Here is a 56589-nt window from a genome sequence, read left to right on the forward strand (position 1 = left end):
ACCACGCTCTACGTCTTCACGCTTCACGCCACGCAGCAGTGCACCGATGTTCTCGCCTGCACGACCTTCGTCCAGCAGTTTGCGGAACATTTCAACGCCGGTACAGGTGGTCTTGGTGGTATCTTTGATACCAACGATTTCCACTTCTTCACCAACTTTAACGATACCGCGCTCTACACGACCGGTAACTACAGTACCACGGCCAGCGATAGAGAATACGTCTTCGATCGGCATCAGGAACGGCTGGTCAATCGCACGCTCCGGCTCCGGAATGTAGCTGTCCAGGTGGCCAGCCAGTTCCAGGATCTTCTCTTCCCACTGAGCTTCGCCTTCCAGCGCTTTCAGTGCAGAACCACGGACTACCGGCAGGTCATCACCCGGGAAGTCGTACTCGGACAGCAGTTCACGAACTTCCATCTCGACCAGTTCCAGCAGCTCTTCGTCATCTACCATGTCACACTTGTTCATGAACACGATGATGTACGGAACGCCTACCTGACGACCCAGCAGGATGTGCTCACGAGTCTGCGGCATCGGGCCGTCAGTCGCTGCTACTACCAGGATCGCGCCGTCCATCTGGGCAGCACCGGTGATCATGTTTTTAACGTAGTCGGCGTGACCCGGGCAGTCTACGTGTGCGTAGTGACGGGTAGCGGTGTCGTATTCTACGTGGGAGGTGTTGATGGTGATACCACGCTCACGCTCTTCCGGTGCCTTGTCGATCTGGTCGAAGGCGAAAGCTTTACCACCGAAGTGCTTGGCCAGCACGTTGGTGATAGCTGCAGTCAGGGTGGTTTTACCGTGGTCAACGTGGCCGATGGTGCCGACGTTTACGTGCGGTTTATTACGCTCAAATTTTTCTTTAGACACGACGTAGTCCTTCTAGGTTAAACCCGCCTACCGTCGTAGGCGGGGAATCTTAAATTACTTGGATTTGCGCTCTTCGATCACGGCTTGTGCAACGTTGGTCGGTGCATCGTGATACTTGGCGAATTCCATGGCGTAGGAAGCGCGACCCTGGGTAGCGGAACGCAGTGCAGTTGCATAACCGAACATTTCGGCCAGCGGCACCAGAGCACGTACGATCTTGCCGGACGGGCCATCTTCCATACCTTCGATCAGGCCACGACGACGGTTCAGGTCACCGATAACGTCGCCCATGTAATCTTCCGGAGTTTCAACTTCTACTTTCATGATCGGTTCGAGCAGAACCGGGTTGGCTTTCATGAAGCCAGCCTTAAAGGCCATGGAAGCAGCGATTTTGAACGCCAGTTCGGAAGAGTCGACATCGTGGTAAGAACCGAAGTGCAGACGCACACCCAGATCCATAACCGGGTAACCAGCCAGCGGACCAGATTTGAGCTGCTCACGGATACCTTTATCAACACCCGGGATGAATTCACCAGGAATGACACCACCTTTGATGTCGTTGACGAATTCGTAGGCTTTGCCTTCTTCCAGCGGGTACATGTCGATAACAACATGACCGTACTGACCGCGACCACCAGACTGCTTGGCATGCTTGCCTTCGATGTCTTTAACGGTGGTACGGATGGTTTCACGGTAAGCAACCTGCGGCTTACCTACGTTGGCTTCAACCTTGAACTCGCGACGCATACGGTCAACGATGATGTCCAGGTGCAGCTCACCCATACCAGCGATGATGGTTTGACCTGACTCTTCGTCAGTCCATACGCGGAAGGACGGATCTTCCTGAGCCAGACGCCCCAGTGCCAGACCCATCTTCTCCTGGTCAGCCTTGGTTTTCGGCTCAACCGCGATAGAAATTACCGGCTCCGGGAATTCCATACGCTCGAGGATGATCGGTGCGTTCGGGTCACACAGGGTGTCACCAGTGGTCACGTCTTTCAGACCGATGGCAGCAGCGATGTCACCAGCGCGTACTTCTTTGATCTCTTCACGCTTGTTGGCATGCATCTGAACGATACGGCCAAAACGCTCGCGCTTGTCCTTGACGGAGTTCAGCACGGTGTCACCGGAGTTGATCACGCCAGAGTAGACACGGAAGAAGGTCAGGTTACCAACGAACGGGTCGGTAGCGATCTTGAACGCCAGAGCAGAGAACGGCTCGTCATCGGAAGCGTGACGCTCGTCTTTGGTCTCGCCGTCCATTTTCAGGCCGTCGATAGCAGCAACGTCGGTCGGAGCCGGCAGGTACTCGATCACGGCATCCAGCATGGCCTGTACGCCCTTGTTCTTGAACGCGGAGCCACAGGTTACCAGGATGATTTCGTTGTTCAGCACGCGCTGACGCAGAGCACCCTTGATCTCTTCCTCGGTCAGCTCTTCGCCGCCCAGGTATTTTTCCATCAGGTCTTCAGACGCTTCAGCAGCGGCTTCAACCAGATTCATGCGCATTTCTTGCGCCTGTTCCAGCAACTCGGCCGGGACGTCTTCGTAATCGAAGGATACGCCCTGATCAGCTTCATTCCAGTTGATGGCTTTCATCTTGACCAGGTCAACGACGCCCTTGAAGTTCTCTTCAGAGCCGATGTTCAGCTGAAGGGGAACCGGAGTACCTTTCAGACGGGTCTTGATGTGCTCAACGCAGCGCAGGAAGTTGGCGCCGGTACGGTCCATCTTGTTGACGAACGCGATACGGGGAACCTTGTACTTGTTAGCCTGACGCCATACGGTTTCAGACTGTGGCTGTACGCCACCTACGGCACAGTACACCATCACGGCACCGTCCAGAACACGCATTGAACGCTCTACTTCGATAGTAAAGTCAACGTGGCCCGGGGTATCGATGATGTTGATACGGTGCGGTTGGAACTGTTTACCCATACCGGACCAGAAAGCGGTGGTCGCGGCGGAGGTGATGGTGATACCACGCTCTTGTTCCTGTTCCATCCAGTCCATGGTGGCAGCGCCATCGTGAACTTCACCGATCTTGTGACTTACACCGGTGTAAAACAGTACGCGCTCGGTAGTAGTAGTCTTACCGGCGTCAATGTGAGCGGAGATACCGATGTTACGATAACGCTCAATGGGGGTTGTACGAGCCATTGTCATCCTCTTACTAAGGCGCTTGTCCCTAGATAATTAAAGGTGCGCAGAGTCAAAAGACCCTGCGCAAGCGGATTACCAGCGGAAGTGAGCGAAGGCTTTGTTCGCTTCAGCCATACGGTGAACGTCTTCACGTTTCTTGACAGACGAACCCTTATTGTCAGCGGCATCCAGCAGCTCGCCAGCCAGACGCTGAGCCATTGATTTTTCACCACGTTTACGAGCGGCATCAACCAACCAGCGCATTGCCAGGGCATTGCGACGTACCGGACGAACTTCTACCGGCACCTGATAGGTTGCACCACCGACGCGACGAGATTTAACCTCGACCGCCGGACGAATGTTATCCAGAGCTTCTTCGAATACGGCCAGGTGCTCTTTGCCAGATTTGGTGGCAATGATGTCCAGGGCGCCATAAACAATGGCTTCTGCAACAGATTTCTTACCGTCAACCATTACTACGTTGACAAATTTAGCCAGCAGCTCTGATCCGAACTTGGGATCTGGCAGGATTTTACGCTGACCAACAACACGACGTCTTGGCATTTCAAATTCTCCGTAACTTCAGGGATTACCCAAAACTAGAAAGCTATCTAACTAGAAACGAATTAACGTTTGGCCTTACTTAACGGAGAACCATTAAGCTTTAGGACGCTTCACGCCATACTTGGAGCGAGCCTGCTTACGGTCTTTAACACCGGCACAGTCCAACGCACCACGAACGGTGTGATAACGAACACCTGGCAAGTCTTTTACACGACCGCCACGGATCAGAACAACAGAGTGCTCTTGCAGGTTGTGACCTTCACCGCCGATGTAGGAGGTGACTTCGAAGCCGTTGGTCAGACGTACACGGCACACTTTACGCAGTGCAGAGTTAGGCTTCTTCGGGGTGGTGGTATATACACGAGTGCATACGCCACGCTTCTGAGGGCACGCTTCCAGCGCCGGCACGTTGCTTTTCACAACGAGCTTGATGCGTGGCTTGCGAACCAACTGGTTAATAGTTGCCATCAAAAGGCTCCTGATAATGACTTCATAAACGTGTGGAAAATCCTCCCCGCAGATACGGGGACGCGAAATTTTATGCCCTGTTGTCTGGGGAGTCAAGATTTATACAATTTGCGTCACAAAAGGGCAATTCGGATCCGTTTGCTTTCACGACATCGCCTTGAATTTTCTTGAAAATATGCTTCTCAGCCACCCCAGGTGCGCGGGGAACCTTTTTGCGCAATCAGTGCCACCAGATCCGCCATATCGAGCAGATTGCCCACCCGATGCTGCAAACCGCGAGCTTGCAGATCTTCCTGCATCACATAAAGCGGGATACCCGCCAACCGCTCGATCCACTGGGGAGCCGATGCCGCAATCACGGCATCCTGCATCAGTACCAGCTCATCCTCGGGCTGAAGGTATGAGAGCGCCTCTGCCAGAGCCTGACTCTGAAAGGGGGAGTTCAATATCAGATGCAACATGGAGACCTCAAAAGCTGATGTGAGTCGAACATTGTGCCCAGCGCCGAGCCAGTTCCTGGCGCGGCAAACTCTCGACGGGGATCAGCAGATCATCCACTGTCACGCCACGCTCTGCCAGCGAGTCAGCACAAACATAGACCTCTTCGATGTCATAGAGTTCCAGCATCTTGAAGGTGGGCGCGTAGTGGCGCTGCAAAATGGCGGCAGGCTGCTGCTCCTTGAGCAGTTGCAGCACACCGTCCCCAATCAGGAAGAGGGCCAGCTCATCGGTCATGGCCGAGGTGGCCAGCAGGGCATCCAGTCCTTCCCGGCCGGCGGCATGACCATGGGGGCCACGACTGCAGATAAAGGCGATTTTCTTGCTCATGACTCCCCCTAGAACTGAACCAGCCGATCGGCGGTGAGCGCAGCCTCGGCCAACTGGCCCAGACCGCTCAGACAAAATGGCGCTTGCAGATTGAAGTGCACCAGCCCCGCCCCCTTGGCCTCCTGTTCATCGAGCACACCGCGCCGCATGGCGGCGGCGACGCAGACGTCGATACGGATCCCCTGCTCTTCTGCCAGCTCTCGCCACAGACGCACCAGGTCGGTCTCATCGGATGCTGGCAGATGCAGACCGTTGCCGTTGCAGACCCCGTCCTGATAGAAGAACAGGTGGGACAAGGTATGCCCCTGTGCCAACAGGGTGCGGGCAAAACGATAGGCTGTGCTGGCCGATTGGGTGCCATAGGCAGGCCCCGTGACCAGGATGGCAAAACTCAGACTCATAGCAGGACTCCTGTGCTGACCCGGTCCATTTTACGCCAAAAACAAAAAAGCCCCTGCCAGGAGGGGCTTGATTCGATCTGTTGATCAGAGATGGGCAATCGCCTCAACTTCGACCAGCACATCTTTCGGCAGACGGGCCACCTCCACGCAGGAGCGGGCTGGCGCAGCATCACCAAAGTAGCGGGCATAGACCTGATTGAAGGCAACGAAGTTGTTCATGTCGCTCAGGAAGCAGGTGGTTTTGACCACTTTGCTGGCATCGGCACCGGCAGCGTGCAACACGGCAACCAGATTCTTCATCACCCGTTCGGCCTGCTCTTCGATGCCGCCAGCCACGATCTCCATGGTGGCAGGATCGAGCGGGATCTGCCCGGAGGTGAAGATCATCTCGCCAACCTTGGTAGCCTGAACATACGGACCAATCGCGGCAGGCGCCTTGTCGGTTGCAATCACTTCTTTAGCCATTCATCTATCCCCTTCTGGAATGAGTTACTCGTTCTCGTCTTCACCCTGCTTGCGCTGTCGGATGTAAAGATAAACGGTATGTTTTGAAATATTGAGTTTGTCCGCCACCAGATTGATCGAGTCCTTGATGTCGAAAATGCCCTTCTCGAACAGCTGGGTCACGATGAAGCGGTTCTTGGCATTGTTGGCCACGGTGGGATCGCGATTGATCTCGTCGATGGTGTTATCCACCGTCTGGGCAACCAGCTCTTCCACGCTGTTGGCGAAGGTCTCTGGTGACTGACGCGCCGCCTGCTGGGGCGTCGGGAAAAATTCGGCCACGAACTCGTGGAAAGGCGCATTGATGTGCAGATTGATGCAGATAAGCCCCACTACTTGCCGCTCGCTGTTGCGAATGGCGATGGTGCTCGACTTCATCAGCGCGCCGGTACGGCTGCGAGCGAAATAGCTCTGAGTGTAATCCTGGCCGGTGCTCTCGATATCCTTGAGCATGCGCAGGGCGAGATCGGTGATGGGCGCCCCGAGGGTGCGTCCGGTATTGAAGCCGTTGGCGATCTTGATCACCGACTCGTGCAGATTTTCCAGGGAGTGGAGTACCACTTCACAATGCTTGCCGAACAGCTCGGCCAAGCCATCGATGAGCCCATCGTATGAGCGCAACAATTCCCTGTCTTCATCTGTAAAAGTGCGGCTGATCAGCTGTTCTTCGGGAAGCATGGCTTCCTCGATACCGACAGTCATGTTCTACCCCTGTAATAACCATTCAACTTTCCCGAGTTTTAAATTGCAGGGAAGTAAAGTCAACTTTTTTTGATTTTTTACTCTACAACTTTGCTCTGGATCATCCTGAAACCCGCGCTGCGTCTACCTTTGCCGAGGAATTGGCCAACAAAAAGGGCTCCTTGAAGGAGCCCTTTTTAATCACGGATGACGAGTTACTCTTCGTCGAAGCTACCGGCTGCGTTCAGCAGATCCGCCAGGTTCTGCTCCGCTTCATCAGCGGTCACCTGCGGGGTACCAACAGCACGAGCTGCGGCAGCACGCTGGTTGATCCGGCTGTGGTGGTAGGCAAAGCCGGTACCAGCCGGGATCAGACGACCCACGATGACGTTCTCTTTCAGACCACGCAGTTCATCACGCTTGCCACCTACGGCGGCTTCGGTCAGAACGCGAGTGGTTTCCTGGAAGGAAGCCGCGGAGATGAAGGACTCGGTGCTCAGAGATGCCTTGGTAATACCCATCAGTACATGACGGTAGGTAGCAGGGGTCTTGCCCTCGGCAACCAGCTTACGGTTGGCAATCTTCACACGAGCCACTTCAACCTGTTCGCCTTCGATCAGATCGGTATCGCCAGCGCTCAGGATCTCGCACTTGCGCAGCATCTGACGAACGATGACTTCGATGTGCTTGTCGTTGATCTTAACGCCTTGCAGACGGTAAACGTCCTGCACTTCGTTGGCGATGTAGTTGGCGACCGGGCTGATACCGCGCAGACGCAGGATGTCGTGAGCAGACTCAGGACCGTCCGCCAGCACTTCACCCTTCTCAACTTTTTCACCTTCGAACACGTTCAGGTTACGCCACTTCGGAATCATCTCTTCGTAGACGTTGCCACCATCGGTCGGGGTGATGACCAGACGGCGTTTGCCCTTGGTCTCTTTCCCGAAGGAGATGGTACCGGAGATCTCGGCCAGAATTGCCGGTTCCTTCGGTTGACGTGCTTCGAACAGATCCGCAACGCGCGGCAGACCACCGGTGATGTCCTTGGTACCGCCGGACTCTTGCGGGATACGCGCTACCGCGTCACCCACGCCCACGTTGGCACCATCTTCCAGGTTCACGATCGCCTTGCCCGGCAGGAAGTACTGGGCGGCTACATCGGTACCCGGGATCATCACGTCTTTGCCGTTCAGGTCGACCAGTTTAACGGTCGGACGCATCTCTTTACCGGCGCTCGGACGCTCGTTGACGTCCAGAACAACGATAGAAGAGAGACCGGTCAGCTCGTCGGTCTGACGAGTGATGGTCACACCATCGATCATGTGTTCGAACTGCAGGCGACCTGCCACTTCGGTGATGATCGGGTGGGTGTGCGGATCCCAGTTGGCAACGGTCTCGCCAGCACTCACGGCCTGGCCGTCCTTCACTTCCAGCACGGAACCGTAAGGCAGCTTGTGGCTTTCCTTGGTACGGCCCATGTCGTCCATGATGGTCAGTTCGGTAGAACGTGAGGTGATAACCAGTTTGTCATCGCTGTTGTGAACGAACTTGGCGTTCTGCAGCTTGATGGTACCTGTGTTCTTGACCTGGATGCTGCTTTCAGCAGCGGCACGAGATGCAGCACCACCGATGTGGAAAGTACGCATCGTCAGCTGGGTACCCGGTTCACCGATGGACTGGGCGGCGATAACACCGACAGCCTCACCCTTGTTAACCAGGTGACCACGGGCCAGATCACGGCCGTAGCAGTGAGCACAGTTACCGAAGTCGGTTTCACAGGTGATGGCAGAACGTACCTTCACACGGTCAACGGAGTTACGTTCCAGCAGGTCACACAGCTGCTCATCGAGCAGAGTGTTGCGGGCAACCAGGATCTCGTCCTCGGTACCCGGCTTGATGACATCTTCTGCCACCACACGACCCAGCACGCGCTCACGCAGCGGCTCGACCACGTCGCCACCCTCGATCAGCGGAGTCATCCACAGACCGTCGGTAGTGCCGCAATCGTCCTCGGTGATCACCATGTCTTGCGCCACGTCTACCAGACGACGAGTCAGGTAACCGGAGTTCGCAGTCTTCAGTGCGGTATCCGCCAGACCCTTACGAGCACCGTGGGTAGAGATAAAGTACTGCAGTACGTTCAGACCTTCGCGGAAGTTCGCGATGATCGGGGTCTCGATGATGGAGCCATCCGGCTTGGCCATCAGGCCACGCATACCGGCCAGCTGACGGATCTGAGCGGCGGAACCACGCGCACCAGAGTCAGCCATCATAAAGATGCTGTTGAACGAGGCCTGCTCTTCTTCTTCACCCAGCGAGTTGACGTTACGCTCTTTGGACAAGTTCTCCATCATGGCCTTGGAGACGCGCTCGTTGGCGCTGGCCCAGATATCGATAACCTTGTTGTAACGTTCGCCCGCAGTTACCAGACCGGACAGGAACTGGTCCTGGATCTCGGCAACTTCGGCTTCGGCAGACGCGATGATGTCTTTCTTGGCATCCGGGATGACCATGTCATCGATACCAACGGAAGCACCGGACAGCGCCGCGTAGTGGAAACCGGTATACATCAGCTGGTCAGCGAAGATAACGGTGTCCTTCAGCCCCTGCTTGCGATAGCAGGTGTTCAGCAGACGGGAGATGAGCTTTTTGCCCAGCGCCTTGTTGGATACGCATTTGATCCAGTTCTGCGGATTGGCTTCCAGATCGGCCTGCTCGGCAGCAGTCAGCACCTTCGGCTCGTCGATCAGGGCGTATTCCATACCTTTCGGCAGGATCAGGCTCAGGATCGCACGACCAACGGTGGTGTTCTTCATCTCGGTCTTGGCAACCAGCTCACCGGCTTCGTTCTTCACGTACTCGGTGATGCGGCACTTGACGCGAGCATGCAGGTCGGCCAGACCAGCACGGTACACTTTCTCGGCCTCTTTCGGGCCGGACAGCACCATACCTTCACCCTTCGCATTGATGCGGGCGCGGGTCATGTAGTACAGACCCAAGACCACGTCCTGAGAAGGAACGATGATCGGCTCACCGGAGGCTGGCGACAGGATGTTGTTGGTAGACATCATCAGCGCACGCGCTTCCAGCTGGGCTTCCAAGGTCAGCGGTACGTGAACCGCCATCTGGTCACCATCGAAGTCCGCGTTATACGCAGCACAAACGAGCGGGTGCAGCTGGATTGCCTTGCCTTCGACCAGAGTCGGTTCGAATGCCTGGATACCCAGACGGTGCAGAGTCGGTGCACGGTTCAGCAGAACCGGATGTTCGCGGATAACTTCGTCCAGGATATCCCAAACGACAGCTTCTTCGCGCTCCACCATCTTCTTGGCGGCCTTGATAGTGGTCGCCAGACCGCGGGTTTCCAGCTTGCCATAGATGAACGGCTTGAACAGTTCCAGCGCCATCTTCTTCGGCAGACCGCACTGATGCAGACGCAGAGTCGGGCCTACGGTGATAACGGAACGACCGGAGTAGTCGACACGCTTACCGAGCAGGTTCTGACGGAAACGACCCTGCTTACCCTTGATCATGTCGGCCAGGGATTTCAGCGGGCGCTTGTTGGAACCGGTGATGGCACGACCGCGACGGCCGTTATCCAGCAGCGCATCGACGGACTCTTGCAGCATACGCTTTTCGTTGCGCACGATGATGTCCGGAGCAGCCAGATCCAGCAGACGCTTCAAGCGGTTGTTACGGTTGATCACGCGACGGTACAGATCGTTCAGATCGGAAGTCGCGAAACGGCCGCCGTCCAGCGGTACCAGCGGACGCAGGTCCGGCGGCAGCACAGGCAGCACTGTCATGATCATCCACTCCGGCTTGTTGCCGGACTGCAGGAAAGCTTCCATCAGCTTCAGACGCTTGGTGGTCTTCTTGCGCTTGGTCTCGGAGTTGGTTTGATCCAGCTCCTCACGCATGGTTTTGACTTCACCTTCCAGATCGATAGCGCGCAGCAATGCCAGGATTGCTTCGGCACCCATCTTGGCGTCAAATTCGTCGCCCCACTCTTCCAGCGCATCCAGGTACTGCTCTTCAGAGAGCATCTGGCTGCGTTCGAGGTTGGTCATGCCCGGCTCGATTACGACGAAAGATTCGAAGTAGAGCACGCGCTCGATGTCGCGCAGGGTCATGTCCAGAAGCAGGCCGATACGGGACGGCAGGGACTTCAGGAACCAGATGTGGGCAGTCGGGCTGGCCAGCTCGATGTGGCCCATACGCTCACGACGGACCTTGGTCTGGGTCACTTCAACGCCGCACTTCTCACAGATCACACCACGGTGTTTCAGGCGCTTGTACTTGCCGCACAGACACTCGTAGTCCTTCACCGGTCCGAAGATACGGGCGCAGAACAGACCATCACGCTCCGGCTTGAAAGTCCGGTAGTTGATGGTCTCAGGCTTTTTGACCTCACCGAATGACCAGGAGCGGATCATGTCAGGAGAGGCCAGACCGATCTTGATACTGTCAAACTCTTCGGTCTTGGTCTGAGCCTTCAAAAACTTGAGTAAGTCTTTCACGTGTTTCCCCTGTCAGGAGTCTAACCTCGGCGCCCCGGCTGCCAAAACAGCGGGGCGCCCACGTCAATTCTCGAACAATAAGAGCGAGCTCTTACTCTTCGTCCAGCTCGATGTTGATACCCAGAGAGCGGATTTCCTTCAGCAATACGTTGAAGGATTCGGGCATGCCCGGCTCCATACGGTGGTCGCCATCCACGATGTTCTTGTACATCTTGGTACGGCCATTCACATCGTCAGACTTGACGGTCAGCATCTCCTGCAGGGTATATGCCGCACCGTAAGCCTCCAGGGCCCACACTTCCATCTCACCGAAACGCTGACCACCGAACTGAGCCTTACCACCCAGCGGCTGCTGGGTAACCAGGCTGTAAGAACCGGTAGAACGCGCGTGCATCTTGTCGTCGACCAGGTGGTTCAGCTTGAGCATGTACATGTAACCAACGGTTACTTTACGCTCGAAGCGGTTACCGGTACGGCCATCGAACAGATCAATCTGACCGGATTCCGGCAGATCGGCCAGCTTCAGCAGGGCTTTGATTTCGCGCTCTTTGGCACCATCAAACACTGGAGTAGCAACCGGCAGACCCTTACGCAGGTTACCCACCAGGGTACGTACGTCGTCGTCAGACAGTTCGGCGATGTTCACTTGCTGGGTGTCCTTCTCGCCCAGGTCATAGACCTGTTGCAGGAAGTTGCGCATCTCGTGCAGCTCGCGCTGCTCTTTGACCATGCGATCGATCTTCTCGCCGATACCCTTGGCCGCAAGGCCCAGGTGCACTTCGAGGATCTGACCGATGTTCATACGGGATGGTACGCCCAACGGGTTCAGTACGATGTCGACCGGACGGCCGAACTCGTCATGAGGCATATCCTCGACCGGACAGATCTTGGAGATAACACCCTTGTTACCGTGACGGCCCGCCATCTTGTCACCCGGCTGGATGCGACGCTTGACTGCCAGATAAACCTTGACGATTTTCAGTACGCCCGGCGCCAGATCATCACCCTGGATAATCTTGCGACGCTTGTTCTCGAATTTCTTGTCGAACTCGGCTTTCAGCTCAACGTGCTGTTCAGCGATCTGTTCCAGTTCGGTCTGCTTGCCTTCGTCTTCGATGGCCAGTTCAAACCACTTGGAGCGATCGAGCTTGTTCAGACGATCTTCGCTGTAACCGGCGGCCAGCAGCAGGTTGCGGGAGCGGCCGAAAATGCCGTCTTCCAGGATCTTGAACTCTTCGGTCAAGTCCTTCTTCGCTTCCTTCAGCTGCATCTCTTCGATTTCTTTGGCGCGCTTGTCTTTTTCCACGCCATCGCGGGTAAAGACTTGCACGTCAACCACGGTACCGTACACACCGTTCGGTACACGCAGGGAGGAGTCCTTCACATCGGACGCCTTCTCACCGAAGATGGCGCGCAGCAGCTTCTCTTCCGGCGTCAGCTGGGTTTCACCTTTCGGGGTTACCTTACCGACCAGAATGTCGCCGCCCTTCACTTCGGCACCCACGTAGACGATACCGGACTCGTCCAGCTTGGACAGAGCGGCTTCACCCACGTTCGGGATATCAGCAGTGATCTCTTCCGGACCCAGCTTGGTGTCACGGGAGATACAGGCCAGTTCCTGGATATGGATGGTGGTCAGGCGATCTTCCTGAACAACACGCTCGTTCACCAGGATCGAGTCTTCGAAGTTGTAACCGTTCCACGGCATGAACGCGACGCGCATGTTCTGACCCAGCGCCAGTTCACCCAGATCGGTGGACGGGCCGTCAGCCAGTACGTCGCCAGCCATGACCGGCTCACCCAACATCACGCAAGGACGCTGGTTGATACAGGTGTTCTGGTTGGAACGGGTGTACTTGGTCAGGTTGTAGATGTCGATACCGGCTTCGCCTGGCATCAGCTCATCTTCATTGACCTTCAGGACGATACGGGAGGCATCGACATAGTCGATTACGCCGCCACGCTTGGCCACAACGGTTACACCGGAGTCAACGGCCACAGCGCGTTCCATACCGGTACCTACCAGCGGCTTGTCAGCACGCAGAGTCGGTACAGCCTGACGTTGCATGTTTGAACCCATCAATGCGCGGTTCGCGTCATCGTGTTCCAGGAACGGGATCAGAGCCGCTGCCACAGATACGATCTGCTGCGGGCTCACGTCCATATACTGGATCTGGTCGGCGTTCATAAAGGTGGATTCACCTTTGTGACGGCACGGGATCAATTCATCTTTCAGACGGCCATCTTCGGTGGTCGCGGCGTTAGCCTGTGCGATCACGTACTTGCCTTCTTCAATAGCAGACAGGTAGTCCACTTCGTCGGTGATCACACCGTCAATGACCTTACGGTACGGGGTCTCGAGGAAACCGTACTCGTTGGTACGAGAGTACACGGACAGAGAGTTGATCAGACCGATGTTCGGACCTTCAGGAGTCTCGATAGGGCACAGACGACCGTAGTGGGTCGGGTGTACGTCTCGGACTTCAAAGCCGGCACGCTCACGAGTCAAACCGCCAGGGCCCAGCGCGGAGATACGACGCTTGTGGGTCACTTCGGAGAGCGGGTTGTTCTGGTCCATAAACTGGGACAGCTGGCTGGAACCAAAGAACTCTTTGACTGCGGCGGAGATCGGCTTGGCGTTGATCAGATCCTGCGGCATCAGGGTGTCCAGGTCGCCCAGGGAGAGACGCTCCTTGACCGCACGCTCGACACGCACCAGACCGACGCGGAACTGGTTTTCAGCCATTTCACCGACAGAACGGATACGACGGTTACCCAAGTGGTCGATATCGTCCACTTCGTCGTTACCGTTACGGATGTCGATCAGGCGCTTCATCACATCGACGATGTCGTCTTTGGTCAGTACGCCCGCGCCAGTCTCGTCTTCACGACCCAGACGGCGGTTGAACTTCATCCGACCTACGGTAGACAGGTCGTAACGCTCGGCGGAGAAGAACAGGTTTTCGAACAGCTGTTCTGCAGCTTCGCGAGTAGGCGGCTCGCCCGGACGCATCATGCGATAGATCTCGACCAGCGCTTCCAAACGGTTGGAGCTGGAGTCGACACGCAGGGTCTCGGACATGTAAGCACCGTGATCCAGTTCGTTGGTGAACAGAACCTCGAAATGCTTGAAGCCGGCTTGGGACAGGTTGGCGATCGCTTCCAGGCTCAGCGCCTGGTTGGCGGTCACGACCATCTCGCCAGTTTGCGGATGTGCGTAGTCCTTGGCAGCAACTTTGCCAACAACATACTCAACCGGTACCTCAATCTGGGTAACGGCGTCTTTTTCCAACTGACGGATGTGACGCGCAGTCACACGACGACCGGTCTCAACCACCACGGCGCCATTGGCCACGATGTCAAAGGTCGCAGTTTCACCACGCAGACGCTCCGGCACCAGATCCATCATCAACTTGCCATCTTTTACTTCAAAACCGATGGTCTCGAAGAAGGTGGCCAGGATTTGTTCGGAAGTGAAGTCCAGGGCGCGCAGAATAATGGATGCTGGCAGTTTGCGACGACGGTCGATACGGACAAACAGGTTGTCTTTCGCATCAAACTCGAAGTCCAGCCAGGAGCCACGGTAGGGGATAACGCGAGCGTTATACAGTACCTTACCGGATGAATGAGTTTTGCCTTTATCGTGGTCGAAGAAGACGCCCGGGCTGCGGTGCAGCTGGGAGACGATAACCCGCTCGGTACCATTGATAACAAAGGTGCCGTTCTCGGTCATGAGCGGAATTTCGCCCATGTATACTTCTTGTTCCTTGATGTCTTTGACGGTGCCGGCAGCTGCTTCACGGTCGTACAGAACCATACGAAGCTTGACACGCAGCGGCGCGGAGTAGGTCACTCCACGGATCTGGCATTCTTTTACGTCAAATACCGGCTCACCCAGGCGATAGCTGACATACTGAAGCTCAGCACTACCGGAGTAACTGGTGATCGGGAAAACGCTACGGAAAGCGGCCTCTAGGCCATATTCACCTTCCGGGTCAGCCTCGATGAACTGCTTGAAGGAGTCCAGCTGAATGGACAACAGATAAGGCGTGTCCAGTACCTGGTCTCGCTTACCGAAGTCCTTACGAATGCGTTTTTTTTCGGTATAAGAGTAAACCATAGGGTTCCTCAGCTCGCTGATAAGTGACCCACTCTGTCCCGCGGGACAGCTCTGTCTCAACACCGTTTTGTGTTGGCCCGGACGAAAGAAGACAGTCCGGATTGCTGGTGCACCGAGAGTCGTAAACGGTGTGAAATGCTCTCAGTCTACAGCGCAAAAAGGCTGGTGAACAAAAATTCACCAGCCCTAGCCTGTTTTATCAGGCTAATCTACATAAATGCAGATTATTTGATCTCAACAGAAGCACCGGCAGCTTCCAGCTCTTTCTTCAGAGCTTCAGCTTCGTCTTTGGAGACGGCTTCTTTCAGGTTAGCCGGAGCAGCTTCTACCAGATCTTTGGCTTCTTTCAGGCCCAGACCGGTAGCGCCACGAACGGCTTTGATGACGGCAACTTTGTTGGCACCGGCAGCAGTCAGAACTACGTCGAACTCGGTCTTCTCTTCTACTGCTTCAGCGGCCGGACCGGCAGCAACAGCAACAGCGGCAGAAACACCGAATTTCTCTTCCATAGCTTCGATCAGCTCAACAACTTCCATTACGGACATGGAAGCAACGGCTTCGATGATTTGGTCTTTAGTGATAGACATGACAAAAATTCCTGATGTTGAATAAACTCAAACAGCCTAAATAGGCGAGAATCAAGCAGCAGCTTGCTTCTGATCACGCACAGCAGCGATGGTACGAACCAGCTTGCCAGCAGAGGCTTCTTTCATAGTCGCCATCAACTTCGCAATTGCTTCGTCGTAGGTCGGCAGCGTGGCCAGACGATCAATTTGTGCTGCGGCGATAAACTCACCGTTAAAAGCGCCAGCCTTGATTTCGAACTTTTGGTTCGCTTTGGCAAACTCTTTGAACAGACGAGCAGCAGCGCCCGGGTGTTCGTTAGAGAAAGCAATCAAGGTAGGACCGGTAAATGCGTCGTTCAGGCACTCGTATTCGGTACCTTCTACCGCGCGACGCAGCAGGGTGTTACGCACAACGCGCATGTACACACCGGCTTCACGAGCGGTTTTACGCAGGACGGTCATCTTGTCTACAGTGACACCGCGAGAATCGGCAACAACTGCAGAAAGAGCGCCTTTGGCAGCTTCGTTGACTTCAGCAACAATTGCCTTTTTGTCTTCGAGTCCCAATGCCATTGGCTTAACTCCTGGATTGAATCCGGGTCAAATGACCCAGTACTGACACATCCCCCCTACCTTTACAACAGAGGGGAACGATGCGGTAGCAGGATTCCAGAAGAGAAAGAATCTTTCTCGCTGGGTTTCCGGCACCGTCTACGCAGGAAACATTAAGGCTTTACAGCCTCCTGCGGTCTTGGACGGAGGTCGAAACCCCCAACCAATCAAGGCGCAAAATTATAGATTAAATTTTGCGCCTTGTAAAACCCATCAATTAGGCCTGAGCTTCCAGAGAAGCTTGGTCTACGGCAACACCGGCACCCATGGTGGTGGAGATGCTGACTTTCTTGATGAATTGACCTTTGGCGGAAGAGGGCTTGCCTTTTTTCAGGGCAACCAGCAGAGCTTCCAAGTTTTCTTTCAGCTGAACTTCGTTGAAAGAAACCTTACCCAGAGTGGTATGGATGATACCATTCTTGTCGTTACGGTAACGAACCTGACCAGCCTTGGCGTTCTTGACAGCTTCGGCAACGTTAGGAGTTACAGTACCAACTTTCGGGTTCGGCATCAGGCCGCGCGGGCCCAGAATTTGACCCAGTTGACCAACAACGCGCATGGCATCCGGGGATGCGATAACTACGTCGAAGTTCATCTCGCCTTTCTTAACCAGATCGGCCAGGTCATCCATACCTACCAGGTCAGCACCGGCAGCTTTAGCTGCTTCGGCATTGGCACCTTGGGTAAATACGGCAACGCGTACATCACGACCGGTACCGTGCGGCAGTACAGTAGCACCACGTACGTTCTGGTCAGATTTACGAGCGTCGATACCCAGGTTGACAGCAACGTCAACGCTTTCAACGAACTTGGCGGTAGCCAGTTCTTTCAGCAGGGCAATGGCTTCGTTGATGGAGTACTCTTTGGTACCGTCAACTTTTTCGCGAATAACGCGCATACGCTTGGAAAGTTTAGCCATTGTCTTAATCCTCCACTACCAGACCCATGGAACGAGCGGAGCCTGCGATGCAACGTACTTTTGCATCCAGATCGGCACCGGTCATATCCGGTTCTTTGGTCTTGGCGATTTCTTGCAGCTGGGCTACGGTCACCTTACCAACCTTGTCTTTGTTCGGCTTGGCAGAACCAGACTTGATGCCAGCAGCTTTCTTCAGCAGGAAGGAAGCAGGCGGAGTCTTGGTTTCGAAGGTGAAGGAACGGTCGCTGTAAACGGTGATCACGACCGGGGTCGGTGAACCTTTTTCCAGCTTTTCTGTACGAGCGTTGAACGCCTTACAGAATTCCATGATGTTAACACCGTGTTGACCCAGTGCAGGACCAACGGGAGGAGACGGGTTGGCTGCACCAGCAGCAACCTGCAGCTTGATATAAGCTGTGACTTTCTTAGCCATTAGGAAATTACCTCAAAAAATGGGTTCTAGCGCCTCGGAGACATGCTCCTGCAAACGGCTCCCCAACTAATAAAGGGGCAGAGAATTATAGAGATATTCGCTGCCCCTGACAACTGTTGAGTGAACAGAAATCAATCAGCCCTTTTCGACCTGACCGAAATCCAGCTCAACGGGAGTAGAACGACCGAAGATCAGTACAGAAACCTTCACGCGGCTCTTCTCGTAGTCCACCTCTTCAACGGTTCCATTGAAGTCGGCAAACGGACCATCGGCAACCCGCACCATTTCACCCGGTTCAAACAGGGTTTTCGGACGCGGCTTGTCGTGGGCATCCTGCAGACGGTTCAGGATGGCATCGGCCTCTTTGTCGGAGATCGGTGCCGGACGGTCGGAAGTACCGCCGATGAAGCCCATGACGCGCGGTACGTTACGCACCAGGTGCCATGTGGTTTCATCCATGATCATCTGAACCAGGACATAGCCCGGGAAAAACTTGCGCTCACTCTTGCGCTTCTGGCCTGCACGCATCTCGACCACTTCTTCGGTCGGGACCAGTACTTCACCGAACATGTCTTCCATGCCATGCATCTTGATATGCTCGCGCAGGGATTTGGCGACACGGCCTTCATAGCCGGAAAACGCCTGCACGACATACCATCTCATACGCTGTTCACGTTGTTCAGTCATGGCTTATCCTTACACACCGGTAATCAGGTTGACCAACCAGACCAAGGCGCCGTCCAGAACGAACAGCAGCAGCCCCATCACGGCGGTCACCGCCAGCACAATCAGGGTTGTCTGAATGGCTTCCTGACGGGTTGGCCATACGACCTTGCGGACTTCCAGGCGAGACTCACGGGCGAATGCCAGTGTTGCCTTCCCTTTGGTGGTTTGCAGGGCTACTGCACCGGCAGCAGCGATGACAATGACCACACCCAAGGCGCGGACGGCAGCAATAACATCGCTCAGCAGATAATTACCTACTACAGCGGCCACCAGGATAATGAAAACCAGGCCCCAAAGCAGGGTATCCTTGCTTCCGCCCTGGTTCTCAGAACTAACACTCATACAACCCACCTGTATCTGACGTAACCAAAGACACAAAAGCCCCGTACGAGACGAGGTATATGGCAGGGGCGGCAGGACTCGAACCCGCAACCATCGGTTTTGGAGACCGCTGTTCTACCAATTCGAACTACGCCCCTGCATAAGAAAGCCCCTATTATAGGGGCTTTGCTTTATTTATGTAAGCCAAAGATTAAGCGATAACTTTAGCTACAACACCAGCACCTACGGTACGGCCACCTTCACGGATAGCGAAACGCAGGCCGTCATCCATCGCGATCGGCGCAATCAGGGTAACAACCATCTTGATGTTGTCGCCCGGCATTACCATCTCTACGCCTTCCGGCAGTTCGATGGTACCGGTCACGTCGGTAGTACGGAAGTAGAACTGCGGACGGTAGCCTTTGAAGAACGGGGTATGACGACCACCTTCTTCTTTGGACAGTACGTACACTTCAGATTCGAACTTGGTGTGCGGCTTGATGGTGCCCGGCTTGGCCAGTACCTGACCACGCTCTACGTCTTCACGCTTCACGCCACGCAGCAGTGCACCGATGTTCTCGCCTGCACGACCTTCGTCCAGCAGCTTACGGAACATTTCAACGCCGGTACAGGTGGTCTTGGTGGTATCTTTGATACCCACGATTTCCACTTCTTCACCAACTTTAACGATACCGCGCTCTACACGACCGGTTACTACGGTACCACGGCCAGCGATAGAGAATACGTCTTCGATCGGCATCAGGAACGGCTGGTCAATCGCACGCTCCGGCTCCGGAATGTAGCTGTCCAGGTGGCCAGCCAGTTCCAGGATCTTCTCTTCCCACTGAGCTTCGCCTTCCAGCGCTTTCAGTGCGGAACCACGGACTACCGGCAGGTCATCACCCGGGAAGTCGTACTCGGACAGCAGTTCGCGAACTTCCATCTCGACCAGTTCCAGCAGCTCTTCGTCATCTACCATGTCACACTTGTTCATGAACACGATGATGTACGGAACGCCTACCTGACGACCCAGCAGGATGTGCTCACGAGTCTGCGGCATCGGGCCGTCAGTCGCTGCTACTACCAGGATCGCGCCGTCCATCTGGGCAGCACCGGTGATCATGTTTTTAACGTAGTCGGCGTGACCCGGGCAGTCTACGTGTGCGTAGTGACGGGTAGCGGTGTCGTATTCTACGTGGGAGGTGTTGATGGTGATACCACGCTCACGCTCTTCCGGTGCCTTGTCGATCTGGTCGAAGGCGAAAGCTTTACCACCGAAGTGCTTGGCCAGCACGTTGGTGATAGCTGCAGTCAGGGTGGTTTTACCGTGGTCAACGTGGCCGATGGTACCCACGTTAACGTGCGGTTTATTACGCTCAAATTTTTCTTTAGACATGATCGTCCCTCTAAACTAACGCTGAGTACGCGGTGGCAAGCTAACCACAGAACAGTTTATATGATGGATTTGAATCTGGTGGGAAAGAGAGAGGTACTGATGGCTGGTTCGCTTGCCGAACTCACCCTAGGGTGCGGCTCTGCTAACGCCTGAGCCATATCAGCATCTTGGAGCGGGCAGCGGGAATCGAACCCGCATCATCAGCTTGGAAGGCTGAGGTAATAGCCATTATACGATGCCCGCATTTCTCTAACCCAAAGAACTCAAACCGCAGAGAAATATGGTGGAGGGAGAAGGATTCGAACCTTCGAAGGCAGAGCCGTCAGATTTACAGTCTGATCCCTTTGGCCGCTCGGGAACCCCTCCAGACGCCAGATTGTCACAACGGTAATTCTGCTTGCACCCGTTGTGTTTATCGCTTTTGCACGGCAAATAGACGACAGACAGTCAAGCGTCGCGCATTTTATTGTAAGGTTTTGGGGGATGCAACCATTGAACCCGGCAAAATATGCTTTATTGCTGGGAAGTTTGCAAAAAAGCGGGGGCAAACAAGCCAATCCTGCTGCGTCCCTTGTCGCTCCCCCACCCTTGGTGTATGGTCGCCGTGCCCAAGAAACAGTGATGACACCATGACGACAGAGCATAATCCCTATCTGCAATTCACCCGCGAACAATGGGCGTTATTGCGCGATTCGGTCCCCCTGACCCTGACCGAACACGATCTGCAGACCCTGCGCGGGATCAACGAGAAGGTGTCATTGCGGGAAGTGGAAGAGATATATCTGCCTCTCTCCCGCCTGCTCAATCTCTATGTCAAAGCCAAACAGCGTCGCAGCCGGGTGCTGGAGCAGTTCCTCGGCCAGTCCCGCGGCAAGGGCACCTATATCATCAGCATTGCCGGCAGCGTGGCGGGGGGCAAAAGTACCACGGCCCGTATTCTGCAGGCCCTGCTGGAGCGCTGGCCGGAGCACCCGCGGGTGGAGCTGGTCACCACCGACGGCTTCCTCTATCCCAACAAGGTACTGGAAGAGCGCGGCTTGATGCGCCGCAAGGGGTTCCCTGAGTCCTACGACATCCGCCATCTGGTGGAGTTTGTCGCCAACATCCGCGCTGGTCACGAGAAGGTCGAAGCGCCGGTTTACTCCCACCTTATCTACGACATCATTCCCGATGAGAAGAAGGTGGTGGAGCAGCCGGACATTCTGATCCTGGAAGGGCTCAATGTGCTGCAAAGCGGCATGGATTACCCTCAGGAGCCCCATCGGGTCTTCGTGTCGGACTTTGTCGACTTCTCCATCTATGTGGATGCCGATGCCGAACTGCTGCGTACCTGGTATATCGAACGCTTCCTGAAATTCCGCAGCGGCGCCTTCTCGGATCCCGACTCCTACTTCCATAACTACGCCAAGCTGGCGGAGAGTGAGGCGACCCAGATCGCCAGCAACATCTGGCAAGATATCAACTATCTGAATTTGCAAGAAAATATCCTACCAACGCGTGAGCGAGCCAACCTGATCATGACCAAGGGCCATGAACACGCCATCGAGCAGATCAAGCTGCGCAAATGATGACAGCTGTTGCCGGATAACGAAGAGGGGGCCCGCGGGCCCCCTCTTCTATTTGGTATCATGAGCGGCCTTGCTGAACCTCAGTCGCCCCGGCGCAGGGAGAGTTCGCCCCCCAGATAGAACTTGGTGCCCTCCTCCGTCTCCAGCCGCAGGGCGCCGCGATCGTCGATGCCACGGGCGATGCCGCGGATCTCCTGATCACCCATCAGCAGGCGCACCGGGCGACCGGCAAAGTGATCGAGCCGATTCCACTCATCGACAAAGCTTGCCAACCCCTGCTGCTCAAAGGTGTGCAGCGCCCGCTGCAGATGGACAATCATCCGGGCCGCCAACTGATTGCGATCGACCAGCTCGGGATTGATGTGGCGCAGCTCGGCCCAGGCCTGATCAATCTTCTCACCTTCGCGGGCAGGCATCGCCAGATTGAGACCGATGCCGATCACCAGATGACAACTGGCCCCGGCGCTACCGCTCATCTCTACCAGAATGCCCGCCAGCTTGCGGCCCTGATAGTAGAGGTCGTTCGGCCACTTGAGCTCGACGCCTTGATAGCCAAGGGACTCCAGCGCTTCAACCACTGCCACGCCGACCGCCAGACTCAGCCCCATGGCCGCCGCCATGCCTTGTTCGAGTCGCCAGTACATGCTGAGGATCAGCTGGCAACCAAACGGCGAAATCCAGGGTTTGCCACGACGACCGCGCCCGGCTGTCTGGCACTCGGCCAGACAGCTCTCGCCAGAGCGCAGCTCATTGACCCGATCCAGCAGGTGTTGGTTGGTCGAGCTAATGACCGGAAAACAGTGCACCGGCGCCATCGGGGCCAGTGCCTGCAAGGTGGCCTGATCATAGAGCGCCATCGGCACCGCCAGCCGGTAGCCCTTGCCGGTCAGGCTAAAGAGATCCAGCCCCAGCTCCTTGAGCGCCGCCATGTGTTTGCTCACCGCCGCCCGGCTGATGCCGAGCTGCTCGCCCAACTGTTCGCCGGAGTGAAACTGGCCGTCGCTAAGCAGGGTGATCAGGGTCTGTCTGATGGGAGTCAACGTCATGAGAGCACCTCGTCGAGCCAGGTTTCACCGTGCGCGCCCATAAAGCGCACCTCGTGCTCCAGCACCACGCCAAACGTCTGCTCCACGCAGTCGCGGACATGGGCCGCCAGCGCGATCAGCTCCATGGCACTGGCGCCCCCCAGATTGACCAGCACCAGCGCCTGCTCCTGATGAACAGCGGCACGGCCAATGGCGAAACCTTTCAAACCGCACTGATCGATGAGCCAGCCCGCCGCCAGCTTGGACTGCCCTTCTCCGGCCGGATAGCAGGGCATCTGCGGATAGCGCGACTTGAGCGACTCCGCCAGCGCGGCAGGCACCACCGGATTCTTGAAGAAGCTGCCCGCATTGCCGAGCACCGCAGGATCCGGCAGTTTGGCCATGCGGGTGGCACAGACGGTATCGAAGATGGCCTGCGCCGAAGGCGCGTCACCGAGCGCAGCCAGTGGGCCATAGCCCTGCACCGGTTGCCACGCCTTGGGCAGTTTGAGCCCGACGGCGGTGATCAGGTGGGAATCCTGATACTCGTGTTTGAAGATGCTGTCGCGATAACCGAAGCGGCACTCTGCCGCCGCGATCCGTTCAATCTCGCCACTCTGCCAGTTGAACGCCTCGACATAGGCGCAGAAGTCGGCCAGCTCAACGCCATAGGCACCGATGTTCTGCACCGGCGCGGCACCGACCGTACCGGGAATGAGCGCCAGATTCTCTAGCCCGAACCAGCCCTGTTGCAAGGTATGGCGCACCAGCTGATGCCAATCTTCACCGGCCGCCACATGGAGCAACCAGTGATCGCCACCATCTTCAGCGGTAATCCCCTTGAGCCGGTTGAGCACCACCAGACCGAGAAAATCGGTGGTGAAGAGCATATTGCTGCCGCCGCCCAGATTGAGGCGAGGCAACTGGTTGAGTTGTGGATCAGCACGCAGGGTCGCCAGATCGGCAACCTGCTCCACCTCGGCCAGCCAGAGGCAATACGCATCGAGGGCAAGGGTGTTGAGCTTCAACAAGGAGGCGTTGGCATTCAGTTTCATCGGTCTATCCCGGCTTGGTGCAAGGGCGCAGTCTACCTCAAGTTGCCCCATGACGAAAAACCCGAGCCCTTTTCGGGGGAATAGCAGTGGTTTAGAGTAGGCGACTTCAACTGCTGAGGAATAACTCATGAACAACCAGTTTGCCGTCATCGGCCTGGGCCTGTTTGGCAGCGCGCTGTGCGAAGAGCTGCAACGGCAAGATGCCGAAGTACTGGCCATCGATATCGACGAGAGCAAGACCCGGCAAATCGCCGCCCTCTGCAATCACGTTATCGTGGCCGACGCCACCGATGAGGCCACCGTGGCCGAGCTGGGACTGGCCAATTTCGATATCGTCTTCGTTGCCATCGGTGACAACCTGGAGACCAGCATCCTCACCACCCTCGTCTTGAAAGAGGCGGGCGTGAAGAAGGTGTGGGTCAAGGCGCGCGACAAGTTCCACGCCAAGATCCTGCAGAAAGTGGGCGCCGACAAGGTGATCAACCCGGAGTGGGACATGGGCCGCCGGGTCGCCCAGAGCATGCTGGACAACCGGCTGTTCGACTATCTGGAGCTGGGCCACGACATGGTGCTGACCGAGTTCGTGATTGGCCTGCAACAGAACGGCCGGGAACTAGGCGACTTCCATCTGCTGCAACAGAGCGATTTCCAGCTGCTCGCCATCAAGCGTGGTGACGTGCTGCACAACGTGCTGACCGGCAAGATGGAGCTGCAACTGGGCGACATCCTGATCCTGGCGGGCAACAAGCACGCCATCGACCACTGGCTCGAAACCCTATGATCAACTGGCGCAGCAGCTACGCCTTCGCCCTCCATCGGGAGCAGGACTCTCGCTGGAGCGAAGCCCGGCTGATCCTCGGCAGCTTTCTGATCATTCTGCTGATTGGCACCATCTTTCTGGTGCAACCCTCCAGCCACAATGGCGAGGTCACCTTCGTCAACGCCCTGTTTACCGCCACCTCGGCCATCAGCGTGACAGGTCTTGGCGTGGTGGATACCGGCACCGCCTTCACCCTGCAGGGGCAGATTTTCCTGCTGATGCTGATGGAGATCGGCGGTCTGGGCCAGATGACCATGACCCTGCTGCTGATCGCCATCTTCAGCAAACGGGTCGGCCTACGCCAGCAGGTACTGGCCAAGGAGGCGCTGGGACAGGAGGGCTCGGTCAACATCATCCAGCTGGTCAAACGGATCGTGCTGTTCGCCTTTATCGCCCAGCTGATCGGCACCGGCATCATGGCGATCCGCTGGGTGCCCGAGATGGGGTGGGTGCACGGCCTCTATGTCAGCTTCTTCCACGCAGTATCGGCCTTCAACAACGCCGGGTTTTCGCTCTTTGCCAACAACCTCATCGACTATAGGGACGACCCCATCATCAGCCTGACCATCGCCGGTCTGCTGATCCTGGGGGGGATCGGCTTTACCGTCATCGTCGATCTGGTGCGCAACCGCCGCTGGCGCAAGCTCAAGCTGCACAGCAAGCTGATGCTGCTGATGACCCCGGCACTGCTGCTGGCCGGTACCCTGATGTTCTGGCTGCTGGAACACAACAACCCGGGCACCCTCGGCAAGGCCGGTGTCGGTGGCCAGCTGCTGGCTGCCTTCTTCCAGTCTGCCAGTGCCCGTACCGCCGGTTTCAATACCATAGATATCGGGCTGATGACCCCGGCGGCGCTGCTGTTCCTGATGATGTTGATGTTTATCGGTGCCGGTGCCACCTCGACCGGTGGTGGTATCAAAGTCACCACCTTCGCCGTGGTGCTACTGGCGACCAAGGCGTTTCTGACCAAACGGCCCCATGTCACCGCTTTTGGCCGCACCCTGTCGCCCCAGATCGTGACCCGCTCGCTGGCCATCATCATCGTCAGCACCATGGTGCTGATGCTGGCGATGTTCCTGCTGATGGTGACCGAGGATCTGCCGTTCGACAAAATCATGTTCGAGACCATCTCGGCATTTGCCACCGTCGGCCTCTCCACCGGCATCACCGCCTCCCTGAGCGAGCCGGGCAAGCTGATCCTGGTGCTTGTGATGATCTGCGGCCGTCTCGGCCCCCTGACCCTGGCCTTTATGCTGGCCCGCCCAGTCGAGACCCGCATCCGTTATCCGGAAGAGAACGTCTATACCGGCTGACCAGCCATGAACACGGGGCAGCCATTGGCTGCCCCGTTTTTTTATTCGGCTTGTTGCTGCGCCTTGAGCCAGCGCCCCGGGCTCACCCCCAGCTCCCGCTCGAATGCCCGACCAAAGGCGACACTGCTGCTGTACCCCGCACCCAGCGCCACCTGCATCATGGGCTCCCCCGCCAGCAGTTGCTGGCAGGCTAGCGCCATGCGCCAGCGGGTCAGATAACCCAGCGGCGCTTGACCAACCCGCTCCTGAAACCTCGCGGCAAAACGGGCCCGCGACATGCCGGCCTCCCGCGCCAGCGTGGCCACCGTCCAGGGTTCATCCCCACGCTGATGCATCACCGAGATCGCCTTGGCCAACTGGGGATCGGAAATACCTGCCAGCATCCCCTGCTGACACACCCCTTGCTCGACCAGATGACGCAGCAGCAGGATCAACAGTACCTCCAGCAAGCGGGAGATCAGCGGATCCTGCCCGTAGCGGGGGTGAAACGCCTCGTCAAACAGCTGACTCAGCACCGGCGTCAGGGCAGGCAACTCACGTAGCGGCAGCACCAGCGAGCCCGGTAATGCCAGTTGCAACGGCGATGCTCCCCCCTTGCCGAATGCGACATTGGCGCACACCAAATCACAACCCCCCAGCGTTCTGGGTTCAAGCTTGTGGGGACGTCCCCGAGGGAACAGGATCAGGGTCGGCTCCTCGAGCAGCAAGCTGGTTCCCCCCTCTTCACGCAGCATGACGGCACCGCTGCGCAGCAGATGAAGATGTCCGCCACTCGGATAATCATCACTGGAGGAGTTCTGGCACAGGTTGCCGGCGAAGAAGATCTTGGCTTCGGGGGAGGCATGAACCAACAGGGCAGAGAGCGGATCCATATTTGAGACGAATGGTATTTATTTGCAGACGATGAGTGATAAACCGTATCACGAATGACGGCACACTGTCTCCCGTACCTTCACTACCACAGGAGAAGATCATGAGCCGTATCCAACCAGTATCCCAACCGCAACCCGCAGCCGCCCAGACCCTGACCACCCTGCGCCGCAATCTGGGCATGGTGCCCAACCTCTACGCCACCCTGGCCCACTCGCCAGCCCTGCTCAATGGCTTTCTGACCTTTGCCGAGGCGCTTGGCAAGGGGCGCCTCACTGCCCCACAACGGGAGTTGCTGGCACTGGCCATAGGTCAAGCCAACGCCTGCCAATACTGTTTGTCTGCCCACACACTACTGGCGGGCAAGGCCGGATTCTCGGCCCAGGAGATCCGGGCTGCCCGGCTCGGCCAGGCCTCGGCTCCCCTTGATCACGCCCTGCTGCAACTGGCAACGGCGCTGGTCAGTCAGCGCGGAGTGATCAGTGACGAGCAGCTTGCTAGCGCCCGTGCCGCAGGCGTAGATGACGAGCTGCTGCTGGAGGTGCTCGGCCAGGTGGTCGTCAATACCCTGACCAACTATGGCAACCACCTGGCAGCGACCGAGATCGACTTCCCGCCCGTCACTCTGACCCCTTAAACAAGGAGCCCCCCATGCAGCAACATGACAAAGGCTTTCTGGTCGCCCTGGCGGGCGTGGTATTGACCCTGCTCTGGATCGGCGTCTTCAAGTTTACCCCGACAGAGGCAGCCGCCATCAAACCACTGGTAGCCAGCCACCCCTTGATGAGCTGGCTCTATGGCCCCCTGTCGGAACAGAGCGTATCGAACCTGATCGGGGTGGTCGAGATAGTGATCGCCATCGGGCTGGTCGTGGGTCTGTGGCAACCTCGCATCGGTTACTGGTGCAGCATGGGGGCTATCGTCACCTTCCTGGCGACGCTGAGCTTCCTGCTGACTCTGACAGGTGTCTGGAAGATGGTTGACGGCGTGCCAGTCACCGAGTTCTTCCTGTTCAAGGACCTGGTGTTTCTCGGTGTGGTTCTGCACTACCAGCACAGGATCCGTGCCAGCTTGTCCACTCAGGCAGCCTGACAACAATGCCTTTGGCGCCCAGGATGGGCGCCTTTTTTCGTTATGCAGCCCTGGTCTGGCGCTTGCTGGTCGTCTTGCGCGGTCGGGGCCCGCCAGTCGTGCTGGCTGCCGGACTCTTGCGTTTGGTAAAACGCCGCTTGCCGGCACCCGGCGCCTCCTTGGGCAGGGTGCTGAAGCTGGCGCCGGAGTCCTGCCGCGCCCTCTCGATCAAGCCGTTGAGCTGCTCGGTGAGCGGCCCCATAAACTGCTGGTAGCTGCCGTGACGCTCGGCGATCTGGGCGAGGCTCTGCTCCCATAGCGCCGTCATATCCGGCGTGGTGGCGGTGGCTGGCAACGCCTGCACCAGCGCCCGCCCGGTCGGGGTCGCCTTGATGCTCTTGCCCTGGCGCACCAGAAAGCGGCGCTTGAACAGCAGGTCGATAATGCCCGCCCGGGTCGCTTCTGTGCCGAGACCATCGGTGTCGCGCAGGGTCTTGCGGATCTCGGGATCCTGTACATAACGAGCGATGCCGGTCATAGCCGCCAGCAGGGTGGCATCGGTGAACGACTTGGGCGGCTGGGTCATCTTCTCCTGCAGTTCGCCCCGCTCGCACAGCAGTTGCTCTCCCTCTTTCAGGGCAGGCAGCGTGCCCGCCTTCTCTTCGTCGTCATCCTCCTCCACCCCGAGCAGCGCCTTCCAGCCCGCCTTGAGAATGCGCCGCGCCTTGGCCTGAAACAGGCCACCGGCGATGCGCAGCAGCACCTTGCTGTCGTTGTATTCGAACGGGGGATAGAACTGCAGCAGATACTGGCGGGCAATCAGGCCATAGAGCTTCGCCTCGTCGGCCCCCAGCGTGGCGGGGTTGCCCTGCTTCTCGGTGGGGATGATGGCGTGGTGGGCATCCACCTTGCTGTCGTTCCACGCCTTGCTGCGGATCTTGCCATCAGCCTCGCTCACCGCCTTGGCCAGTGCAGGCGCTGTAGCGGCGATGGCACCGCGCACCTGCTCGGACCGCTTGAAGTGGTCGGTCGGCAGATAGCGGCTATCGGAGCGCGGATAGGTGATGAGCTTGTGGCGCTCGTAGAGGCTCTGGCAGATGTCGAGCACTCGCTTGGCATCCATGCCGAAGCGCTTGGCGGCATCGATCTGCAGGCTGGAGAGGTTGTAGGGCAGCGGCGCCGCCTGCTTGCGGGCCTGCTCCTCCACCGATTCAACCTGTGCGGGTTGGCCGTTGATCCTGCTCACCACCTTGTCGGCCAGCGCCCGATTGAGCACCCGCCCCTCCTCATCCTGCCACGGCAGGCAGGCTTCCGATGGCAGCCACTTGGCGGTGAAGCGCTCGTTACTATCGGTCAGAAGATGGGCCAGCACCTCGTAGAAGGGTTTGGGGACGAAGGCCTCGATCTCGAGATCCCGCCGCACCACCAGCCCCAGCAGCGGGGTCTGCACCCGACCGACCGAGAGCAGCTCGCTGCAACCTGCCTTGCGCCCGAGCAAGGTATAGGCGCGGGTCATGTTGATGCCGTAGAGCCAGTCGGCCCGACTGCGGGCCAGCGCCGAGACCGCCAGCGGCACGAACTCCTTGTTGTCCCGCAGCTTCTCGAGGGCACGGCGCACCGCAGGCGGGTTGAGATCGCTGATGAGGCAGCGCTGCACCGGCTTGGTTTTCGGGTAGCCGAGAAAGTCGATCACCTCGTCCACCAGCAACTGCCCTTCCCGGTCCGGGTCACCGGCGTTGACCACGCAGTCCGCCTGCTTGATCAGCCGTTTTATGACGGTGAGCTGGGTTTTGGTCTTGGGTTTGGCCACCAGCTGCCACTGGGCGGGGATGATGGGGAGATGCTCCATCCGCCACTGCTTGAAGGCGGCGTCATAGGCATCGGGCTCGGCCTGCTCCAGCAGATGGCCGATACACCAGGTGACCACATCCCCTTGGGCTGTTTCGATAAAACCGTCGCCCTTCTTGTGGGGCTTGGGCAGGGCATCGGCAATGGCGCGGCCCAGCGTGGGCTTCTCGGCGATAAAGAGTCGCATCGGTGGCTACCTGCAATACTGTATATGCAGACAGTATACAACTGCCACCGCGAAAGCCCAACTGCCCCTACTCGTCGAACGGGTGATCGTGGATGGCGGCAAACAGCCGCGCCTGATTGAGCAGCGGCGCATAGTGGAAGGCATTTTCGCCATCTTCCGCCAGCAGGTAGTCGGTCAGCTGTTCGCGCACCGCCTCTTGCAGGGTCTCCAGCTTCCACGGCTTGGCGAGGTAGTAGTGCAACCCACCGCGATTGACCGCTTCGACGGTGGCCTCCAGCCCGGCTTGTCCGGTCAGCAGCAATTTGCGGCTGGCACGGGTGGAGGCTCGCCGGTTCAGCTCTACCAGAAAATCGACCCCCAGGGTTCCCGGCATGATGTGGTCACAGAGGATCAGCGCCAGCTTGTTGCCGTCGCGCTCCCACTCCTCCACCACCGCACGCGCCTCATCGACGCTCTCAGCCGCCTCCAGCTCGAAGTGGGAACGGAACGGGGCGAGATCATGGATCACCGCATCCAGCACCTCCCGCTCATCGTCCACACACAGGATCAGATAGTGTTTGTTCATTGCTCCTCCTTGGCGACATGGTTTGGCACGCCGCGCGATTGATGCTGGCCACCGCTCAGGCCGCATGCTCCTTGTTGTGATGAGGTTCGCCCCCGTAACCGGCCTGCCCCATGCCATCCAGCGGCAGACAGACCCGCATCCGGGTGTAGCGGCCCGGCGCCGAGTCCACCTCAATCCGGCCGTGGTGCTGCTGAACTATCTGCAGCGAGACGCTCAGACCGATACCGAGGCCGAAATGGCCCTCCCGCTTGGTGGTGAAGTTGAGATCGAAGATCCGCTGCCACAGCTCGGGCTCGATGCCGCAACCGCTATCCTCGATCTCCACCATGACCCACTCGGGATCCAGCAGCCCGGTGCGGATGGTGAGTCGCCCCGAGCAGCTCATGGCATCCAGACTGTTGGCGATCAGGTTGGTCCACACCTGTTGCAGGGCGATGGGGTGACAGCGCACCAGCGGCAACGGCTGGTACTCCTTGCAGAGCTCATGATGCTTGAGGCGGTTTTCGAAAATCATCAAGGTATCTTCCAGCCCCTCGTGCAGGTCTACCAGCGAGGGCTCGGCCCGATCCTGCCGGGCATACTGCTTGAGGCTCTTGACCAGATCGCCGATGCGACGGGCACACACTTCGATATTGCGCAGGAAGCTGCCGGTCTGCTGGAACAGCTCCAGCCGGGAGAGCAGCGCCTCCCGCTCGTCGGCAGTGCGGCTGGCAAACCAGCGCTGCCAGTTCAGCTCGTCATCCAGATTCATCTGCACCGCCAGCCGTGCCTGCTGACGATCGCCAAAGCGCCCCTCCGCCAGCCGGGTCTTGTCACGGATCTCGCTGGTCGAGACCGGCTGGGAGGAGAGCGCCTGACAGAGGGTCTGGTTGCCCAGACCCTTGATGGGGGCAGGTAGTTCGAGATTGACCAGATCGGGGATGGCGGCCCGCAGGGTCTCGCTACCGCGGATAATGGCCGCCACCGGGTTGTTCAGCTCGTGGGCGACACCTGCCACCAGCTGACCCAGCATCGCCATCTTTTCGCTCTCCACCAGCTGGGCGTGAGCGGCATCAAGGGAGTTGAGGGTCTGTTGCAGCCGCATCTCGGTACGGATGCTGTTTTGCAGGCGACGGTTGAAGTGACGCAGCAGCAGGTTGGTAAAGGAGGGGAGCAGTTCGCTGCGCGCCTGCATCACCCGGGAGAATTGCAGCTTGTCGAGCTTGATAACCTCGGCACCGGTCAGAGTCACGCCGGTGGTGAAGGCGGGTTCGCCGGTCACGAAGGACATGCCCCCCACCAGCGAGCCGGTACGGTAGTGCACCACCTCCTGATCGATCCCCTGCTCGTCCCGCTTGCGCAGCACCACCTCCCCCTTGGCGATAAACCAGAGGAAGCTGTTGGGCTCCCCCTCGCGGGTCAGCACATGGCCCGGGCTGTAGTGGCGGCAGACCCGCTCCTCGTCATTACCCTCGAAAAACTGATAGAGGCCGTCGATCACCACCCGCGACAGCTCTTCATCGCTGCAGTGGGTGTAATCCATAAAGCCCTGCCGATAGGCAGCCAACTGGCGATCGACGTGGGCTCGCAGCAGCTTCTGGTTGTCGAGCACGGCGGCATAGCTCAGCAGGTCCGCCTCGGGACGCTGCAATACAAAGTGGCTCGCCTGCTCGATCACCGCCCGGCGCAGGCTGCCATCGCGCCAGGGGCGTTGCAGGTAGTAGTCGAGACGACCTAGGTTCACCGCCTCGATGATCGATTTCATCTCCGGCTGGCTGCCCAGCAGGATCTTGCGGCACGCCTCGTGACGGCTGCCGAGGCGGATTAGAAAATCGGCCCCTCGCCCATCCCCCAGCTCGCTGTCACACACCACCACGGCGGGTGGCTGCCCCTTGCGATCCAGCTCGTCCAAGGCCAGCTCCGCCGACCCCTGACCGACCACCACCACCAGCGCGAAATGGCCGAGCAGCGGAGCCAACTCCTGTTCGAATTCGGCCAGCAGTTGCACGTTGGCGGCGACACACAGCAGTGAGAAAGGGCTCATCAGCGACACTCCGTTGAGGCTCACTGCTCACTATATCAGCGAATCTTGTGGGGTTTTGCGAGGGGGCTAACAGCTGTCGCGGAAAGTGCACAAATAGATAAAACAGAAAACAACTGAATTTAATTCGATAATTAAATCAATAACAAAACAAAAGACAAAATGTGACAACAATCAAAAATATAAACCATGATGGAGGTCAACGCCTTATCCCTGTCATTACTACTACTATTGGACTAGTACTATGTAGGTAATTATTGACCGTAGGAAAACGCCGCCATGATTGGAAAACTGATAAGAAAAACCTGGTTCTGGCTCCTGCTGCTCGGGGCCCTGCTGGGTGTCGCGGCACTGGGTGTCACCGTGACCGTGCTGCACAAGACCAGCTCCACCGAATTCTGCGTCTCCTGCCACTCCATGCAGACTCCGCTCGCCGAGTATCAGGGCAGTGTCCACTTCCAGAACACCAAGGGGATCCGCGCCGAGTGCGCCGACTGCCACATCCCGGGCGATCCCACCTCCTACCTGTGGACCAAGATCCGCGCCGTGAAGGATATCTATCACGAGGCGATCGGCACCCTGGATACCCCGGAAAAGTATGAAGCCCACAAGCTGCGGATGGCCCAGTCCGTCTGGGACGAGTTGAAAGCCAACGACTCCGCCACCTGCCGCAGCTGCCACAGCTACGAGGCGATGGATATTCTGGCCCAGCGCCCCAATGCCCGTGCCGAGCACCCGGTCGCCATCAAGGAGGGCCAGACCTGTATCGACTGCCACCGCGGTGTCGCCCACATCATGCCAGACATGAGCGGCCTGGCTGCCGCCGGTGCCAGTGAGCTGGCGCAGGCTGCGGCCCAGACCCCGGCCAACATCACCACCCGTTACGCCATCGCTACCACCCCGCTGTTCCTCGATGCCGCAGCCAAGACCGACGAAGGCACCCTGATGCCCTCCACCAAGGTGGAAGTGCTGGCCAACGAAAACGGCCGCGCCAAGGTGCAGATCGAAGGCTGGCAACAGGATGGTGTGAGCGAAGTGTTCTACGCCGCACCGGGCAAACGGATCCTCAGCGTACTGGTCGGCGATGCCGCCAAGAAAGCGCTGGTCACCGGCCAGAGCGAAACCGACAGCGCCACCAACCTCACCTGGCATCAGGTCAAGCTGACCGCCTGGGTCGACCAGAGCCAGCTCATCGGCGATCAGGGCAAGCTGTGGCAATACGCCTCCACCCTGATGTCCAACAACTGTACCGGCTGCCACGGCCTCACCGCGCTGGATCACTTCAATGCCAACCAGTGGATCGGCGTCATCAAGGGGATGGAGTCTCGTACCTCCCTGACCCCGGAACAGGCTCGCATGTTGACCCAGTATGTCCAGAAACACGCCAGTGACATGAGCGCGGCCCACTAAGGCTGGCACAGAGGAAAACCGTTATGACTTTTTTCAATGACAAGAAGACCAATCTGTCCCGCCGCAACCTGCTCAAGGGGCTCGGCGCCTGCGCAGCCCTGCCCCTGCTCGGCGGCATTTTTCCCAAGAGTGCGCTGGCGCAAGCCATCAGCACCGCATTGAATCAGTTCCCGACTCTGGTGCCCGCCCAGAAGGGCATTCTGACCGGCGCCCACTGGGGTGCTTTCGAGGCGATCGTCGAAGATGGGCGCATGGTGCGCGTCCAGCCGGTGGCCGATGATCCGGCGCCAAACGATCTCATCGACATGGCGCCGTTCCAGGTGCACGCCAAAAACCGCATCAAATACCCCATGGTGCGCAAAAGCTGGCTGGAGCATGGCCCGGGCGCCAAACCCGAGCTGCGCGGTGCCGACGAGTGGGTGCGAGTGAGCTGGGACAAGGCGATCGAACTGGTGGCCGGCGAGATCCAGCGCGTCCAGTCTGACTTCGGCCCGCAAGCGATCCACGCCGGTTCCTATGGCTGGAAAAGCGTCGGCATGTTCCACAACAGCCGCACCCTGCTGCACCGCCTGATGAACCTCTCCGGCGGCTTCACCGGTTATGCCGGTGACTACTCCACCGGTGCCGCCCAGGTGATCATGTCCCACGTGATGGGCTCCATCGAGGTGTACGAACAGCAGACCGCCTGGCCCAACGTGGTGGAGAACGCCGAACTGGTGGTGTTGTGGGGGGTCAATGCTCAGGTCACCCTGAAGAACAGCTGGAACATGCCGGATCACGAAGGTCAGGCTGGCTTCAAGGCGCTGAAAGAGAAGGGCACCCGCGTCATCAGCATCGATCCGGTCTACAACGAGACCGCCAAGCTGGTCGGCGCCGAGTGGATTGCTCCGAACGCCTACACCGACGTGGCCATGATGCTGGGGGTGGCCCACACCCTCTATAGCGAGAAGAAGCACGATCAGGCCTTCCTCGATCGCTACACCGTCGGCTTCGACAAGTTCCTCGCGTATCTGCTCGGCAAGGATGATGGTCAGCCGAAGAGCGCCGAGTGGGCGAGCACTGTCTGCGGCGTCGATGCCAAGGTGATCCGCCAGCTGGCCCTCGACATGGCCGCCAAGCGCACCATGATCATGGCCGGTTGGGGCATGCAGCGTCAGCAGCACGGTGAACAGCCGAACTGGATGCTGGTCACTCTGGCCTCCATGCTGGGCCAGATCGGCCTGCCGGGCGGCGGCTACGGCTTCAGCTACCACTACTCCTCCGGTGGCAGCCCCACCGCCAAGGGCGGCATTCTGGCGGGCATCTCCGCCGGCAACGCACCGAAGAACAGCCCGGCACCGATCCCGGTGGCGCGCATCGCCGACTGTCTCGCCAACCCGGGCAAGACCATCGACTTCAACGGCCGCAAGGTGACCTATCCGGACATCAAGCTGGTCTACGTGGCGGGCGGCAACCCCTTCCACCACCATCAGGACACCAACAACCTGCTGCAGGCGTGGCGCAAGCCGCAGACCGTGATCGTTCACGAGCCCTACTGGACCGCCACCGCCAAACACGCCGACATCGTGCTGCCGGTCACCACCAGCTACGAGCGCAACGATCTGGAGATGGGCGGCGACTACTCTCAGCGCTATGTGTTCCCGATGCACCAGTGCGTCCCGCCCCAGCACGAGTCCCGCAACGACTTCGACATCTTCAGCGCCATCGCCGCCAAGCTGGGCGTGCAGGAGCAGTACACCGAAGGGAAGGACGAGATGCTGTGGCTCAAGCAGATGTACGACGGCATGGCGGCGCAGGCCCGCGGCGCCCGCGTGGCGCTGCCGCCGTTCAACATGTTCTGGGAGTCCAACAACTACATCCGCTTCCCGATCCCCGAGGCCAACCGCCAGTGGATCCGTCACGCCGATTTTCGCGAGAATCCGCTGCTCAATCCGCTCGGCACCCCGTCCGGCAAGATCGAGATCTTCTCCAACACGGTGGCGGGGATGGGTTATGCCGACTGTGCCGGCCATCCCAAGTGGTATGAGCCCAAGGAGTGGGTGAAGAGCGAGGTGGCGGCGCGCTATCCACTGTCGCTCAACACCTCCCACCCGACCCAGCGGCTGCACTCCCAGCTCGACAACACTCCGCTGCGAGACAAGTTCGCCATCGCCGACCGCGAGGCGATCATGATCCATCCGCTGGATGCCAAGGCTCGTGGCATCGCCCAGGGGGATCTGGTGCGCGCCTTCAACGAGCGCGGCCAGATCCTGGTGGGCGCCCTGCTCTCCGAGGATGTGCGCCAAGGGGTGGTGCGGATCTGCGAAGGGGCCTGGTATGACCCGGCCAAGCCGGGCGAAGCGGGCAGCATCTGCAAGAACGGCAACGTCAACTGCCTCACCTTCGACGAAGGCTCGTCCAGTCTGGCGCAGGGCAACTGCGGCCACATGGCCCAGCTGCAGATCGAGAAGTACACTGGCCCGATGCTGGCCAACACCGCCCACGCGGTACCGGCCAACGGCTAAGGCGATTGCCACCCAATAAAAACGGCGCCATCAAGGCGCCGTTTCTTTATCTGTCTGCCAAAGAGCACACATAGTCCGGACGGATTTAAAAATCCCCCTCTTCCATATACTCCTGCGCGCACTCCACCAGCTGCGGCCACAGCTCTTCCGGCACCCAGGCGTCCGGGTCATCTTCATCCCCGTCGTACTGGCTCCAGAAATAGCGGCGCAGGCCGGAGGCAAACTCGTCGCTGATCTCGGCCAGCTCCGAGAGCGGCCCCAACCAGGCGATGCGGCGCAGCCCAGAGGCGAGATCGTTGATGGCATCCATCAGGGTGCGATCGTCGAAGCTCTGCTCCACCAGCAGGGTGAAGCGCTCGCGCGCCTGCTCGGTCTGCTCCTCGTCCAGTTCGCCCACATCGGCCAGCAGGTCGACAAAATCTTCCAGCAGATAGGCAATCAGGCCATCCCGATCTTCAAACCACTGGATCTGGGCGCCCTTGACCCCCAGTACAGAGGCATCGAATGAATCGTCAAGATGGCACAGGGCCCACGGATCGTCGGTCATGGTTCTCTTCCTCAGGCTAAAACAAATGCCATATCTTATGCCTAGCTCTCGACCCTTGCCACCTTGGGCAACGAGAGGGAGGCGGCCAGCCCGCCCAGTTCGGCGCGGCCCATAATAAAGCTGCCGCGATAGGCTTCCGCCAGATCGGAGACGATGTTGAGACCGAGACCGGAACCCGGCACCTTCTCGTCGAGCCGCACCCCGCGCAGCACCGCCTTGGCGATCTGATCCTCGCTCATGCCGGGGCCGTCATCCTCGATACGCAGGGTGATCCAGCCCCCCAGCTCGGCGCTGGAGATACGCAGCTCGCTGGCGGACCATTTGAAGGCGTTCTCCAGCAAATTGCCCACCATCTCGTCGAAGTCCTGCTCCTCCACCCCGACCGCCAGATTGGCGGGCACTTGCAGATCCACCGTCTTGCCCGGATAGAGGCGGGAGAAGGCGCGGCAGATATACTCCACCCGCGCCCGCACCGGGGTCGACACCCCGAGGATCTTGGCGGCGCCGGTCACCCGCGCCTTACCGAGGTGATAGTCGATATGGCGCTGGATCTGGTCGAGCTGCTCGCCGATGGCGGCCTGATCCTCCGGCGGCAACTGGGCAACCTGATTGCGCATGATGCTGAGCGGCGTCTTGAGGGCGTGAGCCAGATTGCCGGTGTGGGCACGGGCACGCTGCAGCAGCTCGCCGTAGTGGTGCAGCAGCCGGTTGATATCCTCAACCAGCGGCTGGATCTCCAGCGGATAGCGCAGCCGGAATCCCTCCTGATGACCCTCGTGAACCCGCCCCAGTTCACGGCGCAGCAGATGCAGCGGCCGCAAACCATAGACGATCTGGAACATGAAGCCGAGCACCAGACCGGCGGCGGCAAAGCCGAGACCGAGGAACAGGCTGATGCGAGTTTTCTTCAGGGTCTGGATCAGGGTGCTGCTGTCCTTGGCCATCACCAGGGTAAAGACCCGATCCGAACCGGGCAACAGCACGGTGCGGGTCATGATCAGCAGCGGCTCCTTGTTGGGGCCCTTGCCAAAAAAGAGGTCAGGATCGCCAAAGGCAGACTTGAGGCCACGGCTCACCAGATGGGTGTCCCACAGGGATCGGGAGCGGCCCACCACATTTTCCCCCAGTTCCAGCTGCCAGTAGTAGCCGGAGTAAGGTTGGCTGAAACGGGGATCGGCCATCGGTTCGATCACCACAGGCAGACCACTCTTCTCCACCTCCAGCCGGGAGAGCAGATCGTAGAGTTGCAGGCGCAAGCCGTCAGCCTCTGCCTCCTGCCAGTAGTTGCGCATCATGGTCTGCAGGCTGAAGCCGGTGGCGAACAGGAACAGCCCGCACCACACCAGCGCAATGGCAAGCAGCCGCCCCCGCAGGGTTCGGACCAGCCTCATTCGTTGATCCGGTATCCGAGACCACGCACTGTCTCAATCAAGTCGGGATGGGTCTTCTTGCGGATCCGGCCGATGAACACCTCTACTGTGTTGGAGTCACGGTCGAAATCCTGAGCGTAGATGTGATCGATCAGCTCGCTGCGCGACACCACCTTGCCCCGATGCTGCATCAGGTAACCCAGCACCCGGAACTCGTGGGCGGTCAGCTTGATGGGGGTCCCTTCGTACCACACCTGGGAAGCCGCCATATCGAGCCGTACCCCGCCAATCTCCAGAACGGAGCTGGCGTTGCCTGCCGCCCGGCGCACCAGCGCATGCACCCGCGCCACCAGCTCGGCCACCTGGAACGGCTTGGTGAGGTAGTCATCGGCACCGGCATTGAGCCCCTCGATCTTCTCGTGCAGTTGGCCACGGGCGGTCAGTACCAGCACCGGGGTATCGATTCCCTTGCTGCGCCACTCCTTCAACACGCTCAGGCCATCGCGCCCAGGCAAGCCGAGGTCGAGAATGATGGCATCGTAAGGTTCGGTCTCTCCGAGAAAACCGGCCTCGTTGCCATCATGGCAGAGGTCGGTGACAAAGCCGGAGAGGCGCAGCTGTTCGGCCAGCTGGCCAGCCAGAATTTTTTCGTCTTCAACAATCAGAATTCGCATGAACAGGCTTCCACACAGGGGTTATTCATCATCCTCGACCGGGGGCTTTGGCGGCTCGAACAGCCGCTCCAGATGGTGGCCCTTGGCCCACACCAGCTCAAGGTTGTCGGCCCGATAGGCTACCTTGATCACGCTGTTTTCCCGATCGATGACGCGCAGTTCATAGAGCCAGATACCATCCTCTTCTCCCAGATCCACCCGCAACACCCGTACCGGCAACCTGGCCGCCACCTCCATCATTTCATGGAAGGGCCGAACCCGTCCCTCATGGACAGCTTGCTGCAGCTGGGCTTCATCAGGCGTGACCGCCTGTGCCAGCACCGGCAGCAATAACCCGAGCAGAGGGAGCGCTCTATTCATGGATGATTCATCTCCAAAAACCTAACATAATGGCGTTTATAGTCTGCCAGCCATGAATCCGGAATGAATATGATCCCGCGCAGTTTCCTGCTGATCCTTTGCCTGTTGAGTGCCACAAGCTGGGCGGCCCAGAGCCGTCTCGACATGGCCGGGCTGGTCAAACTGTTGCTGGCGCAAGGGTATCACGACATTCGGGAAGTGGAGCTGGAAGGGGACAAATTCGAGGTCAAAACCCTCAATCGCCAGGATCAGAAGGTGCATCTCATCGTCGATGCCTACACTGGCGAGATCAAACAACAAGAGGCCGATTAGGCCTCTTTTGCATTCCAGCGTCCCCGCATGGGGCGCAGCAGCTTCTCCCGTCTCGGCCAGAGCAGGGCGCAGGCCAGCAGCAGGTAGATGAGAGGCTCCCCCCAACCGCTCTTGAGCGACCACCAGTAGTGCACCGGCACCAGCAGGGCGATGGCATAGACCCAGTTGTGCAGCTTCTGCCATGCAGCGCCCATGCTGCGCTGCAATGCGGGCAGCGAAGTGATGCTGAGGGCGGCCAGCAGCAGCAGGGCCACCATCCCCACCACTATGTAGCTGCGCTTGACCAGCTCGCCGCCAATCAGCCCCCAGTCAAACTGCAGATCCAGCCCCAGCCACGCCATGAAGTGGAGCAGCGCCCAGGCAAAACACCAGAGCCCGAGGGGGCGGCGCAGCTTGATGAGCTGCCCCTGCCGCCAGCGCTTGGCCAGCGGCGACACCAGCAGGGTGAGCAGCAGCAGGTTGAGCGCCCCCTTGCCGAGGTAGTGGATAAGCTCGGGCACCGGATCGCCCCCCAGCAGGCCTGCCGGAATGGCAAAAACCAGCCAGAGCAGGAAACCCAAGGAGCCCAGATGCACCAGCGCCCGCAAGCCGCTGATATGGGCCGGTTTCAATCTCAGTACCATTGGCGCAGATCCATCCCCTGATAGAGCGAGGCGACTTCGTCACCATAGCCGTTGAACATCAGGGTCGGCTGACGCTTGGCGCCAAACACCCCGCCCTCGCCGATGAAACGTTCGCTGGCCTGACTCCAGCGCGGGTGATCCACCTGCGGGTTGACGTTGGCGTAGAAGCCATATTCGTTGGGAGCCAGCAGGTTCCAGGTGGTGGGCGGCATCTCCTCTACCAGCCGGATCGAGACGATGCTCTTGATGCTCTTGAAGCCATACTTCCACGGCACTACCAGCCGGATCGGCGCGCCATTCTGGGCGGGCAGGGTCTTGCCGTAGAGCCCCATCGCAAGGAATGAGAGAGGGTGCATCGCCTCGTCGATACGCAGCCCCTCCACATAGGGATACTCGATGCCGCCCCCCAAACTGGAGGCCTGCCCCGGCAGCTGTTTCGGATCAAACAGGGTTTCGAAGGCGACAAACTTGGCGCGACTGGTGGGCTCGGCACGGCGGATAATCTCCGCCAGCGAGATGCCGTTCCAGGGCAGTACCATGGACCAGGCTTCAACGCAGCGCAGCCGGTAGATCCGCTCCTCCAGCTCGCTTTTGTTGATGAGGTCCCACACATCGAGGGTAAAGGGCTTGGCCACCTCCCCCTCCACCTTGAGGGTCCAGGGTTCGGGCTTGAGGTAATGTGCGTTGCGAGCCGGGTCGGACTTGTCGGTGCCGAGCTCATAGAAGTTGTTGTAACTGGTGGCCTTCTCTTCCGGTGTCAGCACCAGATTGGCCGGGCGCTCCGCAGGCTTGCTGTTGAGCGGTTTGGTAGCTAATTGGGGGGCATCCTCTTTACCGCGCAGCAGGTCGAGCACTCCGGCCTGAGTGGGGAACGCCAGGGTGGCTGCGCCCAGACCCAGCCCCTTGAGAATAAGGCGGCGGTCCTGATAGACGGCTTCCGGGGTAACATCCTGTTCGGTGAGGGGGTGGGCGGTACGACGCTTGATCAACATTAAAAACTCCCGGGGCTGAGTGAGGCAGTATGGATAAGACCCGCCCCGGCAGATTTTTATTTCACACAAATTTACATCATGTGGTGCAGGGGCAGTGCCTTGGCCATGGTGCCGACCAGAAACAGGACTACGAACACCAGCAGGGGAACGATCACATTTGGCGCCATCAGACTCACTCCATGAGCAGGACAGGGCCTCTAACTATGGCCGACTGTCAGGCCGGTCACCAATGAATTTTTTTCGCGAGCGCAAGCGTATTCCTGAGTTGAAAAGGGTGATGAAGATCACACACAATTCGGCCCCCGCTTGCCGCCCCAATTGCCGGGGGTAGGCTGCCCATTTTGCGAAGCCAACTGAAGAGTCGCCCCCATGAGCCCACTGATCGCCATCGCCATCACTACTGGAATTCTCTCCGCCGTCTGGGGCTGGATTGCCGTCGCGTTCGGCCTTATCTCCTGGGTCGGCTTTCTCGGCTGCACCAGCTATTTCGCGTCAAGCGGCGGCTACAAGGCGCTGCTGCAGACCATCTTCTGCAACACCAGCGGCATGCTGTGGGCACTGCTGCTGATCCATGGCGACAGCCTGTGGGGAGCGGGTGTGGCGGGTTACGTGATGACGGGGGTGGTCGCAACCCTGATGTGCGTACAGGCCAAGCAGCAGTGGCTCGGCTACATTCCCGGCACCTTTGCCGGTTGCTGTGCCACCTTCGGGGCGGCTGGCGAGTGGCGGCTGATCCTGCCCTCCCTCATCATTGGCGCCTTGTTCGGTTACCTGATGAAGGCGAGCGGCCTCTGGCTCTCCCATAAAACCCAAAAAGCCGATGCCGCTCCGGCTGTGGTTGATCCCGCCTGATTTATCCCTTCGATTTGAAGTTTGCTGCTTCGATACCGTGCCGATTCAATAACTTGTAAAAATCGGTGCGGTTTCTACCCGCCAGGTTGGCCGCCAGAGTCACGTTGCCCTCGGTAGTGCGCAGCAAACGGATCAGATATTCCTTCTCGAATTCGGCACGAGCCTCATTGAAGGAAGGGATGCCACCACCGCCGCCGCTCAGGGCGGACTCCACCATGGAGACCCCGATCACCGGGCTGCAACAGAGGCTGGCGAGTTGCTCCACCAGATTGCAGAGCTGACGCACGTTACCGGGCCAGGCAGCGGCGGCCAACATCGCCAGCGCCTCCGGCGAGAAGCCCATCGCGGCGCAGTCGCTGTGGCGGCAGCGATAATCATCCAGCGCCTGTCTGGCCAGCAGCGGAATGTCTTCACTGCGGGCACTGAGAGACGGTAAGGTGATATTGGCGACGTTGAGACGATAGAAGAGATCTTCCCGAAAGCGTCCCTCCTCCATCGCCTTGACCAGATCCTGATGGCTGGAGCTGAGCACACGCACCTCCGGCGTGCCCTGGCCATACTCCTCCATCACCTGCAGCAGCTTGGCCTGCAAGGATTCCGACAGGCTGCCAATTTCGTCGAGAAACAGGGTCGCCCCCTTGGCCTGCTCGAACAGCCCGGACTGACCATCTTCACCAAACAGCTGCAAGTCGAGTGACGCCCACGGAATGGCGGCGCAGTTGATGGTATGGAGCGGCTTGTCGCGGCGCTGGCTGGCCTGGTGCAGCGCCTGCGCCATCGCCCCCTTGCCGGAGCCTGACGGCCCCATGATCAGTACTGGCACCTCCATGGTGGCGATGCTGTGAGCCTGGATCAGTAACTGTTCCAACTGGGGATTGCGGGTCAGGATCAGTGACTGCCACTCCTGCTGCTGTTTCGGCCGGGTCAGGCTGAGAGCATGCTCTATGGTGGCCAGCAGCTCATCCTTGTCAATGGGCTTGGTCAAAAAGCTGAAGACGCCGGAGCGGGTCGCCTGAATGGCATCCGGGATGGTGCCGTGGGCGGTCATGATGATCACCGGCAGCCCCAGCCACTGGGCCTGGATCCGCTCGAACAGCGCCAGACCGTCCATGCCCCCCATCCGCAGATCGCTCAGCACCAGATCGGCCCGCTGCTGGCGCAGCCGGTCGAGGGCCCCTTCCGCACTGTCGGCAGTATCCACCTCATAACCCTGACTGCGCAGCCGCATGCTCATCAGCTTGAGCAGACTGACGTCATCATCCACCAGCAAGATCCGGCTCATGGTATAGCCTCACGATGCTCGTTGAGCTTGCGCTGGTTGAGCTGGTCATCGATGGCGGTCAGCTGTTCGATCTGGCGACGCAACCGCTGGATCTCCTGACTCTGATCATCGCGTCGGCTGTCGCGAGCCAGCAGCTGTTCGCCGAGGGCGATCCAGCTGCGCAAAAATGCCTGCGCATCGAGACCCAGCTCGGGCAGCATCTGCTTCAGGCGCGCCAGCCCGGCGGTACGATTGGCCACCGATTCGGCCGGGTGGGAATCCACCATCGCCAGACTGACCCGGCTCTCCAGATCATCCGCCCCTTTCAGGCGTTGACGCTCCTGCATCCGCTGCTGGGGGTGACTGGCCAGCAACCAGTCGGAGTATTGCAGACGTACCTGCATCTCCTTGTTGGCAAACTCCATCCGCTTGGCAAAAGCGATATCGGTGGAGTTCTGCTGTTCGTGCTGTGGCAGCAGGGCGCAACCCGCGAGCAACCCCATCATCAGGGCTGGAAATACGCGCTGTATCTTCATAGTTCTCTTTTCAACGTCAACCTGAAGCAGACATCCGCCTGTTCATCTTTCACCAGAACCAACTCACCTCCGAGACTATGGGCAGACTCCCGTGCGATAGAGAGGCCCATACCAGAGCCTTTCAATACACCTTGTCGCACTGTACTGCCTTGTTCGAAGGGTTCAAAAATACGTTGCTGATCGGCAGCGGGGATCTCTGGCCCCTCGTTGGCTACCTCCAGCCAGCTTGTCTGTTCATCCTGCCCTGCCCTGATCCAGATATTGCCCCCGCTGGCGCCGTAACTGACAGCGTTGGAGAAGAGGTTATCGAGGATCAGTCTCAACCGGTAGGGCTCCGCCCACAGGGTAACCGGCCCGGTCGGCAAGTGTACACGGATCTGCTTGGACTCCAATGCCAACCGGTACTCGATGGTGAGTTCTGACAGCATGGGCAGCAGGGGGACAGATTCCAGCTCAAATGCCTCCTGCTGGGTGAGTCGATTGAAGTCGAGCAACCGCTCGATCAGGGTTTGCAAACGGCGACTGCTCTCGTCCAGCATCTGGCAGATCTCCAGCTGATCCGGCGTCAACGGCCCGACCAGCTGCTCGCAGAGCAGATCCGACCCCTCCCGCAGCACCGCTAGCGGGGTCTTGAGCTCGTGGGAAACATGACGCAGAAACTGGTACTTTTGCTGCTCCAGCTCCTTGAGCTTGTCGTAAAGCCAGAGGATCCGCTCCCCCAGCAACACCAGCTCGGCGGGGCCATCTACCGGCCTTGGATCCGGCTCGACCCCCGCCCCCAGGCTCAAGATGCGCGACTCAATCTGTCGTACCGGGTGGATGATCAGGTAGGTGAAGATAAAGACCATCAGCAGGCTGAGCGCCGCTACAGCGCCGCTCACCCACCAAAGCTCCCTGGTCAGTCCGGCGATGGTGAGTCGCACCCGATCCATGTGTTCGTCAACCCGGCTGCGGGTGACCATCTCAAGCTGCTTGTTGGCATCGTTAAACAGCTCTAGCTTGTCCCCCGCCACCGCAGCCTGGGCCAGCGCGGCATCCTGCAAGCTGTCGAGCCAAGCCAGCCCCTGATCGAGCCCCCTGTAGAGCTGACCGTCGGAGATAGAGCTGCGATGTTCTGCCAGCAACACCCGATACCCGTCGAGTTGCTGCTGGTAGCTGGTGAGGCTGCGGCGATCCCCCAGCACCGCGAAGCGGCGCAAGGTGCGTTCGATATCGATGGCCTGCGCCGTCAGTAGGGTGGCGCGGCGGGTATCCTTGACCGCCCGCTCCATCTCGTCGCTAGTGAGTTGGCTGAGGTGGGCAAGGGAGGTGCTGTTGTGCCAGATCATGCCGCCCAGCGGCATCAATACCAGCACGAATCCCATCAATACCACCTGCAGCAGGGAGCGTGGGCGAACCTTGGTCATCATCTCTTCTCTTGCGTTCTCACCGGTGCGCCAGCATAGCTGCACCGCCCAGAAAAACAAAACCGGCCAACAGGCCGGTTTGGATTATCTGGATTGTGGTGATTCACGCCAACGCGACAGAGGCCAGACAGATAATCATGATCAGCGCCAGCGCACCCGAAGCGGTCAACAGCGCCCATTTCAGCTCCACACTCATGCAAACCTCCTTTCTGCCAATCAGTGCCGGATCACAATAGATAAGACAATGTTAAGCCATAGTTAATCCGATAACCGTGAGCTGCGTATACATTTCAGATGAGCCCAACCCCGGGAAGGTCAGCATGTTCTATCTGTGTAGCATTGGTTCCAATATTGACCCGCATATCCATGTCAGCCGCGCGCTGGCCGAGCTGTTTGAGAACGTCGGTCCCCTTCGGCTGAGTTCGGTGATCCGCACCAAGCCGGTGGGAATGCACTCCAGCCACGACTTTCTCAACTGCCTGCTGGTGGTGGAGAGCCCGCTCGATGCCGCCCGCCTCAAGCAGCACTTTGTCGCCCTCGAGGTGGCTCACGGCCGTGATCGCAGCGATCCGCTCTGCAAGGTGCACGACCGGCCACTCGACATCGATATTCTGGCCAGCAACAGGAGCGGTGACTTTGCCTCGGCAGAGGTCGATTCCTATCTGGCGGAGCTGCTGGCAGAGCTCTACGGCCATGGCGAGGTGCATGACCCCAAGGTGGCGCTGCAAGTGACGCTCCCCGCCCAGTCGGGCAAGCTCAAACCCGGCAAGGGCTTGCTGACCCGGCAGGTCGGGCTGGGGCCGCTGGTGCTCGGCAACCCCTCAGAGGTTGGCCAGCGCGCGTCCGCCATCTACCTTGATGCTGGCACCCGTCATATAACTGTTCCCCATCAGTAACTGCACCGCCTGCCAGATGGGCTCAAGTCCCCCCTCCCGCGCCAGCGGTGTTTTCGCCAACACCTGCTGGCGCCATGCCTCGTCATGCTCGTCGAGAAACAGGATCGGCCCCGGCTCTATGGTGTTGACCCGCACCGCAGGCGCCAGCTCGCGGGCAAAGCTCATGGCCAGCGAATGGGCTCCCGCCTTGGTCGCCACATAGCTGGCAAAACGGGGGGCCGGGGCATGGATATAGATATCGGTGATGTGAATGATGCTGGCGTTGGGATTGCTGGCCAGCTGGGGGGCCAACGCCCGGTTTAGCTGGAAGGGGGCCGCCATGTGTACCCGGTAAAACTGCTCGAATTGGGCCAGTTGCGCCGCCGGATCAGTTGCCTGCGGCTCGAAGGCCGAGGCGTTGTGGATCACCAGCGCCAGATCCTGATGGGCAGCCAGCACATCGATCAGCTTGCCAACGTCCTCTTCCCGACCAAAATCCGCCAGCACCAGTTCGACCCCCAGTGCTGCCAGCGTGGCCAGCTCCGGCCGCTCGCTGCGATAGCTGCCCGTCACCTGCCAACCCGCTGCCACCAGCTGTTCACAGAGATAAAATCCGAGTCGACGGCCGCAGCCCGTAACCAATGCACGCATACGATCTCCTTTCCCTTTCATGGTCTTGCATGAACGAAGCCCGCCTGCCAGCGGATCACCGCCGATGGCTTGTGCCTATCAATCCCTGCGGCACAAGCCATTGGTCGCGAGCTACCCGCCCGCGTCATAGTGGCGGCATCCCCCTCTTGCGGAGTTACCACCATGCTGAAAGTACACCACCACATGGGTCGCCTGACCCACTCCCTCACTGCCGGACTCGGCCTGGCCGAGGCGCTGGATCGCCTGCATCAATCGGGTCTTGGCGGCCTGCCGGTGCTGGATGAGCAGAAACGGCTGATCGGCTTTCTTTCCGAACAAGATTGCATTCCCAGCCTGCTCACCGGCAGCTACCACTGCGATACCCGCACCCGGGTGGAGGATCTGATGAACCGTTCGCCCCTCTCGGTCGGGCCGGATGAGAGCATTCTGGAGCTGGCCCGCCAGATGGCTGACGCCAAGCCCAAGATCTACCCGGTGCAGCAACAGGGCAAGGTGGTCGGCATCATCAGCCGCCGTCAGGTGATGCAGGCCCTCAACCAGCAGATGAAGGTGTGCCAGCAGACCTAGATCTGGTAACGCCCCTTGTCACCGATATCGAAGTGCAGGGGCATCCGCCACTTGGCCAGCGCCAGCAAGGTCAACAGGGCCCCGCAGGCCAGCGCCACCAGTGCGGCGGCCCACTCCACCCGCAACCACTCCAGCAGCCATAACGCCGGCAGCAATACGGGCACCAGCTTGATGCCGGGAATGGCGAAGCAAAACTGCTCCTTAAACGCCAGCCCGGAGAGCGTTGCCAACACAGCTCCCAGCACCAGCGCATCCGGCGCCCCCACCGCAGCCAGGGCCAACGCGCACCAACCAAACCCCTGCAGAATCAGGCGAATCCGCTTGTCGTAGATATGCAGCGAGAAGCCGCATATTGCGCTTGCCACTGCCAGCGACACCAACCATTGTGCCGACGGGAGCAGTGCCATCCCGCTCAGCAGCGCCGCACCGCGGCAAAGCAGCAACAGGGCAGCCGCACTCAAGCCAAGGCGGTAGAGCGAGACGGTCAACTTGTCGATCCCGTCCAGCGGGCTCTCGATTTCAGGATTTGCCATAAACAGTCGCTTCTAACGGATCAGGTGCCATCCAATATACTGGAATCAGGTCTTGGAATATCTTCAAACGGGCTCAGGAGACGTAGTTTGCGTGTGATCCCCCTGTTTTGGTTGCTGTTTCCACTCGGATTGCCCGCCAAGGAGCTGGTGATCTGCGGCACCATGGAGCCCCCGCTCAAGTATCTCGATGCCGATCAGAAACCCCGCGGACTCGATATAGACATAGTCACCACCATCTTCGACAAGCTGGAGACGCCCTTTCGGATCGAGCTGGCCGACTCCGGTGCCCGCCTCACCCGCAATGCCGAAACCGGCGCCTGCGACCTGGTGATGACCCACTCCTACAAGGCAGAGCGGGAGAGTTATCTCATCTATCCCCAACAGGCCCATCTTCGCCACAGCTGGCACTTCTTCGTGCGCAAGGCGGACCTGATGAAGATCCGCTACGAAACGCTGGCCGATCTCAAACCCTGGCGCATCGGCGTGACCAAGGATTTCTCCTATACCCCTGAACTGGCAGCAGCCATGACCGACCCGGCCTATCAGTTTCAGGAGATCACCATGAACCAGCTGCAACTGCGCAAACTGCTGGCCGGACGGATCGATACCGTGCCCATGCCGCTGGTCACCGCCTTCACCCAAATCAAGGAGGAGGGGCTGACGGGCAAGGTCGATTACCTGCCCAAACCGCTCAAGAGCAGCCCCTACTTCAACACCTGGGCCCGCGCACGAGCGGATGCACAGACTCCCGCCCTGATGGCGGCCTACGATGCCGAACTGCTGCGCATGAAGCGAAACGGCAGCCTCAAGGTCCTCTACGACAAGTACGCCATCCCCTATATCGAACCCTGATCAAGGGGTCAGGGTTTCGCACGGGAGATGGATCTCTACGCCCTCCCCCTTATGCACTCCGACTCAAGGTTTCACGTCCCGCAGGATCGGATTCTGCAGCGAAATCAGGGTTTCAGTGGACTGGATCTCGTCGATGGTCTGGATCTTGTTGATCAGCACTATCTGCAGCTCGTCGATGGAGCGGGTCATCACCTTCATGAAGATGCTGTAGTGGCCCGTGGTGTAGTAGGCCTCCACCACCTCGTCCAGCGCCTGCAGCTTGGCCAGTGCCGAGGGGTAATCCTTGGCACTCTTCAGATTGATCCCGATAAAGCAGCAGACGTCGTAACCCAGCTTCTTGGGGTTAACCTGCACCCGTGTCCCCTCGATGATCCCCGCCTGTTTCATCTTCTCCACCCGCACATGGATGGTGCCCGGGCTGACCGCCAGTTGTTTCGCAAGTTCGGCGTAAGGGATCCGCGCATTCTCCATCAGAGCGGTGAGGATGGCCTGATCGAGATTATCGATCCGGTAATTTTCCGGCATTTTTTTGCACTCCCGTTGACGATACCTCATTAAAGAACGGCTTATTTTGAAGAAAAAAACACACAAAGCCTATTTCTATTATCGAATATTGAATTTGGTCGGCGATCTGTTGAAGAATCACCACATCCAACGGGGTTTGAAACAGGAATTCAGCATGAAACAGCACTACATTCGCAGCCAACAGCAGATCAGCTTCGTCAAAGAGATGTTCTCCCGCCAACTCGCCCAACAACTGGGTCTGATGGAGGTGCAAGCCCCCATTCTGAGCCGGGTCGGTGATGGCACTCAGGACAACCTCTCTGGCCATGAGAATGCAGTGCAGGTCAAAGTGAAAACCCTGCCGGAGCACAGCTACGAAGTGGTTCATTCACTGGCCAAATGGAAGCGCCAGACTCTCGGTCGCTTCGGCTTCGGCCCGGGTGAAGGGATCTACACCCACATGAAGGCGCTGCGTCCGGATGAAGACAAGCTCACCCCCATCCACTCCGTCTACGTGGATCAGTGGGACTGGGAGAAGGTGATGCCGAGCGAGCGCCGCGATCTAGCCTATCTGCAGGAAACCGTGCGCGGCATCTGGGCCGCCATCAAGGCCACCGAGCGCGCAGTCTGTGCCGAGCATGAGCTGACCCCCTTCCTGCCGGCCGAGATCCAGTTCCTGCACAGCGAAGAGCTGCTGGCCCGCTACCCGGATCTCGATGCCAAGGGGCGCGAACGCGCCATCGCCAAAGAGCTGGGTGCCGTATTCCTGATCGGCATCGGCGGTGCCCTCTCCCACGGCGAGCGCCACGATGTGCGCGCCCCGGATTACGACGACTGGAGCAGCCACAGCGAGCTGGGTCTGGCGGGTCTGAACGGTGACATTCTGGTGTGGAACCCGGTGCTGCAAGACAGCTTCGAGATCTCCTCCATGGGGATCCGGGTCGATGCCGAGGCGCTGCGCCGCCAGCTGGCCATCACCGGCGACGAGGATCGCCTGCAGTATGACTGGCATAAGGATCTGCTGGCCGCACGGATGCCGCAGACCATCGGCGGCGGCATCGGCCAATCCCGTCTGGCCATGCTGCTGCTGCAAAAAGAGCACATCGGCCAAGTCCAGGTCGGCGTCTGGCCGGCCGAGATGAAAGCCGCCGTGCAAGGCATGCTGTAACGAATGAAAGCCATGCCGGCGTCATCGCCGCCGGCATGGCAACAGGCAGGTGGCCGTCGGGGTTGAGCGAGCGCATCCCCGGCAGGCTGTAAGAGGCGAGGCCAGCAGTGGCCGCGCTTCGCAATCGGGGGCTTGCCCCTGCGACCCGCTCAACCCACGCAAGGTCGCGTCACTACATTCCTCCCGGCAATCTTCGGATTGCCGTTTTTTTTACGCCGAAAAACTGTGCTCAAAACCGGCCCCGATCTGGCACTGGTGCGGCAACTCCGCCTTTCTGCTGCCGGTGCAGTGACAGGCAAACAACCGCTCCACCGCCTCTTCCTGCAGATAGGCACCGAGCACCTCCGCCCGCTCTGGGCCGGAAAACTTCAGGTGCAGGCCGCCGATGACGGCGTGGATCCGCTCGTCGCCACACACCTCCTTGGCCCGCTCGATGATGTTCTCGACCCCGGCGTGGCCGCAGCCGATAAAGACGATGAGTCCCTGCTCACTCTTGTAGGCCAGCGCCGAGTCGTCGCTGATCGGATCTTTCTCTACCCGTCCGCCCCGCACTATGTAACCAAGCAAGGAAGGTGCAGCCCGGTCACGCCGCATGATGCTACCGAGAAACACCAGACGATCCGAAAGCCACACCGGCTCGGCCGAGCAATGGGGGAGCAAACCTCTGGCCGGCAGCGACTCCCGAGCCAGCGCCCCCGACAGGCGATAGAGGTTGCGTCGCCAGAAGGGCAGCGACAGGAAGTAGCCCCGCTCGCAAAACACGTCCGGACAGGCGATGAGCGGGATGGGTCTTGGATAGACGGGCAGCGAGCCGACCCCGCCCACATGGTCATAATGACCGTGGGAGAGCACCACATGGGTGAGCGAGGCGAGATCGATCCCCATCACGGCGGCGTTGTGGCACAGCGCCCGGCCACGGCCGCTATCAAACAGCACCCTGAGGCCGTCACACTCCAGCAGCAGCGCCAACCCTCGCTCGGGCAGACAGCCTGGCAGATGAACGTCGTCATCCACCAGCACGGAAAACTTCAGCATCTCGCTTCCCCTGAAAACAAAACGCAGGCACAAGGCCTGCGTTTTTCATCGACAATCCCGTTACTGGGTCATGGTGAGGCCGTTGCTGTCGGCCCCCAGCACCAGTTTTTTGCCCGGCACGATGCGGCCGGAGAGCAGGGCCTGCGCCAGCGGGTTCTCCACCTTCTGCTGGATCGCCCGTTTGAGAGGCCGCGCCCCGTAGACGGGGTCGAACCCGGCATGCACCAGCTTCTCGAGCAGCGCTTCGCTCACCTCCACCTCGTAACCCTGAGCCTCGAGACGGCCCATCAGGCTCTTGAGCTGGATGCGGGCGATGGACTTGATGTGATCCTCGCCGAGGGGATGGAACACCACCGTCTCGTCGATCCGGTTGATAAACTCCGGCCGGAAACTGCGGGTCAGCACATCCATCAGCATGGCCTTCATCTCGTCGTAGTCTTTCTCGGAGTGGTGCTCCTGAATCAGATCCGACCCGAGGTTGGAGGTCATGATCACCACCGAGTTGCGAAAATCGACGGTCCGACCCTGACCATCGGTCAGGCGGCCATCATCGAGCACCTGCAACAGGATGTTGAACACATCCGGATGCGCCTTCTCCACCTCGTCCAGCAGGATCACCGAGTAGGGACGACGGCGTACCGCCTCGGTCAGATAACCGCCCTCTTCGTAACCTACGTATCCGGGAGGCGCCCCCACCAGACGGGCCACGCTGTGTTTCTCCATGAACTCGGACATGTCGATCCGCACCATGGCATCCTGGGTATCGAACAGGAACTCCGCCAGCGCCTTGCACAGCTCGGTCTTGCCCACCCCGGTGGGCCCCAGGAACAGGAAGGAGCCGATGGGGCGATTCGGATCTGAGAGCCCGGCGCGGGAGCGACGAATGGCGTTGGAGACCGCATCGACCGCCTCTTCCTGGCCAATCACCCGGCTGTGCAGCTGATCTTCCATCCGTAGCAGCTTGTCGCGCTCCCCTTCCAGCATGCGGGCGACCGGAATACCGGTCCAGCGGGCCAAGACGTCTGCAATCTCCACATCGGTGACGCGGTTGCGTAGCAGACTGGTCTCCTGCATCTCCGCCTGAGTGGCGAGATCCAGCTGTTTCTCCAGCTCCGGAATGCGGCCATATTGCAGCTCGGACATCCGGCCCAGGTCGCCTGCGCGGCGCGCCACGTCGAGATCCTGACGGGCCTGCTCCAGCGCAGCCTTGATATGCTGGGTGCCGGCAAGGGCGGCCTTCTCGGCCTTCCACACCTCGTCCAGCTCGTTGTATTCCCGATCCTTCTCGCCAATCTCCTGATTGATCAGCTCCAGACGCTTGCGGCTGGCGTCGTCGTCCTCTTTCATCAGCGCCTGCTGCTCCAGCTTGAGCTGGATGATGCGCCGCTCGAGGCGATCGAGCGCCTCCGGCTTGGAGTCGATCTGCAACCGGATGCTGGCTGCCGCCTCGTCGATGAGATCGATAGCTTTGTCAGGCAACTGGCGATCCGCAATGTAGCGGTGGGACAGCTGGGCTGCCGCCACGATGGCGGGGTCGGTGATCTGCACATGGTGGTGCAGCTCGTAACGCTCTTTCAGGCCACGCAGGATGGCGATGGTGTCCTCCACGCTCGGCTCTTCCACCAGCACCTTCTGGAAGCGACGCTCCAGCGCGGCATCTTTTTCGATGTACTGACGGTACTCATCCAGGGTGGTGGCGCCGACGCAGTGCAGGTCGCCACGGGCAAGCGCAGGTTTCAGCATATTGCCCGCGTCCATGGCCCCTTCGCCCTTGCCGGCGCCGACCATGGTGTGCAGCTCGTCGATAAAGAGGATGACGTTGCCCTCCTCCTTGGCGAGATCGGTCAGTACGGCCTTGAGCCGCTCTTCAAACTCGCCGCGATACTTGGCACCGGCCACCAGCGCCCCCATGTCCAGCGACAGCACCCGCTTGTTCTTGAGCCCTTCCGGCACTTCGCCGTTGATGATGCGCTGGGCCAGCCCCTCCACGATGGCGGTCTTGCCGACGCCGGGAGCACCGATCAACACGGGGTTGTTCTTGGTGCGGCGTTGCAGCACCTGAATGGTACGGCGGATCTCGTCATCACGGCCGATCACCGGGTCGAGCTTGCCGATTTCGGCCCGCTCGGTCAGATCGATGGTGTACTTCTCCAGCGCCTGACGGTTCTCCTCGGCGTTGGCATCCTCCACCTTCTTGCCGCCACGCACCTTGTCGATGGCAGCTTCGAGTTTTTCCTTGGTCAGCCCCTGAGCGCGCAGCAGCTCACCCAGCGTTCCCTTGTCGTCGAGGGCAGCCAGCACGAACAGTTCGGAGGAGATGAACTGATCCTTGCGCTGCTGGGCCAGTTTGTCGCAGACGTTGAGCAGGCGGCCGAGGCCGTTGGAGAGCTGCACGTCCCCTTCCACACCGCTCACGCGCGGCAGGCGATCCAGCTCCTCACCGAGACGGGAGCGCAGGGCGTTGATATCCATCCCGGTCAGGGTGAGCAGCGGACGGATAGAGCCGCCATCCTGATTGACCAGTGCGGTCATCAGGTGAACGGGTTCGATGAATTGGTGGTCACGACCCAGCGCAAGAGACTGGGCATCGGAAATAGCAATCTGGAATTTGCTGGTAAGGCGATCGAGGCGCATTGCACTCCCCCTTCAAACAGGCAGACGCCGCTTGCGCGGCAAACAACATAACTTTCTGAGATGAAAGATGAGGCCCGTACGGGCTATTTCAAGGGCATGGGCTGGTTATTTTTTCTGCAAAGCGGGGAGAGGGCAGGATCCCCGCCTCTCTCATACGGATCTGTTCTTGAGAGAGACGGGCTATTACTTGGCGGGTGATTGCTTAACGGGTGATTGCTTAGCGGGCCAACCAGATGAGGGAGGCCATCCGGCCGGTCTGGCCGTCGCGGCGATAGGAGTAAAACTGCTCGCTGTCGCTGAAGGTGCAGTATTCGCCACCATAGATGGCGGTGACGCCGGCGCGGGCAAGGCGCAGCCGGGCCAGCTGGTAGATATCCGCCAGCCATTTCCCCTCATTGGACGAAGGGATGAACGCCGCTTCTGCTTCGGCCTGCTCGGCCATAAAGGCCTCGCGCACCTCGCCACCCACTTCAAACGCAGTGGGGCCGATGGCCGGGCCCAGCCAGGCCAGGACCTCGCCCGGCTCGCAGCCCATGGCGACGATGCTCGCCTCCAGCACGCCCTCTTTCAGTCCACGCCAGCCAGCATGTGCTGCGGCCACCACGGTACCGGCCCGATCGCAGAACAACACCGGCAGACAGTCGGCGGTCATCACGATGCAGGCCTGATCCGCCTCATGGGCGCAGGCGGCATCAGCATCCGGCGCCTGCTGATAATGGCTGCTGACCTGATGAACCACGGTGCCGTGTACCTGATTGAGCCAGTTGAGGGGCCCCGGGATGGCGGCCGCCTGCTGCAAGCGGGCGCGATTGGCCTCGACTCGCGCCGGTTCGTCACCCACGTGGGCGCCCAGATTGAGACCGGCAAAGACCCCTTCACTGACGCCGCCATCCCGGGTGGTCGACAACGCCCTGACGCTCGCCGGGGCTGGCCAGTCGGGTTCGATCCATTTCATCTGTGACTCCTTCAATTCACCGATATAAAAACGGGGCTCCTGCAAGGGAACCCCGATTGGCATCTATTCGGGCCGGATGACGCCAGAAACCGACGCAGCAGGCCCTATCACATCAGTTCCAGACCAGATCATCCGGATTGGCGAGCGTATCCGCGCGCAGCACTTCCATCAGCTCCACCATGTCTTGCGGTGTAGCTGAATGCCACTGCATCACTTCACCCGTGATGGGGTGAGCCAGTTGCAGCATGGTGGCATGCAGCGCCTGACGGTTGAAGTTACGCAGTGCCTGAGTCAGCTCAGGGGTCGCGTTGCGCAGCGGGCGCAGACGGCCACCGTAAGCGGGATCACCCACCAGCGGGTGTTTGATGTGCGCCATGTGGACACGGATCTGGTGGGTACGGCCGGTCTCCAGACGCAGACGCAGACGGGTGTGGCCACGGAACTTCTCGTGTACCCGGTAGTGAGTCACGGAGGGGCGGCCATTGGGCACCACAGCCATATGAGTACGCTGGGTCGGGTGACGGCCGATGGGCGCATCGACGGTGCCACCTGCGGTCATGTGACCGATGGCGATCGCTTCGTACTCACGGGTGATCTGGCGCGCCTGCAACGCTTCCACCAGATGGGTCTGGGCGGGTACGGTTTTGGCAACCACCATCAAACCTGTGGTGTCTTTATCCAGACGGTGCACGATACCGGCGCGGGGTACCTCGGCAATGCCGGGGTAGCGGTGCAGAAGGGCGTTGAGGATGGTGCCATCCGGCGTACCTGCGCCCGGGTGAACCACCAGACCGGCCGGTTTGTCGATCACCAGAATGTGTTCATCTTCATAAACGATGTTGAGCTCGATATCCTGGGCATCCCAGCGGGTATCATCTTCCAGCTCGACATTCACATGCACCTGCTGCCCGGCCAGAATCTTCTCGCGCGGGGTGTTGGCAACCTGACCGTCCAGGGTCACTCTGTCCTGTAAAATCCACTCCTTGATGCGGGTGCGGGAGTAGTCTGGAAACAATTCGGCCAGGGCCTGGTCGAGTCGCTGCCCGAATTGGTGATCCTGGAATTCGCCTGTCAGTTCAATATGCTGGCTCATGTATGGTCTCTTGAGCGGGGGGTATCAATTCGAAATAATCCGGGTATTCTAGCTTTTCTTTTAGCCAAGCATAACGGATACTTTGCCAATTTCGTGGAAATGGACCGGATGTTGTTGATGGGAAAGAAGTCTCACCTGCTGATGTCGCTCGCCTTGGTCGCTACCTTGATCACAGGCTGTTCCAGCACCAAACCCAAGGTACCCGACGAACCGCCGGAGACCCTGTACCAGAAAGCACGCCTCAAACTGGACGTTGGCAATTACGTGCAAGCCACTGAATTGCTGGAGGCTTTGGACTCTCGCTACCCGTTCGGCGCCTACTCCAACCAGGTGCAGCTTGACCTCATCTATGCCTACTACAAGCAGGATGATACCGCTCAGGCGATCGCCAATATCGACCGTTTTATCCGCCTCAATCCGGCGCATAAAAATATCGATTACGTCTTCTATATGCGCGGCCTG

55 protein-coding genes and 3 tRNA genes (2 of these 58 running past the window's edge) are annotated in these 56589 nt (G+C 59.2%); 14 read left to right on the forward strand and 44 right to left on the reverse strand.

What is annotated here, in order from left to right:
- The 21 genes from tuf (I6L44_RS14960) to I6L44_RS15060 all read right to left on the reverse strand — a co-directional run.
- Positions 1-870, reverse strand: the 5' portion of a protein-coding gene (gene tuf, locus I6L44_RS14960; protein WP_074042664.1) for an elongation factor Tu. Its footprint begins 315 nt before the window's first position; 870 of the gene's 1185 nt are visible here — the first part of the coding sequence; its start codon is at positions 868-870; its stop codon lies beyond the left edge, outside the window.
- A 54-nt stretch (positions 871-924) separates the two neighbouring features.
- Positions 925-3030, reverse strand: coding sequence for an elongation factor G (fusA, locus tag I6L44_RS14965; protein WP_021229318.1), 2106 nt, complete (start codon positions 3028-3030; stop codon positions 925-927).
- A 75-nt stretch (positions 3031-3105) separates the two neighbouring features.
- Positions 3106-3576 carry a 30S ribosomal protein S7 gene (gene rpsG / locus I6L44_RS14970; RefSeq protein WP_005339911.1) on the reverse strand — a complete coding sequence of 157 codons (471 nt, stop codon included), beginning with the start codon at positions 3574-3576 and terminating at the stop codon, positions 3106-3108.
- A gap of 93 nt (positions 3577-3669) precedes the next feature.
- Positions 3670-4044, reverse strand: a complete 375-nt coding sequence (rpsL, locus tag I6L44_RS14975) for a 30S ribosomal protein S12 (protein ID WP_005306278.1) — start codon at positions 4042-4044, stop codon at positions 3670-3672.
- A gap of 182 nt (positions 4045-4226) precedes the next feature.
- The gene (gene tusB / locus I6L44_RS14980) at positions 4227-4505 is read right to left on the reverse strand and encodes a sulfurtransferase complex subunit TusB (protein WP_158110825.1); all 279 of its coding nucleotides are present in this window, start codon (positions 4503-4505) and stop codon (positions 4227-4229) included.
- Positions 4506-4512: 7 nt separating this feature from the next.
- Positions 4513-4872 carry a sulfurtransferase complex subunit TusC gene (gene tusC / locus I6L44_RS14985; RefSeq protein WP_005341830.1) on the reverse strand — a complete coding sequence of 120 codons (360 nt, stop codon included), beginning with the start codon at positions 4870-4872 and terminating at the stop codon, positions 4513-4515.
- Between the two features lie 8 nt (positions 4873-4880).
- Positions 4881-5273, reverse strand: coding sequence for a sulfurtransferase complex subunit TusD (gene tusD / locus I6L44_RS14990; protein WP_103250731.1), 393 nt, complete (start codon positions 5271-5273; stop codon positions 4881-4883).
- A gap of 84 nt (positions 5274-5357) precedes the next feature.
- Positions 5358-5738 (reverse strand): RidA family protein, encoded by a 381-nt coding sequence (locus I6L44_RS14995; protein WP_005339904.1) that lies wholly within the window; start codon positions 5736-5738, stop codon positions 5358-5360.
- Between the two features lie 24 nt (positions 5739-5762).
- Positions 5763-6479: a transcriptional regulator gene (locus I6L44_RS15000; protein ID WP_005339902.1), complete on the reverse strand. Its 717-nt coding sequence runs from the start codon at positions 6477-6479 to the stop codon at positions 5763-5765.
- A gap of 194 nt (positions 6480-6673) precedes the next feature.
- Entirely contained in the window at positions 6674-10978 is a 4305-nt protein-coding gene (gene rpoC, locus I6L44_RS15005) for a DNA-directed RNA polymerase subunit beta' (protein WP_139405363.1), read from the reverse strand.
- A gap of 91 nt (positions 10979-11069) precedes the next feature.
- Positions 11070-15098 carry a DNA-directed RNA polymerase subunit beta gene (rpoB, locus tag I6L44_RS15010; RefSeq protein WP_005339897.1) on the reverse strand — a complete coding sequence of 1343 codons (4029 nt, stop codon included), beginning with the start codon at positions 15096-15098 and terminating at the stop codon, positions 11070-11072.
- 224 nt (positions 15099-15322) lie between these two features.
- Entirely contained in the window at positions 15323-15685 is a 363-nt protein-coding gene (rplL, locus tag I6L44_RS15015; RefSeq protein WP_005341840.1) for a 50S ribosomal protein L7/L12, read from the reverse strand.
- Positions 15686-15736: 51 nt separating this feature from the next.
- Positions 15737-16237: a 50S ribosomal protein L10 gene (gene rplJ, locus I6L44_RS15020; protein ID WP_216952230.1), complete on the reverse strand. Its 501-nt coding sequence runs from the start codon at positions 16235-16237 to the stop codon at positions 15737-15739.
- A gap of 256 nt (positions 16238-16493) precedes the next feature.
- Positions 16494-17195 (reverse strand): 50S ribosomal protein L1, encoded by a 702-nt coding sequence (gene rplA / locus I6L44_RS15025; protein WP_005339888.1) that lies wholly within the window; start codon positions 17193-17195, stop codon positions 16494-16496.
- A 4-nt stretch (positions 17196-17199) separates the two neighbouring features.
- Positions 17200-17628: a 50S ribosomal protein L11 gene (gene rplK, locus I6L44_RS15030; protein ID WP_026456244.1), complete on the reverse strand. Its 429-nt coding sequence runs from the start codon at positions 17626-17628 to the stop codon at positions 17200-17202.
- A 135-nt stretch (positions 17629-17763) separates the two neighbouring features.
- Positions 17764-18315: a transcription termination/antitermination protein NusG gene (nusG, locus tag I6L44_RS15035; protein WP_005306318.1), complete on the reverse strand. Its 552-nt coding sequence runs from the start codon at positions 18313-18315 to the stop codon at positions 17764-17766.
- A gap of 9 nt (positions 18316-18324) precedes the next feature.
- Positions 18325-18696, reverse strand: a complete 372-nt coding sequence (secE, locus tag I6L44_RS15040) for a preprotein translocase subunit SecE (RefSeq protein ID WP_005341843.1) — start codon at positions 18694-18696, stop codon at positions 18325-18327.
- Between the two features lie 60 nt (positions 18697-18756).
- A tRNA-Trp gene (locus tag I6L44_RS15045) sits at positions 18757-18833 on the reverse strand.
- Positions 18834-18886: 53 nt separating this feature from the next.
- Positions 18887-20071, reverse strand: a complete 1185-nt coding sequence (gene tuf, locus I6L44_RS15050; RefSeq protein WP_074042664.1) for an elongation factor Tu — start codon at positions 20069-20071, stop codon at positions 18887-18889.
- Between the two features lie 168 nt (positions 20072-20239).
- Positions 20240-20314 (reverse strand) — tRNA-Gly (locus I6L44_RS15055).
- A 38-nt stretch (positions 20315-20352) separates the two neighbouring features.
- A tRNA-Tyr gene (locus I6L44_RS15060) sits at positions 20353-20437 on the reverse strand.
- A gap of 263 nt (positions 20438-20700) precedes the next feature.
- Here I6L44_RS15060 and coaA point away from each other — a divergent pair.
- Positions 20701-21639: a type I pantothenate kinase gene (gene coaA, locus I6L44_RS15065; protein WP_005339877.1), complete on the forward strand. Its 939-nt coding sequence runs from the start codon at positions 20701-20703 to the stop codon at positions 21637-21639.
- Between the two features lie 80 nt (positions 21640-21719).
- Here coaA and birA read toward each other — a convergent pair whose 3' ends face one another.
- Together birA and murB are read right to left on the reverse strand one after the other, a co-directional pair.
- Positions 21720-22685, reverse strand: coding sequence for a bifunctional biotin--[acetyl-CoA-carboxylase] ligase/biotin operon repressor BirA (birA, locus tag I6L44_RS15070; protein WP_118854372.1), 966 nt, complete (start codon positions 22683-22685; stop codon positions 21720-21722).
- Positions 22682-23719: a UDP-N-acetylmuramate dehydrogenase gene (gene murB / locus I6L44_RS15075; protein WP_216952231.1), complete on the reverse strand. Its 1038-nt coding sequence runs from the start codon at positions 23717-23719 to the stop codon at positions 22682-22684. Before murB ends, birA begins: the two co-directional genes overlap by 4 nt.
- Positions 23720-23846: 127 nt before the next feature.
- Here murB and I6L44_RS15080 point away from each other — a divergent pair, with 127 nt between their 5' ends.
- Both I6L44_RS15080 and I6L44_RS15085 read left to right on the forward strand, forming a co-directional pair.
- Positions 23847-24500 carry a TrkA family potassium uptake protein gene (locus I6L44_RS15080; RefSeq protein ID WP_005339863.1) on the forward strand — a complete coding sequence of 218 codons (654 nt, stop codon included), beginning with the start codon at positions 23847-23849 and terminating at the stop codon, positions 24498-24500.
- Positions 24497-25852 (forward strand): TrkH family potassium uptake protein, encoded by a 1356-nt coding sequence (locus I6L44_RS15085; protein ID WP_005339856.1) that lies wholly within the window; start codon positions 24497-24499, stop codon positions 25850-25852. Before I6L44_RS15080 ends, I6L44_RS15085 begins: the two co-directional genes overlap by 4 nt.
- A gap of 41 nt (positions 25853-25893) precedes the next feature.
- Here I6L44_RS15085 and I6L44_RS15090 read toward each other — a convergent pair whose 3' ends face one another.
- The gene (locus tag I6L44_RS15090) at positions 25894-26724 is read right to left on the reverse strand and encodes an AraC family transcriptional regulator (protein WP_216952232.1); all 831 of its coding nucleotides are present in this window, start codon (positions 26722-26724) and stop codon (positions 25894-25896) included.
- 101 nt (positions 26725-26825) lie between these two features.
- Here I6L44_RS15090 and I6L44_RS15095 point away from each other — a divergent pair, with 101 nt between their 5' ends.
- Together I6L44_RS15095 and I6L44_RS15100 are read left to right on the forward strand one after the other, a co-directional pair.
- Positions 26826-27359 (forward strand): carboxymuconolactone decarboxylase family protein, encoded by a 534-nt coding sequence (locus I6L44_RS15095; RefSeq protein ID WP_216952233.1) that lies wholly within the window; start codon positions 26826-26828, stop codon positions 27357-27359.
- Between the two features lie 14 nt (positions 27360-27373).
- Positions 27374-27814 (forward strand): DUF417 family protein, encoded by a 441-nt coding sequence (locus I6L44_RS15100; protein WP_005357613.1) that lies wholly within the window; start codon positions 27374-27376, stop codon positions 27812-27814.
- Between the two features lie 40 nt (positions 27815-27854).
- Here the strand turns inward: I6L44_RS15100 and I6L44_RS15105 are convergent, their stop codons facing one another.
- The 3 genes from I6L44_RS15105 to I6L44_RS15115 form a co-directional block, all read right to left on the reverse strand.
- Positions 27855-29828 carry a DNA topoisomerase III gene (locus I6L44_RS15105; protein WP_216952234.1) on the reverse strand — a complete coding sequence of 658 codons (1974 nt, stop codon included), beginning with the start codon at positions 29826-29828 and terminating at the stop codon, positions 27855-27857.
- Positions 29829-29895: 67 nt separating this feature from the next.
- Positions 29896-30393, reverse strand: coding sequence for a response regulator (locus I6L44_RS15110; RefSeq protein WP_005341867.1), 498 nt, complete (start codon positions 30391-30393; stop codon positions 29896-29898).
- Between the two features lie 55 nt (positions 30394-30448).
- A complete protein-coding gene (locus I6L44_RS15115; protein WP_216952235.1) occupies positions 30449-32416 on the reverse strand; it encodes an ATP-binding protein in 1968 nt (655 codons plus the stop codon).
- A gap of 276 nt (positions 32417-32692) precedes the next feature.
- Between I6L44_RS15115 and I6L44_RS15120 the strand changes: the two genes are divergently transcribed.
- A complete protein-coding gene (locus tag I6L44_RS15120) occupies positions 32693-33823 on the forward strand; it encodes a NapC/NirT family cytochrome c (protein WP_216952236.1) in 1131 nt (376 codons plus the stop codon).
- A 23-nt stretch (positions 33824-33846) separates the two neighbouring features.
- Positions 33847-36327, forward strand: a complete 2481-nt coding sequence (torA, locus tag I6L44_RS15125) for a trimethylamine-N-oxide reductase TorA (RefSeq protein WP_216952237.1) — start codon at positions 33847-33849, stop codon at positions 36325-36327.
- Positions 36328-36412: 85 nt separating this feature from the next.
- Here torA and I6L44_RS15130 read toward each other — a convergent pair whose 3' ends face one another.
- Genes I6L44_RS15130 through I6L44_RS15145 form a run of 4 tightly spaced genes read right to left on the reverse strand, consistent with a single transcriptional unit; the run spans position 36413 to position 39278 of the window.
- Positions 36413-36874, reverse strand: coding sequence for a hypothetical protein (locus tag I6L44_RS15130; RefSeq protein ID WP_216952238.1), 462 nt, complete (start codon positions 36872-36874; stop codon positions 36413-36415).
- 41 nt (positions 36875-36915) lie between these two features.
- Entirely contained in the window at positions 36916-38265 is a 1350-nt protein-coding gene (locus tag I6L44_RS15135; protein WP_216952239.1) for a sensor histidine kinase, read from the reverse strand.
- Positions 38262-38918, reverse strand: coding sequence for a response regulator transcription factor (locus I6L44_RS15140; protein WP_005341873.1), 657 nt, complete (start codon positions 38916-38918; stop codon positions 38262-38264). The genes I6L44_RS15135 and I6L44_RS15140 overlap by 4 nt, the downstream gene beginning before the upstream one ends.
- Before the next feature lie 21 nt (positions 38919-38939).
- Positions 38940-39278 (reverse strand): PepSY domain-containing protein, encoded by a 339-nt coding sequence (locus tag I6L44_RS15145; RefSeq protein ID WP_042063810.1) that lies wholly within the window; start codon positions 39276-39278, stop codon positions 38940-38942.
- A 63-nt stretch (positions 39279-39341) separates the two neighbouring features.
- On the opposite strand from I6L44_RS15145, the gene I6L44_RS15150 reads away from it, so the two are divergent.
- Complete coding sequence (locus I6L44_RS15150) at positions 39342-39590, forward strand: PepSY domain-containing protein (RefSeq protein ID WP_013724184.1); 249 nt, start codon at positions 39342-39344, stop codon at positions 39588-39590.
- Here the strand turns inward: I6L44_RS15150 and msrQ are convergent.
- Complete coding sequence (gene msrQ, locus I6L44_RS15155; RefSeq protein WP_216952240.1) at positions 39587-40213, reverse strand: protein-methionine-sulfoxide reductase heme-binding subunit MsrQ; 627 nt, start codon at positions 40211-40213, stop codon at positions 39587-39589. The two genes, I6L44_RS15150 and msrQ, sit on opposite strands and share 4 nt — an antisense overlap.
- Entirely contained in the window at positions 40204-41205 is a 1002-nt protein-coding gene (gene msrP / locus I6L44_RS15160; RefSeq protein ID WP_184236585.1) for a protein-methionine-sulfoxide reductase catalytic subunit MsrP, read from the reverse strand. Before msrP ends, msrQ begins: the two co-directional genes overlap by 10 nt.
- 369 nt (positions 41206-41574) lie before the next feature.
- Between msrP and I6L44_RS15165 the strand changes: the two genes are divergently transcribed.
- A complete protein-coding gene (locus I6L44_RS15165) occupies positions 41575-42057 on the forward strand; it encodes a DUF1097 domain-containing protein (RefSeq protein WP_005339809.1) in 483 nt (160 codons plus the stop codon).
- 1 nt (position 42058) lies between these two features.
- On the opposite strand, the gene I6L44_RS15170 is transcribed toward I6L44_RS15165, so the two are convergent.
- The 4 genes from I6L44_RS15170 to I6L44_RS15185 form a co-directional block, all read right to left on the reverse strand.
- On the reverse strand, positions 42059-43339 hold the full coding sequence (locus tag I6L44_RS15170) for a sigma 54-interacting transcriptional regulator (protein WP_216952241.1): 1281 nt from the start codon (positions 43337-43339) through the stop codon (positions 42059-42061).
- Positions 43336-43854 carry a hypothetical protein gene (locus I6L44_RS15175; protein WP_216952242.1) on the reverse strand — a complete coding sequence of 173 codons (519 nt, stop codon included), beginning with the start codon at positions 43852-43854 and terminating at the stop codon, positions 43336-43338. The genes I6L44_RS15170 and I6L44_RS15175 overlap by 4 nt, the downstream gene beginning before the upstream one ends.
- Positions 43851-45260: a HAMP domain-containing sensor histidine kinase gene (locus tag I6L44_RS15180; protein ID WP_216954464.1), complete on the reverse strand. Its 1410-nt coding sequence runs from the start codon at positions 45258-45260 to the stop codon at positions 43851-43853. The genes I6L44_RS15175 and I6L44_RS15180 overlap by 4 nt, the downstream gene beginning before the upstream one ends.
- Positions 45261-45363: 103 nt before the next feature.
- The gene (locus I6L44_RS15185) at positions 45364-45456 is read right to left on the reverse strand and encodes a YnhF family membrane protein (RefSeq protein WP_216952243.1); all 93 of its coding nucleotides are present in this window, start codon (positions 45454-45456) and stop codon (positions 45364-45366) included.
- Between the two features lie 124 nt (positions 45457-45580).
- On the opposite strand from I6L44_RS15185, the gene I6L44_RS15190 reads away from it, so the two are divergent.
- Positions 45581-46156, forward strand: a complete 576-nt coding sequence (locus I6L44_RS15190) for a 2-amino-4-hydroxy-6-hydroxymethyldihydropteridine diphosphokinase (protein ID WP_216952244.1) — start codon at positions 45581-45583, stop codon at positions 46154-46156.
- Here I6L44_RS15190 and I6L44_RS15195 read toward each other — a convergent pair.
- Complete coding sequence (locus I6L44_RS15195; protein ID WP_216952245.1) at positions 46082-46786, reverse strand: SDR family oxidoreductase; 705 nt, start codon at positions 46784-46786, stop codon at positions 46082-46084. The genes I6L44_RS15190 and I6L44_RS15195 overlap by 75 nt on opposite strands.
- Before the next feature lie 162 nt (positions 46787-46948).
- Here I6L44_RS15195 and I6L44_RS15200 point away from each other — a divergent pair, with 162 nt between their 5' ends.
- Positions 46949-47353 (forward strand): CBS domain-containing protein, encoded by a 405-nt coding sequence (locus tag I6L44_RS15200; RefSeq protein WP_216952246.1) that lies wholly within the window; start codon positions 46949-46951, stop codon positions 47351-47353.
- On the opposite strand, the gene I6L44_RS15205 is transcribed toward I6L44_RS15200, so the two are convergent.
- On the reverse strand, positions 47350-47886 hold the full coding sequence (locus I6L44_RS15205) for a DUF2301 domain-containing membrane protein (RefSeq protein WP_216952247.1): 537 nt from the start codon (positions 47884-47886) through the stop codon (positions 47350-47352). The genes I6L44_RS15200 and I6L44_RS15205 overlap by 4 nt on opposite strands.
- Positions 47887-47973: 87 nt before the next feature.
- Between I6L44_RS15205 and I6L44_RS15210 the strand changes: the two genes are divergently transcribed.
- The gene (locus I6L44_RS15210; RefSeq protein ID WP_216952248.1) at positions 47974-48738 is read left to right on the forward strand and encodes an ABC transporter substrate-binding protein; all 765 of its coding nucleotides are present in this window, start codon (positions 47974-47976) and stop codon (positions 48736-48738) included.
- A 63-nt stretch (positions 48739-48801) separates the two neighbouring features.
- Here I6L44_RS15210 and asnC read toward each other — a convergent pair whose 3' ends face one another.
- Complete coding sequence (asnC, locus tag I6L44_RS15215) at positions 48802-49263, reverse strand: transcriptional regulator AsnC (RefSeq protein WP_005339783.1); 462 nt, start codon at positions 49261-49263, stop codon at positions 48802-48804.
- 154 nt (positions 49264-49417) lie between these two features.
- On the opposite strand from asnC, the gene asnA reads away from it, so the two are divergent.
- Positions 49418-50410, forward strand: coding sequence for an aspartate--ammonia ligase (asnA, locus tag I6L44_RS15220; protein WP_216952249.1), 993 nt, complete (start codon positions 49418-49420; stop codon positions 50408-50410).
- A 210-nt stretch (positions 50411-50620) separates the two neighbouring features.
- On the opposite strand, the gene I6L44_RS15225 is transcribed toward asnA, so the two are convergent.
- The 4 genes from I6L44_RS15225 to rluD all read right to left on the reverse strand — a co-directional run bounded on the left by I6L44_RS15225 (position 50621) and on the right by rluD (position 56127).
- Entirely contained in the window at positions 50621-51445 is an 825-nt protein-coding gene (locus I6L44_RS15225) for an MBL fold metallo-hydrolase (RefSeq protein ID WP_216952250.1), read from the reverse strand.
- A gap of 60 nt (positions 51446-51505) precedes the next feature.
- A complete protein-coding gene (gene clpB / locus I6L44_RS15230; RefSeq protein ID WP_005339779.1) occupies positions 51506-54079 on the reverse strand; it encodes an ATP-dependent chaperone ClpB in 2574 nt (857 codons plus the stop codon).
- A 217-nt stretch (positions 54080-54296) separates the two neighbouring features.
- Positions 54297-55034, reverse strand: coding sequence for a peptidoglycan editing factor PgeF (gene pgeF / locus I6L44_RS15235; protein ID WP_216952251.1), 738 nt, complete (start codon positions 55032-55034; stop codon positions 54297-54299).
- Between the two features lie 112 nt (positions 55035-55146).
- Entirely contained in the window at positions 55147-56127 is a 981-nt protein-coding gene (gene rluD / locus I6L44_RS15240; protein ID WP_005339771.1) for a 23S rRNA pseudouridine(1911/1915/1917) synthase RluD, read from the reverse strand.
- A gap of 117 nt (positions 56128-56244) precedes the next feature.
- Here rluD and I6L44_RS15245 point away from each other — a divergent pair, with 117 nt between their 5' ends.
- On the forward strand, positions 56245-56589 hold the start of the coding sequence (locus I6L44_RS15245) for an outer membrane protein assembly factor BamD (protein WP_019446583.1). 411 nt of this gene lie beyond the right edge of the window; 345 of the gene's 756 nt are visible here — the first part of the coding sequence; the start codon lies at positions 56245-56247; its stop codon lies off the right edge, out of view.

Source organism: Aeromonas sp. FDAARGOS 1414 (genome assembly GCF_019047065.1).
Taxonomy (GTDB): domain Bacteria; phylum Pseudomonadota; class Gammaproteobacteria; order Enterobacterales; family Aeromonadaceae; genus Aeromonas; species Aeromonas veronii_A.

Coding starts and splice junctions, on each gene's coding strand:
- fusA (WP_021229318.1), bottom strand. CDS start 3,030: ATGGCTCGTACAACCCCCATTGAGCGTTATCGTAACATCGGTATCTCC.
- rpsG (WP_005339911.1), bottom strand. CDS start 3,576: ATGCCAAGACGTCGTGTTGTTGGTCAGCGTAAAATCCTGCCAGATCCC.
- rpsL (WP_005306278.1), bottom strand. CDS start 4,044: ATGGCAACTATTAACCAGTTGGTTCGCAAGCCACGCATCAAGCTCGTT.
- tusB (WP_158110825.1), bottom strand. CDS start 4,505: ATGTTGCATCTGATATTGAACTCCCCCTTTCAGAGTCAGGCTCTGGCA.
- tusC (WP_005341830.1), bottom strand. CDS start 4,872: ATGAGCAAGAAAATCGCCTTTATCTGCAGTCGTGGCCCCCATGGTCAT.
- tusD (WP_103250731.1), bottom strand. CDS start 5,273: ATGAGTCTGAGTTTTGCCATCCTGGTCACGGGGCCTGCCTATGGCACC.
- I6L44_RS14995 (WP_005339904.1), bottom strand. CDS start 5,738: ATGGCTAAAGAAGTGATTGCAACCGACAAGGCGCCTGCCGCGATTGGT.
- I6L44_RS15000 (WP_005339902.1), bottom strand. CDS start 6,479: ATGACTGTCGGTATCGAGGAAGCCATGCTTCCCGAAGAACAGCTGATC.
- rpoB (WP_005339897.1), bottom strand. CDS start 15,098: ATGGTTTACTCTTATACCGAAAAAAAACGCATTCGTAAGGACTTCGGT.
- rplL (WP_005341840.1), bottom strand. CDS start 15,685: ATGTCTATCACTAAAGACCAAATCATCGAAGCCGTTGCTTCCATGTCC.
- rplJ (WP_216952230.1), bottom strand. CDS start 16,237: ATGGCATTGGGACTCGAAGACAAAAAGGCAATTGTTGCTGAAGTCAAC.
- rplA (WP_005339888.1), bottom strand. CDS start 17,195: ATGGCTAAACTTTCCAAGCGTATGCGCGTTATTCGCGAAAAAGTTGAC.
- rplK (WP_026456244.1), bottom strand. CDS start 17,628: ATGGCTAAGAAAGTCACAGCTTATATCAAGCTGCAGGTTGCTGCTGGT.
- nusG (WP_005306318.1), bottom strand. CDS start 18,315: ATGACTGAACAACGTGAACAGCGTATGAGATGGTATGTCGTGCAGGCG.
- secE (WP_005341843.1), bottom strand. CDS start 18,696: ATGAGTGTTAGTTCTGAGAACCAGGGCGGAAGCAAGGATACCCTGCTT.
- tuf (WP_074042664.1), bottom strand. CDS start 20,071: ATGTCTAAAGAAAAATTTGAGCGTAATAAACCGCACGTTAACGTGGGT.
- coaA (WP_005339877.1), top strand. CDS start 20,701: ATGACGACAGAGCATAATCCCTATCTGCAATTCACCCGCGAACAATGG.
- birA (WP_118854372.1), bottom strand. CDS start 22,685: ATGACGTTGACTCCCATCAGACAGACCCTGATCACCCTGCTTAGCGAC.
- murB (WP_216952231.1), bottom strand. CDS start 23,719: ATGAAACTGAATGCCAACGCCTCCTTGTTGAAGCTCAACACCCTTGCC.
- I6L44_RS15080 (WP_005339863.1), top strand. CDS start 23,847: ATGAACAACCAGTTTGCCGTCATCGGCCTGGGCCTGTTTGGCAGCGCG.
- I6L44_RS15085 (WP_005339856.1), top strand. CDS start 24,497: ATGATCAACTGGCGCAGCAGCTACGCCTTCGCCCTCCATCGGGAGCAG.
- I6L44_RS15090 (WP_216952232.1), bottom strand. CDS start 26,724: ATGGATCCGCTCTCTGCCCTGTTGGTTCATGCCTCCCCCGAAGCCAAG.
- I6L44_RS15095 (WP_216952233.1), top strand. CDS start 26,826: ATGAGCCGTATCCAACCAGTATCCCAACCGCAACCCGCAGCCGCCCAG.
- I6L44_RS15100 (WP_005357613.1), top strand. CDS start 27,374: ATGCAGCAACATGACAAAGGCTTTCTGGTCGCCCTGGCGGGCGTGGTA.
- I6L44_RS15105 (WP_216952234.1), bottom strand. CDS start 29,828: ATGCGACTCTTTATCGCCGAGAAGCCCACGCTGGGCCGCGCCATTGCC.
- I6L44_RS15110 (WP_005341867.1), bottom strand. CDS start 30,393: ATGAACAAACACTATCTGATCCTGTGTGTGGACGATGAGCGGGAGGTG.
- I6L44_RS15115 (WP_216952235.1), bottom strand. CDS start 32,416: ATGAGCCCTTTCTCACTGCTGTGTGTCGCCGCCAACGTGCAACTGCTG.
- I6L44_RS15120 (WP_216952236.1), top strand. CDS start 32,693: ATGATTGGAAAACTGATAAGAAAAACCTGGTTCTGGCTCCTGCTGCTC.
- torA (WP_216952237.1), top strand. CDS start 33,847: ATGACTTTTTTCAATGACAAGAAGACCAATCTGTCCCGCCGCAACCTG.
- I6L44_RS15130 (WP_216952238.1), bottom strand. CDS start 36,874: ATGACCGACGATCCGTGGGCCCTGTGCCATCTTGACGATTCATTCGAT.
- I6L44_RS15135 (WP_216952239.1), bottom strand. CDS start 38,265: ATGAGGCTGGTCCGAACCCTGCGGGGGCGGCTGCTTGCCATTGCGCTG.
- I6L44_RS15140 (WP_005341873.1), bottom strand. CDS start 38,918: ATGCGAATTCTGATTGTTGAAGACGAAAAAATTCTGGCTGGCCAGCTG.
- I6L44_RS15145 (WP_042063810.1), bottom strand. CDS start 39,278: ATGAATAGAGCGCTCCCTCTGCTCGGGTTATTGCTGCCGGTGCTGGCA.
- I6L44_RS15150 (WP_013724184.1), top strand. CDS start 39,342: ATGAATATGATCCCGCGCAGTTTCCTGCTGATCCTTTGCCTGTTGAGT.
- msrQ (WP_216952240.1), bottom strand. CDS start 40,213: ATGGTACTGAGATTGAAACCGGCCCATATCAGCGGCTTGCGGGCGCTG.
- msrP (WP_184236585.1), bottom strand. CDS start 41,205: ATGTTGATCAAGCGTCGTACCGCCCACCCCCTCACCGAACAGGATGTT.
- I6L44_RS15165 (WP_005339809.1), top strand. CDS start 41,575: ATGAGCCCACTGATCGCCATCGCCATCACTACTGGAATTCTCTCCGCC.
- I6L44_RS15170 (WP_216952241.1), bottom strand. CDS start 43,339: ATGAGCCGGATCTTGCTGGTGGATGATGACGTCAGTCTGCTCAAGCTG.
- I6L44_RS15175 (WP_216952242.1), bottom strand. CDS start 43,854: ATGAAGATACAGCGCGTATTTCCAGCCCTGATGATGGGGTTGCTCGCG.
- I6L44_RS15180 (WP_216954464.1), bottom strand. CDS start 45,260: ATGACCAAGGTTCGCCCACGCTCCCTGCTGCAGGTGGTATTGATGGGA.
- I6L44_RS15185 (WP_216952243.1), bottom strand. CDS start 45,456: ATGAGTGTGGAGCTGAAATGGGCGCTGTTGACCGCTTCGGGTGCGCTG.
- I6L44_RS15190 (WP_216952244.1), top strand. CDS start 45,581: ATGTTCTATCTGTGTAGCATTGGTTCCAATATTGACCCGCATATCCAT.
- I6L44_RS15195 (WP_216952245.1), bottom strand. CDS start 46,786: ATGCGTGCATTGGTTACGGGCTGCGGCCGTCGACTCGGATTTTATCTC.
- I6L44_RS15200 (WP_216952246.1), top strand. CDS start 46,949: ATGCTGAAAGTACACCACCACATGGGTCGCCTGACCCACTCCCTCACT.
- I6L44_RS15205 (WP_216952247.1), bottom strand. CDS start 47,886: ATGGCAAATCCTGAAATCGAGAGCCCGCTGGACGGGATCGACAAGTTG.
- asnC (WP_005339783.1), bottom strand. CDS start 49,263: ATGCCGGAAAATTACCGGATCGATAATCTCGATCAGGCCATCCTCACC.
- asnA (WP_216952249.1), top strand. CDS start 49,418: ATGAAACAGCACTACATTCGCAGCCAACAGCAGATCAGCTTCGTCAAA.
- I6L44_RS15225 (WP_216952250.1), bottom strand. CDS start 51,445: ATGCTGAAGTTTTCCGTGCTGGTGGATGACGACGTTCATCTGCCAGGC.
- clpB (WP_005339779.1), bottom strand. CDS start 54,079: ATGCGCCTCGATCGCCTTACCAGCAAATTCCAGATTGCTATTTCCGAT.
- pgeF (WP_216952251.1), bottom strand. CDS start 55,034: ATGAAATGGATCGAACCCGACTGGCCAGCCCCGGCGAGCGTCAGGGCG.
- rluD (WP_005339771.1), bottom strand. CDS start 56,127: ATGAGCCAGCATATTGAACTGACAGGCGAATTCCAGGATCACCAATTC.